General features: G+C 37.9%; 45 protein-coding genes and 1 tRNA gene. 26 read left to right on the top strand and 20 right to left on the bottom strand.

Going from position 1 to position 49092, the window contains the following annotated elements; genetic code table 11:
- Positions 1–589: 589 nt before the first annotated feature.
- From thrS to rplT, 4 genes are all read left to right on the top strand, one after another.
- On the top strand, positions 590–2527 hold the full coding sequence (gene thrS, locus BLS33_RS15245; protein WP_089891146.1) for a threonine--tRNA ligase: 1938 nt from the start codon (positions 590–592) through the stop codon (positions 2525–2527).
- A gap of 31 nt (positions 2528–2558) precedes the next feature.
- Entirely contained in the window at positions 2559–3113 is a 555-nt protein-coding gene (gene infC / locus BLS33_RS15240) for a translation initiation factor IF-3 (protein WP_089891141.1), read from the top strand.
- A 68-nt stretch (positions 3114–3181) separates the two neighbouring features.
- Entirely contained in the window at positions 3182–3379 is a 198-nt protein-coding gene (rpmI, locus tag BLS33_RS15235) for a 50S ribosomal protein L35 (protein ID WP_089891138.1), read from the top strand.
- 124 nt (positions 3380–3503) lie between these two features.
- Positions 3504–3848, top strand: coding sequence for a 50S ribosomal protein L20 (gene rplT / locus BLS33_RS15230; RefSeq protein WP_089891135.1), 345 nt, complete (start codon positions 3504–3506; stop codon positions 3846–3848).
- A 79-nt stretch (positions 3849–3927) separates the two neighbouring features.
- On the opposite strand, the gene BLS33_RS15225 is transcribed toward rplT, so the two are convergent.
- Entirely contained in the window at positions 3928–4350 is a 423-nt protein-coding gene (locus BLS33_RS15225) for a secondary thiamine-phosphate synthase enzyme YjbQ (protein WP_089891132.1), read from the bottom strand.
- Positions 4351–4445: 95 nt separating this feature from the next.
- Here BLS33_RS15225 and BLS33_RS15220 point away from each other — a divergent pair, with 95 nt between their 5' ends.
- Positions 4446–5243 carry an HAD family hydrolase gene (locus tag BLS33_RS15220; protein WP_089891129.1) on the top strand — a complete coding sequence of 266 codons (798 nt, stop codon included), beginning with the start codon at positions 4446–4448 and terminating at the stop codon, positions 5241–5243.
- A 96-nt stretch (positions 5244–5339) separates the two neighbouring features.
- Here BLS33_RS15220 and BLS33_RS15215 read toward each other — a convergent pair whose 3' ends face one another.
- Positions 5340–6323 carry a helix-turn-helix domain-containing protein gene (locus tag BLS33_RS15215; RefSeq protein WP_089891126.1) on the bottom strand — a complete coding sequence of 328 codons (984 nt, stop codon included), beginning with the start codon at positions 6321–6323 and terminating at the stop codon, positions 5340–5342.
- Positions 6324–6445: 122 nt separating this feature from the next.
- On the opposite strand from BLS33_RS15215, the gene BLS33_RS15210 reads away from it, so the two are divergent.
- From BLS33_RS15210 to BLS33_RS15190, 5 genes are all read left to right on the top strand, one after another.
- A complete protein-coding gene (locus BLS33_RS15210; RefSeq protein WP_089891123.1) occupies positions 6446–8863 on the top strand; it encodes a TonB-dependent receptor in 2418 nt (805 codons plus the stop codon).
- Between the two features lie 20 nt (positions 8864–8883).
- Entirely contained in the window at positions 8884–10245 is a 1362-nt protein-coding gene (locus BLS33_RS15205; RefSeq protein ID WP_089891120.1) for a hypothetical protein, read from the top strand.
- Between the two features lie 316 nt (positions 10246–10561).
- Positions 10562–12064 (top strand): ankyrin repeat domain-containing protein, encoded by a 1503-nt coding sequence (locus tag BLS33_RS15200; protein WP_089891117.1) that lies wholly within the window; start codon positions 10562–10564, stop codon positions 12062–12064.
- Positions 12065–12072: 8 nt separating this feature from the next.
- On the top strand, positions 12073–12573 hold the full coding sequence (locus tag BLS33_RS15195; RefSeq protein WP_176801407.1) for a DUF2271 domain-containing protein: 501 nt from the start codon (positions 12073–12075) through the stop codon (positions 12571–12573).
- A 3-nt stretch (positions 12574–12576) separates the two neighbouring features.
- Positions 12577–14781 carry a PepSY domain-containing protein gene (locus tag BLS33_RS15190; RefSeq protein WP_089891114.1) on the top strand — a complete coding sequence of 735 codons (2205 nt, stop codon included), beginning with the start codon at positions 12577–12579 and terminating at the stop codon, positions 14779–14781.
- Positions 14782–14816: 35 nt separating this feature from the next.
- On the opposite strand, the gene BLS33_RS15185 is transcribed toward BLS33_RS15190, so the two are convergent.
- From BLS33_RS15185 to tgt, 5 genes are all read right to left on the bottom strand, one after another.
- Positions 14817–16079 carry an asparagine synthetase B gene (locus BLS33_RS15185; protein ID WP_089891111.1) on the bottom strand — a complete coding sequence of 421 codons (1263 nt, stop codon included), beginning with the start codon at positions 16077–16079 and terminating at the stop codon, positions 14817–14819.
- 111 nt (positions 16080–16190) lie between these two features.
- On the bottom strand, positions 16191–17735 hold the full coding sequence (dnaB, locus tag BLS33_RS15180) for a replicative DNA helicase (RefSeq protein ID WP_089891108.1): 1545 nt from the start codon (positions 17733–17735) through the stop codon (positions 16191–16193).
- A 168-nt stretch (positions 17736–17903) separates the two neighbouring features.
- A complete protein-coding gene (locus BLS33_RS15175) occupies positions 17904–18857 on the bottom strand; it encodes an acetyl-CoA carboxylase carboxyltransferase subunit alpha (RefSeq protein WP_089891103.1) in 954 nt (317 codons plus the stop codon).
- A 176-nt stretch (positions 18858–19033) separates the two neighbouring features.
- Positions 19034–20113, bottom strand: a complete 1080-nt coding sequence (locus BLS33_RS15170) for an LptF/LptG family permease (RefSeq protein ID WP_089891098.1) — start codon at positions 20111–20113, stop codon at positions 19034–19036.
- A 1-nt stretch (position 20114) separates the two neighbouring features.
- A complete protein-coding gene (tgt, locus tag BLS33_RS15165; protein ID WP_089891208.1) occupies positions 20115–21245 on the bottom strand; it encodes a tRNA guanosine(34) transglycosylase Tgt in 1131 nt (376 codons plus the stop codon).
- A 167-nt stretch (positions 21246–21412) separates the two neighbouring features.
- Here tgt and BLS33_RS15160 point away from each other — a divergent pair, with 167 nt between their 5' ends.
- The 3 genes from BLS33_RS15160 to BLS33_RS15150 all read left to right on the top strand — a co-directional run bounded on the left by BLS33_RS15160 (position 21413) and on the right by BLS33_RS15150 (position 23921).
- Positions 21413–22258, top strand: a complete 846-nt coding sequence (locus BLS33_RS15160) for a transketolase (RefSeq protein ID WP_089891094.1) — start codon at positions 21413–21415, stop codon at positions 22256–22258.
- 64 nt (positions 22259–22322) lie between these two features.
- Positions 22323–23276 carry a transketolase family protein gene (locus tag BLS33_RS15155; RefSeq protein WP_089891091.1) on the top strand — a complete coding sequence of 318 codons (954 nt, stop codon included), beginning with the start codon at positions 22323–22325 and terminating at the stop codon, positions 23274–23276.
- A gap of 48 nt (positions 23277–23324) precedes the next feature.
- Positions 23325–23921 carry a porin family protein gene (locus BLS33_RS15150; RefSeq protein WP_089891088.1) on the top strand — a complete coding sequence of 199 codons (597 nt, stop codon included), beginning with the start codon at positions 23325–23327 and terminating at the stop codon, positions 23919–23921.
- Positions 23922–24000: 79 nt separating this feature from the next.
- Here the strand turns inward: BLS33_RS15150 and BLS33_RS15145 are convergent, their stop codons facing one another.
- Positions 24001–24834 (bottom strand): FKBP-type peptidyl-prolyl cis-trans isomerase, encoded by an 834-nt coding sequence (locus tag BLS33_RS15145; RefSeq protein WP_089891086.1) that lies wholly within the window; start codon positions 24832–24834, stop codon positions 24001–24003.
- A 76-nt stretch (positions 24835–24910) separates the two neighbouring features.
- Here BLS33_RS15145 and BLS33_RS15140 point away from each other — a divergent pair, with 76 nt between their 5' ends.
- Together BLS33_RS15140 and BLS33_RS15135 are read left to right on the top strand one after the other, a co-directional pair.
- Positions 24911–25339, top strand: a complete 429-nt coding sequence (locus BLS33_RS15140; RefSeq protein ID WP_089891082.1) for an RNA-binding S4 domain-containing protein — start codon at positions 24911–24913, stop codon at positions 25337–25339.
- Positions 25340–25387: 48 nt separating this feature from the next.
- The gene (locus BLS33_RS15135) at positions 25388–25885 is read left to right on the top strand and encodes a phosphoribosyltransferase family protein (RefSeq protein ID WP_089891078.1); all 498 of its coding nucleotides are present in this window, start codon (positions 25388–25390) and stop codon (positions 25883–25885) included.
- Positions 25886–26028: 143 nt separating this feature from the next.
- Here BLS33_RS15135 and BLS33_RS15130 read toward each other — a convergent pair whose 3' ends face one another.
- On the bottom strand, positions 26029–26550 hold the full coding sequence (locus BLS33_RS15130; RefSeq protein WP_089891076.1) for a shikimate kinase: 522 nt from the start codon (positions 26548–26550) through the stop codon (positions 26029–26031).
- Positions 26551–26685: 135 nt separating this feature from the next.
- Between BLS33_RS15130 and BLS33_RS15125 the strand changes: the two genes are divergently transcribed.
- Positions 26686–26758, top strand: a tRNA-Lys gene (locus BLS33_RS15125).
- Between the two features lie 652 nt (positions 26759–27410).
- Here the strand turns inward: BLS33_RS15125 and BLS33_RS15120 are convergent.
- Together BLS33_RS15120 and BLS33_RS15115 are read right to left on the bottom strand one after the other, a co-directional pair.
- The gene (locus BLS33_RS15120; protein WP_089891205.1) at positions 27411–28040 is read right to left on the bottom strand and encodes an NAD(P)H-dependent oxidoreductase; all 630 of its coding nucleotides are present in this window, start codon (positions 28038–28040) and stop codon (positions 27411–27413) included.
- A 42-nt stretch (positions 28041–28082) separates the two neighbouring features.
- Positions 28083–28547, bottom strand: coding sequence for a DMT family transporter (locus tag BLS33_RS15115; protein ID WP_245731484.1), 465 nt, complete (start codon positions 28545–28547; stop codon positions 28083–28085).
- 180 nt (positions 28548–28727) lie between these two features.
- Here BLS33_RS15115 and BLS33_RS15110 point away from each other — a divergent pair, with 180 nt between their 5' ends.
- From BLS33_RS15110 to BLS33_RS15100, 3 genes are all read left to right on the top strand, one after another.
- Complete coding sequence (locus BLS33_RS15110) at positions 28728–29447, top strand: DUF4386 domain-containing protein (protein WP_176801406.1); 720 nt, start codon at positions 28728–28730, stop codon at positions 29445–29447.
- A gap of 69 nt (positions 29448–29516) precedes the next feature.
- Complete coding sequence (locus BLS33_RS15105; protein ID WP_089891069.1) at positions 29517–30392, top strand: ABC transporter ATP-binding protein; 876 nt, start codon at positions 29517–29519, stop codon at positions 30390–30392.
- Positions 30392–33562, top strand: coding sequence for a M1 family aminopeptidase (locus BLS33_RS15100; protein WP_089891065.1), 3171 nt, complete (start codon positions 30392–30394; stop codon positions 33560–33562). The genes BLS33_RS15105 and BLS33_RS15100 overlap by 1 nt, the downstream gene beginning before the upstream one ends.
- A gap of 165 nt (positions 33563–33727) precedes the next feature.
- On the opposite strand, the gene BLS33_RS15095 is transcribed toward BLS33_RS15100, so the two are convergent.
- The 8 genes from BLS33_RS15095 to BLS33_RS15060 form a co-directional block, all read right to left on the bottom strand.
- Positions 33728–34162, bottom strand: a complete 435-nt coding sequence (locus tag BLS33_RS15095; protein WP_089891062.1) for an antibiotic biosynthesis monooxygenase family protein — start codon at positions 34160–34162, stop codon at positions 33728–33730.
- A gap of 41 nt (positions 34163–34203) precedes the next feature.
- A complete protein-coding gene (locus BLS33_RS15090) occupies positions 34204–34605 on the bottom strand; it encodes a DoxX family protein (protein WP_089891059.1) in 402 nt (133 codons plus the stop codon).
- Positions 34606–34683: 78 nt separating this feature from the next.
- On the bottom strand, positions 34684–35244 hold the full coding sequence (locus tag BLS33_RS15085) for a hypothetical protein (RefSeq protein WP_089891056.1): 561 nt from the start codon (positions 35242–35244) through the stop codon (positions 34684–34686).
- A 189-nt stretch (positions 35245–35433) separates the two neighbouring features.
- The gene (locus tag BLS33_RS15080) at positions 35434–36162 is read right to left on the bottom strand and encodes a GNAT family N-acetyltransferase (RefSeq protein WP_089891051.1); all 729 of its coding nucleotides are present in this window, start codon (positions 36160–36162) and stop codon (positions 35434–35436) included.
- 131 nt (positions 36163–36293) lie between these two features.
- Positions 36294–37058, bottom strand: coding sequence for an NADPH-dependent FMN reductase (locus BLS33_RS15075; RefSeq protein WP_089891049.1), 765 nt, complete (start codon positions 37056–37058; stop codon positions 36294–36296).
- A gap of 81 nt (positions 37059–37139) precedes the next feature.
- Positions 37140–37796: a Crp/Fnr family transcriptional regulator gene (locus tag BLS33_RS15070; RefSeq protein ID WP_089891045.1), complete on the bottom strand. Its 657-nt coding sequence runs from the start codon at positions 37794–37796 to the stop codon at positions 37140–37142.
- An 824-nt stretch (positions 37797–38620) separates the two neighbouring features.
- The gene (locus BLS33_RS15065; RefSeq protein WP_089891042.1) at positions 38621–39346 is read right to left on the bottom strand and encodes a LytR/AlgR family response regulator transcription factor; all 726 of its coding nucleotides are present in this window, start codon (positions 39344–39346) and stop codon (positions 38621–38623) included.
- Complete coding sequence (locus BLS33_RS15060) at positions 39343–40449, bottom strand: sensor histidine kinase (protein ID WP_089891039.1); 1107 nt, start codon at positions 40447–40449, stop codon at positions 39343–39345. Before BLS33_RS15060 ends, BLS33_RS15065 begins: the two co-directional genes overlap by 4 nt.
- 152 nt (positions 40450–40601) lie before the next feature.
- Here BLS33_RS15060 and BLS33_RS15055 point away from each other — a divergent pair, with 152 nt between their 5' ends.
- The 6 genes from BLS33_RS15055 (at position 40602) to BLS33_RS15035 (ending at position 46994) form a co-directional block, all read left to right on the top strand.
- A complete protein-coding gene (locus BLS33_RS15055) occupies positions 40602–40961 on the top strand; it encodes a hypothetical protein (protein WP_143017627.1) in 360 nt (119 codons plus the stop codon).
- Positions 40962–41017: 56 nt separating this feature from the next.
- Complete coding sequence (locus BLS33_RS15050; RefSeq protein WP_089891032.1) at positions 41018–41716, top strand: outer membrane beta-barrel protein; 699 nt, start codon at positions 41018–41020, stop codon at positions 41714–41716.
- Between the two features lie 21 nt (positions 41717–41737).
- Complete coding sequence (locus BLS33_RS15045) at positions 41738–42769, top strand: S1C family serine protease (RefSeq protein ID WP_176801405.1); 1032 nt, start codon at positions 41738–41740, stop codon at positions 42767–42769.
- 85 nt (positions 42770–42854) lie between these two features.
- Positions 42855–43013, top strand: a complete 159-nt coding sequence (locus BLS33_RS24880; protein ID WP_176801404.1) for a hypothetical protein — start codon at positions 42855–42857, stop codon at positions 43011–43013.
- A gap of 21 nt (positions 43014–43034) precedes the next feature.
- Positions 43035–44141 (top strand): adenylate/guanylate cyclase domain-containing protein, encoded by a 1107-nt coding sequence (locus BLS33_RS15040; RefSeq protein WP_176801403.1) that lies wholly within the window; start codon positions 43035–43037, stop codon positions 44139–44141.
- Positions 44142–44543: 402 nt separating this feature from the next.
- Positions 44544–46994, top strand: a complete 2451-nt coding sequence (locus BLS33_RS15035; protein ID WP_143017626.1) for an ABC transporter permease — start codon at positions 44544–44546, stop codon at positions 46992–46994.
- A gap of 205 nt (positions 46995–47199) precedes the next feature.
- On the opposite strand, the gene BLS33_RS15030 is transcribed toward BLS33_RS15035, so the two are convergent.
- Positions 47200–47424 carry a hypothetical protein gene (locus BLS33_RS15030; RefSeq protein WP_089891021.1) on the bottom strand — a complete coding sequence of 75 codons (225 nt, stop codon included), beginning with the start codon at positions 47422–47424 and terminating at the stop codon, positions 47200–47202.
- Between the two features lie 413 nt (positions 47425–47837).
- Here BLS33_RS15030 and BLS33_RS15025 point away from each other — a divergent pair, with 413 nt between their 5' ends.
- Positions 47838–48680 (top strand): universal stress protein, encoded by an 843-nt coding sequence (locus tag BLS33_RS15025; RefSeq protein WP_089891018.1) that lies wholly within the window; start codon positions 47838–47840, stop codon positions 48678–48680.
- The last annotated feature ends 412 nt before the right edge of the window (positions 48681–49092 follow it).

The raw sequence follows: 49092 nt of genomic DNA, 5'->3' as shown, positions 1-49092 counted from the left end.
ATTATAAACACATTCCTCCCCTTGGGGCGAAACGTGCCTACGCTGTCTTTGCAATATTTCAATGAACTCCTTAAAAAACGTCCCCGCCATCGGGGCCGCCGCTCTCGATCTCTCCTGTCGTACAGGACCTGAATCCTGTCCCTGTGTCTCTAAGCGGGTGCAAATATACGACCCTTTTCGACACTGCCAAATAAAAATGAAAAAAACTTTTTTTATCCCTCTCCGGCAAAAACAACACGATCAATGAACGTGGCCCGAAGGCCGTTTCCCTACAACGACTTACATCGTTTCGGGCTGCAAATCTACAACCTTTTCAATACTACGCAACACTTTTTTCATGCGTTTTTTAAACTTTTTTTTATCCATCACGGAGCGTACTGTATTATAGGCTTTTACGGATGAAAATTATCCGAAAAAAAACAGGTGCAACCAGATTATCAATTCAAAGCGGGTTATAGAACCCAATGAACAGCTATATCCATTCCATATATATAGAATCAAGCATACGGTCAAAAACACATTTATTATTATTGTCAGCATCAATACTAGATAGTATATTTGCATCCTTATAATATAGGTATATAAAGGTATGATTAAAATTACGCTACCAGACGGCACTATAAAAGAACACAACACAGGCATCACTCCCATGGATGTTGCTAAAAATATTAGTGAGGGACTGGCCCGAAATGTAATTTCGGCAAAATTCAATGACACCGTGGTCGAAACTACCACGCCCCTCACTCAGGATGGTTCGTTGGTACTTTACACCTGGAACAACCCTGAAGGCAAAAAAGCTTTCTGGCATTCATCGGCCCATATTTTGGCCCAGGCCTTGGAAGAGTTATACCCTAATGTGAAACTTTGGGTCGGACCAGCCATCGATAACGGATTCTATTATGATGTCGATCTTGGCGACGAAACCATTTCAGAGAAAGATTTTAAGGCTATCGAAGATAAGATGTTGGAAATAGCCCGTGGAAAGCACAATTTCTCTATGAGGGCCGTAAGCAAGAACGAAGCCTTATCATATTATAAGAGTAAGAATGAATATAAGGTAGACCTTATTAGTAATTTAGAAGACGGAACTATTACGTTCTGTGACCATAGTAGCTTCACTGATCTTTGTCGAGGCGGGCATATACCTAACACCGGTATCGTAAAGGCCGTTAAAATACTTAGTGTGGCGGGCGCCTATTATAAAGGTGACGAGAATGAAAAACAACTGACTCGTGTATATGGCATCTCTTTTCCAAAACAAAAAGAGCTTACCGAGTATCTAGCCCTGCTTGAAGAAGCCAAAAAAAGAGATCACAGAAAATTAGGAAAAGAACTGGAACTGTTCACTTTCTCACAAAAGGTGGGCCAAGGTTTACCGTTATGGTTGCCAAAAGGTGCCGCCTTGCGCGAGCGATTGGAGCAATTCTTAAAAAAAGCACAGAAAAAAGCCGGATATGAGATGGTCATTACCCCTCATATCGGCCAAAAAGAACTTTACGTCACTTCAGGTCATTATGAAAAATATGGAGCCGACAGTTTTCAACCTATTCATACTCCGAAAGAAGATGAAGAGTTTCTGCTAAAGCCCATGAACTGTCCGCATCACTGTGAGGTTTTCAATTTCAAACCCCATTCTTATAAAGACCTGCCAAAACGTTTTGCAGAATTTGGTACTGTCTATCGTTATGAACAAAGTGGTGAGCTTCACGGGTTGACCCGGGTGCGTGGTTTTACTCAAGACGATGCCCATATATTTTGCACCCCCGACCAATTGGATCAAGAATTTAAAAACGTCATCGATCTATCATTGTACGTCTTACGATCTTTAGGCTTTGAAGATTTTACCGCCCAAGTTTCTGTTCGTGATCTGCAAAAACCGGAGAAGTACATCGGATCCGTTGAAAATTGGGAAAAAGCGGAAAACGCAATTATTAACGCCGCGAAGGAAAAAGGATTGGATTTTGTTATCGAAAGTGGTGAAGCCGCCTTTTACGGTCCGAAATTAGACTTTATGATTAAGGATGCCCTCGGGAGACAATGGCAATTGGGCACCATTCAAGTAGACTATAACCTTCCTGAGCGTTTCGACCTTACCTATAAGGGGAGCGACAACGAACTTCACAGACCTGTAATGATACATCGGGCCCCTTTTGGAAGTATGGAGCGATTCATTGCACTTTTATTGGAGCATACGGGTGGAAATTTCCCATTATGGTTGACTCCAGAGCAAGCTATTGTACTGCCTATTAGCGAGAAACATGAAAAATATGCCGAAAAAGTTTTAATTTCCTTAGAAAATAACGAAATTCGCGCCCTCATTGATAACAGAAACGAGACTGTTGGCAAGAAAATACGGGAGGCAGAAATGAATAAAATACCGTATATGTTGATTGTCGGGGAAAACGAGGAAGCCACAAACACCATATCCGTTCGAAAACACGGCGGAGAAGATTTAGGCACAATTACCTTAGAGCAGTTTTCCGACTTGGTAACTAAAGAAATAAACAGTACCTTAAAGTCGTTTTAAAAACCTAATGTTTAACTAAAAAGTACGAGTCATAGCTATAAGAAAAAGATTTAGGCCCCAACCTAGGAGGGAGAATAAAAACCCCCATAAAATCAATGAAAAAATTTTGGCACCAAAAGTCAGGTTGGTGGGGGACAATGTAGAGGTCGGTGTTTATCCTACACGGGAGGCACTCGACAAATCTGAAGAAATGGGATTGGATTTGGTGGAGATATCACCAAAGGCAGATCCGCCCGTTTGTAAAATCATAGATTATAAAAAGTTTCTATACGAACAAAAGAAGCGCGAAAAGGCCATGAAGGCCAAGGCGTCTAAAGTTGTTGTAAAAGAAATACGTTTCGGTCCGCAAACAGATGACCACGACTATGAGTTTAAAAAGAAACATGCCGAAAAGTTTTTAAAAGACGGAGCCAAGTTAAAGGCATATGTTTTTTTCAAAGGCCGTTCTATCGTATATAAAGATCAAGGTGAGATCTTATTGTTACGACTGGCCTCTGAACTAGAAGAATGGGGAAAGGTAGAACAAATGCCTAAACTCGAAGGAAAACGGATGACCATGTTCATCGCGGCAAAGACAAAAAAATAAATTAGTAGGTGAGCTACTGAAATATCCTGATAATTTTCAGGACATCATTGATTAAATATAGATAGAAAATGCCTAAAATGAAAACAAAATCCAGTGCCAAAAAGCGGTTCAAGCTTACCGGTACGGGAAAAATTAAGAGAAAACACGCTTTTAAGAGCCACATTCTTACGAAGAAGTCTAAAAAGCGAAAACTTAATTTAACGCATTCCACTTTGGTACACAAAGCGGATGAAAAAAGTATCAAAGAACAATTGTGTTTGAAATAATTGTTCAATTCGGTAATTAACATTAACCCTGGAGTTAGGCTCATAATCGAAAATCACATTACAACTGTGATTGAGAATATTGCAAAGTGTCAAATAGACCGCCTACTACAAAAAATTCAAAATTATGCCAAGATCAGTAAATGCAGTTGCTTCTAGAGCCAGAAGAAAAAAGGTGATGAAGCAAGCCAAAGGTTACTTCGGAAGACGTAAAAACGTCTGGACAGTAGCAAAAAATGCGGTTGAAAAAGCAATGCTATATGCTTATAGAGACCGAAGAAACAAAAAAAGAACATTTCGTGCCTTATGGATTACCCGTATTAATGCAGGTGCCCGGTTACATGGAATGTCGTATTCTCAATTTATGGGAAAGGTGAAAGCAAATCAAATTGACCTAAACCGAAAGGTTTTAGCCGATTTGGCAATGAACCATCCCGATGCCTTTAAAGCGATTGTGGATAAAGTAAAATAGTATAACAAACAAATCAGTAAGCTCACATAAAAAATCCGGTCGACTTGTAAGTCGACCGGATTTTTTTATACACTCTATTTCATTCTCCAAAAGCGGTGATGACCAAATTTCTTCCCGAACTATGGTTTCTGTGTTCGCAAAGATAGATGCCTTGCCATATTCCAAGATTCAGCTTTCCTCTGGTAACTGGAATTTGCACAGATGAGCCCATCAATGACGATTTGATATGTGCTGGCATGTCGTCTGGCCCCTCGTACGTATGAATATAATAAGGGGCATTTTCAGGCACCATTGTATTCATATGGCTTTCAAAATCAATTCGCACTGTAGGGTCGGCATTTTCATTAATAGTTAAACTCGCCGAAGTATGTTTGATAAAGACCTGAAGCATTCCGGTGACTATGTGCTTTAATTCAGGTAACGCCACTATAACATCTTCCGTAATTAAGTGAAATCCTCTTTCGTAACCCTTTAACCTGATTTCTTTCTGATAAAATTTCATAGCCTTTTAAACGTATCGATAAAATGTAAAACTTTCTAAAACTAAGCCATTATCCCATTCATAACAAATACCTTTGCCGCTTAAAAATATTTTCGATGGATTTATCCCAAATTAAAATGGTAGTTACCGATATGGACGGTACGCTTCTCAATTCCGATCATCAGGTCAGTGATCAATTTTTTGAGCTTTTTAAAGAACTTAGAAAGAAAGATATCGTATTCGTGGCGGCCAGTGGAAGACAATACCACAGCATAATCGACAAATTGTCATCCATCAAGGACGATATTATCGTCATTGCGGAGAATGGGGGTCTAGCCAGGAAAAATGGAGAAGAGCTTATATTTACACCATTGGCAAATGGGGCGAAAAACACGATTTTAGACGTTTTGGACAAAGTACCTAACATACACCCCGTGTTATGTGGAGGCGATACGGCCTACTTATTGGGCACCTCAAATGAATTTGTCGATAAGCTTAAAGAATATTATACGGAATTTGAATTTCTCGACGACCTTAGAGCCTTTGAAGGGGAAATTCTAAAAATAGCAATATATCATTTTGAAAGCTCGGAGAAATATATTTATCCAGCGGTAAAACATTTGGAAGGTGACCTAAAGGTGAAAGTTTCTGGAGAAAACTGGGTAGACATATCAAGCCCCAATGCCAATAAAGGTTTTGCTTTAGAAAAGGTGCAAAAAATGTACAACATCACACCGAAAGAGACCATGGTTTTTGGTGACTACAACAATGATCTTGAAATGTTGTCTTTGGCCGATTTCAGTTTTGCTATGGAAAATGCGCATCCAAACGTAAAAAAAGCAGCCAATTATAGCACGTTGAGCAACAACGAACATGGTGTAGAACACATACTTCGTCAACTCATTTCAGGTTAGAGCGGTGCAAAACCCAACAATACTTGAAAGGCAGTCTTAAAGACCCATGACACCATATTGTACTTCTAAAATCAAGACGCACATTACGTAAATTGACTATTTTAGTTGACTTGGTACATACCCCATAGTTCTTTTAAAAGCAGCAGTAAAATGTTGGGGATTGGCATAGCCCACTTCATAAGCAGCCTGCGCTATAGAAGCGCCTTCTTCTGTAATCATTTTCTTTGCCTCTTGCATTCGTAGAGCCGTAATATGTTTAAAGATAGTTATGCCGTAAACCCGCTTGAAATCTCTTTTTAGTTTGGTGGCATTGAATCCCGCAATATCCGCCAGATCTAAAATATTAAGGGACTTCTTTAAATTTTTTCTTATGTATGCTTCGACCTTCACCAAGGCCAAATAGTCCGATTTTGGTATTTTTATATTTTTTTTCAAAGCCTTGGAAGCTTGCTGGCCCAATAAAAAGTCGATCAGCAATGTTGTGAGTTTACCATCCAAATAACTTTGCCTCACATGACCCTCATAAGGGCATTGTAGAATCTCATTTATCTTGCTACTTACCTGCGCGGATATAGGCCTGTTCTTTTCCCAGAGTGCACACGCTTCTAAATTGGTCATGGCCTTATTCATTTTAGCACACGATTCTTTAAATTCAGGACACAATAGGCGTTGCAAATAATCATGCGCAACATATATTTCAAAGCTTTTGGAATTTTCATTTGAAAATATATCCTTTCCTTCCTGGGTTGGTAAGTAAATCATATTGCAATGATTTTCAGGAATATCGATTACATATTCATCCGCTTTCAGAGATTCATAACAATACCCCCCTTCCAACGAAAAATGAATTTTTAAAACAGGACAATCACTTGAAACAAGCATTTCAAAGTTCTTCCGGAAAGGTATTTTTTTATATGGAAATATCGACCCATTAACTGCTACAGTACCCTCCTTTACCGCGCTTTCCAAAAGATAATATTGAACTGAATTTTCGATAAAAGAGTTGCTAAACAGCTTTTCTCCTATGATATTCTTATGGAGATATTGTTCAACCCCATGCTTTTTAAGTCTCAACCTCATTACTTCCTTTTTCGTATTTAAAAATTCCTTTTGCGTTACTGCTTCCTTGACAACTAGCCTAGATTTGCAAATCTAAATTATTTAGATTAAATCTTAATAAAGATAGTAGATAATATTTAGTTATGAATAAAATCCTTGTTGTTACCCTTCTCTTCTTATCGATTGCCGCTCTGGGCCAATCACAGAAAAGCACTATTTCAGGAAGAATACACAGCGATGATGGTAAACCCCTGCCATGGGCAACTGTACTTCTAAAGGACACTTCTTACGGAGTACAGACCGATGAAAACGGATATTATAAACTACAGCATGTGCCTAATGGCAGATATAATATAATCGTATCCTATATCGGTTTTGGCTCACTTTCAAAGAAAATCACCATCAAAGATGGCACACAGGATATAAGGATAGACTTTACGCTTTCTGAAAACACAGAGAATCTTGATGAGATTATAGTCAATGGAAAGACAAATGAGACAAAGCTTGAGACCAAAGGCTTTGCCGTAACTGCTGTTAAAACAAAGGAAGCCAGTCTACGGAATATTCAAACCAACGAATTGTTAAACACCACAGTTGGTGTGAAAATTCGGCAAAATGGGGGATTAGGTTCTGACGTTCGTTATAGTTTAAATGGGTTATCGGGAAACTCAGTACGTATTTTTATCGACGGAATTCCTATTTCCACATATGGCAATTCATTTAACCTGAATAGTATTCCGCCCTCAATGATTAAGCAAATTGAGGTTTACAAAGGGGTTGTTCCCGGGCATTTAGCAGATGATGCTTTGGGTGGGGCTATAAACATTCTACTTCATAAAGATGCAAAAACCAATTTCAATGCTTCGGTTTCTTATGGATCATTCAACACATTACAAGCAAGTGTTAATGGCCTGTATCGTTTTAAAGAATCTGGGTTAACAGTTAAAGCATCTCTTTTTCATAACTATTCTGACAATGATTACAAAGTATCAGGTAGAAGTGTTGTGGTTACCGGTTTAGGCGGCGTACAAACACCTATAACCGCGAAAAGGTTTAATGATGCCTATAGATCAACAGGAGGAACGGCACAAATTGGTTATACCGATGTAAAATGGGCAGATCAATTTTTCGTCGGCTTAACAGGTTCTAATGACTATAAAGAAGTACAGCACGGTGCCTTTATGACGATTACCCCTTACAAAGACAGGTTCTTAGAATCTGATGCGCTGCTGGCAAGTTTAAATTATCAAAAGAAAGACCTTTTCACCAAAGGCCTTGATGTAAATGTAAACGGCTTATATGGTAAAAGAAACCGTGCGGTAAACGATACCGTTGCTTGGGCATATAGTTGGAACGGGGAACGAGCGATTGATTTTAGAGGAGATGAATACCAATACACTTGGGGTTCTCAACAAGAAGGAGGTCCTACACTAGCTAAAATCAAAAGAAATGTTGCATCAATAAGAACGGGGATTTCTTACGCCATTAATGACCATCACAAGGTATCAGCAAATCATGTTTATAGTGGAATTGATAGGGAAGACAGTGATGCTTTAAGGTCTGTATTAGAAAACACATTTTTGGGCACACGGGATTTACATAAAAACATCTATTCCTTAACCTATGAGTTAACAGCTTTCGAAGAAAAATTAAAAGCCAGTTTATTTGGCAAGCATTATCAACAAAAAACAATAAGTAGTGACCCTACTATTGAATCGGACACTGATGGAAATGATGTGATAGTAGATGAAGTGGTAAGCAGCAACAAAAAGTATAACGGATATGGCTTTGCGGCTTCTTATGAAATTATTCCAAATGTTACGCTTTTAACTTCCGCAGAAAAAGCCATACGACTCCCTAACGAAACAGAAGTATTTGGTAATGACGGAGATAATGTTGTGGCGAATTCAAGTATTAATCCAGAAAGTAGTGATAACTACAACTTAGGATTCAGATTTGGAACATTTAACATCAAAAAGCACGATTTTACGATATCAACGAATGTTTTCACTCGAAATATCAAAGATAGAATTGGCTTGCCTATTGAAACATCATTAAATGTTGATGATGAATTAATAGTATATGTAAATCAAGGTAGTGGTACATCTAAAGGAATTGACGCCCAATTGAATTACACGTACAACAACAATTTTGGCCTCAACTTTAATGTGTCTCGTTTCGATTTAAAGATTGTTAATCAAGGAATAGAAATAGACGTTCCAAACACACCATTCTTTACCATGAACGGTGGTTTACGCTACTCGTTCAAAGATTTGGTTCAGAAGAAATCTAGACTAAATCTTTTCTACAATGTTTATTTCACAGATGAATTTTCATTCTTGACTTCGCAAGGAACAAACACTGTGGGTAACGAGTTTTTTGAAGTACCCCAACAATTATCACAAGATTTCGGACTTAGTTACGCATTCCCAAACAACAAGTTTGTGATGAGTTTTGATATCAAAAATATATTTGACGAACCCATTTACGATAACCTTTCTGTACAAAAACCAGGAAGAGCCTTTTACCTAAAATTAAATTACGCAATAAATAAATTTTAATTCTTTAAATAATACCGAAAATGAAACGAACTTTTTTAAACATTAAAACCTTTGCCACCGTTATACTAACAGCCGGACTAATGACCGCTTGTAACAATGATGATGACACCGTTGTTATCTCAAAACCAGATACTGAAGAACCAGATACCGAGGAACCGGAAGAAGCTAGATGGATTACCGTTGCTGGAGCTAAAATGGGAGATAACCCTGGTGACGGTAACGGAGGAACTTTAATATATTCCGTAACTAGTGATGATGCCAAAGATCCTTCGGTATCTATAGCGCCTTTTGAAAATGGCTTTATCGCACCTTCGAACAGAACTGCTCGGTTGCAATCTTCTGAAGATGGCAATACCATTTTTAATATTAGCTACGCAGGAGATACGGGTGGTAACTACACAAAATACACCGTAGAAGGTGGACAGACTTTTACCCCAACAGGTTCTGAGGTAAGCATTGCACCTTATGTTGGTACCGCACCAAGATGGATAAAATTATTTGACGGAGATCAAACAGGTGCTGCTGTATATGTATCTACAGAAAACGAATTTGACGAAGACGATAATTACACACGTACCGATGCAACCATCGGTGTGGTGACTTTAGATTTAGTGAATTCTTCAATAAAAGAATTCCAAGAGCACAGTGTTGCTTTAAGTGCAGAGGAAGAAGCAAACGGCTATTATATCTCTAGAATTGATATGCCTGTTTTAAATGCTGCAGGAGATAAATTATATATTGGTGCGCGTTTAAGCAAAGTGGATCCCGCTACTGCAGAAAGTGACAGTGATTACGAGATTTTAGGTTCTAAAACTATTGTATTGGATTATCCTTCTTTGTTGAATCCATCAGTAATTACCTCTACCGTTGGACACGGAAATACAAATGGATACCGTAGTATCAACGCTTTCCTTTTAGACGGAAGTGTTTATCAAGCAAATCAAAGTGACCCAGAAGGTTCTCATATCTTGAAAATTGGTGCAGACAACCAATATGACGATTCATATGCGTTTAATCTGGACGATGCTTTAGGCATAGAAGGTGCTTATATTTTAGCTTGGAGACCAGCAGCAAATGGTAAAGCAGTATTAGCATACCGTCATGATGGATCTGCAGAAGGTGTTGCCGGTGCTCAGGGATTTTTCGCATTGGTAGATTTAAACGCTAAAACAGCTGTAAAAATTGATGCCATTCCTTATGATCCAGATTTCTACTTATTCCAATACCAAGGCTTTGTAGTTGATGGAACAGAAATATATGTAACCCAAGCCCCTGTAGGGCAAAACGGGAACATTTACGTCATAGATACAGAAACAGGTGAAGTAACTAAAGGTGCTGAGCTGGTGAACGTAGAAGGAAGCCACTTTATTGGTACTTTTTAAATCTAAAGCAGTTATTTTATTCTTTGAATCAAAGTAATTCTTTATGCCCATGCCCCCGTCAGGTGACCCTGAAAGCATTTTTAGTTCTAATACCGCTTACGGCTTCATCATTGAGGCCTCATTCAATCAATTGAGGCGCCAATTATATGGGGGATTATTTACACAATATTCAGATGACTTGGTGTACTAATTATACATCAAGTTGTCTGAAAATTGATTCCACTATCTTTATTTGGATTTATTCTAAATAAAATTGATATTTGCACAAACACAGAAAAAGTAGCTGTGACTACTTCTAAAAAAAAATCATAAAACTATGACACCAAATTATAAGCGTTCCATCATCATGATCCTTTTTTTTATGACCGGATTGATTTGGGTATCCGCCCAAAAGGTGGAAAATCCTTTCTTAGATCGTGACTACTGGGCTTCAAAACCAAGTATTGCCGATATTGAGGCTAATATTAGCAAAGGACATTCCATTTTCGAAGCCAATGGCGGAGGATTCGATGCTACTACCTATGCCCTATTTGCAGAAAATCCTATAAGCACAATTAAATATCTCATAGAAAAGGGAAACGATGTCAATAAAAGAACCCATGACTCGCGCACCTATATTTTCTGGGCAGCTTCAAGAGGAAATTTAGAGGCTATGGAATATCTCGTACAAAAGGGGGCTAAACTGGATCTTAAAGATTCCCATGGTTATTCGGTAAGCTCTTTTGCAGTAGCCGGTGGTCAGCAAGACCCGGCCATATTCGATTTTTTTATCGCCAACGGGGCCGATTTTAAAAATGAAAAAGACCACCACGGTGCCGATATCCTTCTAGTGGCAATTTCTCGGGCAAAAGATTTTAAATTAATAGACTATTTCTTGGGGAAAGGTCTTGATATCAATACTACCGATAACGACGGTAACGGGCTTTTCCATTACGCGGCACAAGGTGGTAACATTGCCATTCTAAAAGAACTAAAAAAACGCGGGGTATCAACCTCAAAAAATGCAACTACGGGAGAAAATGCCATTCTTTTTGCCAGTCGGGGCGGAAGAGGAAGAAGTAACGGCTTGCAAGTTTTCGAATATTTGGAAGGACTCGGCCTCAATGCCAATGTCACCTCCAAAAGTGGGATCACACCTTTACACAACCTGTCCCGCTCTTCGAATGACCTTGCTATTTTACAATATTTTATAGACAAAGGTGTCAATCCTAATGCCGTTGATGAAGAAGGGAATACATCCCTATTGAACGCTGCATCAAATAATAAATTAGAAGTCATCAAGTACCTGTCCGAAAAAACGAAAAATATTGATCATACCAACAAAGACGGGCATTCGGCATTGGCCCTTGCCGTTCAAAATAATAGTGGCGAAATTGTAGCGTACCTAATATCAAGGGGTGCCGACATTTCCATTCTAGATAAAAAGGGAAATAACTTGGCTTACTACCTTCTTAAAACAAGAGGCAAGCCCAAAAATTTTGATGAAAAGGTAAATATATTATCAAAGGCTGGCTTTGATTTCAAAAAAGCACAGGGCGATAAAAGCACGGTTTGGCACTTGGCTGTGGACAAAAACGACATCGCCCTGCTTAAAAAAATAAACGCTTTTGGGGCAGACATCAACTTAAAGGACGATCAAGGGAATACGGCGTTACATTATGCAGCTATGAAGACCAATAATACGGAGGTATTAAAATACCTGATTGCTTCTGGCGCCGATGTAAAATCTACCACCGAATTTGGTGAAACGGCTCTCGATTTGGCTAAAGAAAATGAACTTTTGGCACGGAACAATGTGAATTTAGAATTCCTTAATTAACCAAAAAAATGAAACGATTAACTTACAAGTTTGCAAGTATTGGAGCCCTAGCGCTTATTTTTCTTATTTCTTCATCATTTGTAAAAACCCCTTCTTCGGTAAGCTTTAAGTGCATGATCCAAATGATCAACTACACTGGCGAAAAAGCATATGTCGTCGTGTCACTTATCGATCCAGATGGAAATTATGTTAAAACCCTATATGTTCAAGGTGACGATGATGAGTGGTTTCCCGACCTCAAAAATTGGTGGAAATTCAGCGATGGATCCAACGAAAATATTGATGGTATTACCGGCGCCACTATAGGAAATGGAGAACGCAACATTATTTCGTTGGCATTCGAACCTTCCGAAATTGATAGTGGCCATACCATTCGTTTTGAGTCTGCGGTGGAAAATCAGGAATATTATACCGTAGATGCGGAAATAGCTCTGAATTCTGCCACCATAAAGAACAAGGTTGATGGTAAGGGATACATACGATATATTAGAATGGTGCCAAATAAATAGTCCATGACCCTTTCCATTTGGCGATACAGCCATTTAATCTTGGCTGTTTCATCTTCTCTATTTCTTCTTGTGGCATCGATCACTGGGGTTATATTGTCGGTGGAACCCATAAACAATAAGCTACAGCCCTACAGCATATCGAATGCTGAGGGGCTTTCACTTGCTGAAACCCTCGCCAATATAAATGCCAGGTACGATGATGTAATTAGTGTTTCGCAAGACCAAAACGGATTTGTCAGCGCTACGGTAATTATTGACAGTAAGAACGAATCTTTTTATATTGACCCGATTACAGGCGATAAACTTGGACCTATAATCGAAAAGGCTCCTATTTATCAATTTGCAACCAATCTTCATCGTTCCCTTTTTTTAAAAACTCCAGGGCGGCTTTTTATAGGCCTGGCCTCATTACTTCTATTTTTTATTGCTGTCTCCGGTATTGTTCTTATTGCGAAACGGCAAGGAGGCATCCAACGTTTTTTCTCTTCGGTGGTGCGTGAAAATTATGCGCAATACCAGCATGTGGTATACTCTCGTATTGTATTGATACCTATTGTGATTCTGGCACTTTCGGGCGTTTATCTTTCATTGCTCCGTTTCCAATTGATTCCTGAAACATTTATAACGCACGAAATTGATTTTGATAATTTACAAGAAGAACCCTTACTCGATTACACCAACTTTGAACTTCTTAAAAACACACCACTTTCCGAATTACGCGATATTGAATACCCTTTTTCAGAATTTGTTGAAGATTACTATTTGATTCGATTAAAAAATAAAGAGGTTTTGCTCAACCAATACACAGGTGCGCCAATAAGTGAGAAGAAATATCCGATGGTGACCTTGGCTTCCGAATGGGCGACTGTATTGCATACTGGTCAAGGTACTATTTTATGGTCCATTGTCTTGGGGCTTGGAAGCCTAGCCGTTCCCTTTTTAATGTTCACAGGTTTTGCAGTATATTTTAAAAGACCTAAGACCAATATTAAGAATACAGTCCCAAAAGAAAAGGCACGGTTTGTAATTCTTGTTGGCTCGGAAGGGGGTACGACCCTACAATATGCCCAATTACTGCATAGTCAACTTTTGGCCTTGGGCAAGAAAAGTTACCTCGCCATGATGGACGATTATACCACCTTCAAAAGCATGGAACATCTTGTGGTTATAACGGCCACATACGGGCAGGGCGAAGCGCCAAGTAGCGCCATAAAGTTTGAAACCTTACTGAAGAAACATATTCAAAAACAACCTTATCATTTTAGTGTAGTAGGCTTTGGGTCGACCTCATACCCTCATTTTTGTGAATTTGCTTATGAAACCAACAAGCTTTTACAAACTACTCCCAAAGCGAATGCTTTAATCGCGCAAGTTCATACTGTTAATGACAGGTCTTTCGAAGCATATACCAATTGGGCCACGGCTTGGGGAAATTTGGTCGGGCTTAACATTCGCCTTACGAAACCAACAAAGTTGGCTGAGAAAAGTCATAAATCTCCATTTATCGTTCTAGAGAAAACAGAAGCTCAAGATATGATAGATGACACCTTTTTGTTGACCTTAAAAAACACTAACGGCGCGCAAGCCAATTCAGGCGATCTGCTCTCGATTGTTCCGGGTTCTGGCGAACAGGAACGATTGTACTCTTTGGGAAAATTAGATGACAACATTTTCACCATCAGCGTCAAAAGACATCCGGAGGGGCTTTGTTCCAACTATTTGCTGCAATTAGAAAAGGGTACGACCTTTTCCGCGTCGGTGGTAGCAAACAAAAATTTCCATTTTCCAAAAAAAGCAAAGAAAACAGTATTGATTGCGACGGGCACGGGTATCGGACCCTTTTTGGGAATGATTAGAAGTAATTCAAGAAAAAATGAAATTCATTTATACTGGGGAGGCCGTACCGAGGACTCCTTAAAACTTTACAAACCTTTTATCGACAACGCTTTGGAAAGTGGCAGTTTAACAACCTTTATTCCCGCATACTCACGAACCCAGACCGAAAAGAAATACGTACAACATCTTATAAAACAAGATGGGGAACAGATTGCGAAAGTATTACGAAAAAAGGGCTGTGTAATGATTTGCGGTTCGATTGCCATGCAAAAGGAAGTGCTCAATGAACTTCAATCTATTTGTAATCGGTATTTAAAGAAAGACCTGAGCTTTTACCAGAATCGCAAACAAATCAAAATGGATTGTTACTAAGATGGGGTAACACCAGGTTTAAACCGGAGTGGTTTTTAGGTCTTCTGTTTTTTCTTCCGAGCAGCCGGAAACAACACATTATTCAAAATTAACCGATAGCCGGGCGATGTGGGGTGCAGCTCTAATTCCGTTTTGGGGTCCCCTACCCTATGCTGATAATCTTCGGGGTCGTGACCACCGTAAAATGTAAAAAACCCTTTTCCTTTTATACCGTGAATATAACGAGCTTCCCCGTTAATTCTATTTTCGCCCAATACCATTACCGTCGCCTTGACCTGCTCTCTTGAAAAAGCGGTCGTCTGCCCCATAAAACCTTTGACCAATGCAGTATGGTTTTGACATAACATCGTAGGTACGGGATCCCATTTGGCAGAAAAATCCATCAAAGAAAAATAATCTGATTCTTTGGGCACATTTTTCCTTTTATCTGTCATATCAATAGACGAAAACTCATAACGCAGCGGATTTCTTTCCAAAGTAAAATCTTGAAATGCAAAAGTTCTACGGAAATCCAGTTTGCTTTGGTAATCGGCATCGGAAGGGTCACCATCGAACATGGGCTCACAAATATCTATACCATCAGCCGCCAATGCGATATCGAAACTATCCGTCGCGGAACACATCGCAAACATAAATCCGCCTCCGATTACATAGTTCCTTATTTTTTCGGCCACCGCCCCTTTTTCATCGGAAACCTTATCAAAACCTAATTTCAAGGCCAAGCTTTCTGCCTCTTTCTTGCCTTCTATATACCAAGGTGCCGCCCGATAAGCACCATAGAATTTGCCGTATTGCCCGGTGAAATCTTCGTGATGCAGGTGCAACCAGTCATACAATACCAATTTATCATCTAAAACCTCTTCATCATAAACGGTGACGTAGGGAATTTCGGCATAGGTCAAGACCATGGTCACGGCATCGTCCCAAGGTTGATTTCCTTTAGGAGAATATACGGCAACCTTTGGAGCCTTCTCTAATATTACAGCTTCTTGATTTTGGGAAGGACTACTGATGGCTTCCAAAATTCCTTGCGCTTGGGCATCAGATAAAATTTCGAACGAGACCCCCCGTATTTGACATTCTTTTCGAATGGTCTCCCCATCGGGCAACAGAAACGATCCCCCACGATAATTTAAGAGCCACTGCACCTTTTGTTGTTTGGAGAGTACCCAATAGGTAATTCCATAGGCTTTTAAGTGATTCTTTTGGCCTTCGGCATCCATGGGAATAAGAATGGAACTCGCTAAAATTGGTGAAGTGAGTGTAAAAAAGAGATAAGCAATCAAAATCTTTCGCATACAAACTTGATCTTGCTATTGAAATATTCTCAAAGTTACATGAAAAAATAGTGTTTTAAATTTAAAGTAGCGTTAAACCTTCGTCTTGTCAAAACCAACTAAGTGTACCGATCAAAAGGGTACATCGTCGTCGGCATCTGGCCTAGTGTTCATTGAGCTCCCAAATGCCTCGTCGGCATTGGGCAGGTTTTTGGTCAAGAACGGATTTTCATCTTCGGCATTCATTTTCGACTGGAACTCAAAAGGAGAATCAAAATCATCCAAGTTATCGAATTTACCCAAGTTACCGATAAACTTCAATCGAATGTTTTCCAGTCCACCGTTACGGTGTTTCGCAACGATAAATTCCGCTTGCCCTTGTGTCGGTGTTCGTTCTTCATCATCCCATTCGTCAATTTTGTAATACTCAGGTCTATAAATAAAGGAAACAATATCCGCATCCTGTTCAATAGCCCCTGATTCCCGTAAATCGGAAAGAATCGGTCTTTTACTACCCCCACGCGTCTCTACAGCCCTAGATAACTGGGAAAGTGCAATAACGGGCACATTAAGTTCTTTGGCCAAAGCTTTCAAGTTTCGTGATATGGTAGAAATTTCTTGCTCCCTATTTCCTCCTTTTTGACTGCCCCCGGCCGTCATCAATTGCAAGTAATCAATAATAATCATGCGAATACCATGCTGTGATGCCAATCGTCTTGCTTTCGCCCTAAGGTCGAAAATGGAAAGTGAAGGGGTATCATCGATAAACAATGGTGCCGTTTCAAGTGTCTTTACTTTTACGTTCAGTTGTTCCCACTCGTGCTTCTCCAATTTACCGGTACGTAGCTTTTCAGAGGAGAGTCCCGTTTCCGATGAGATCAAACGGGTTATCAATTGAACCGATGACATTTCTAAAGAAAAGAAAGCTACCGGAATATTTGAATTAACAGCAATATTACGTGCCATGGATAACGTCAGAGCCGTTTTACCCATACCTGGGCGTGCTGCAACGATTACCAAATCACTGGGCTGCCAACCGGAAGTAAGACGGTCTAGTTTGTCAAAACCGGAAGGTATTCCACTCAAACCTTCCTTATTGGCAATTTCTTCAATTCTTTTCTTGGCTTGTATGACCAAATTCTGCGCTGTTTCGGCAGATCGCTTTAAGTTTCCTTGGGTGACTTCGTACAATTTCGATTCCGCAGTATCCAATAAATCAAATACATCGGTACCTTCATCGTAGGCAGCTTCGATTATTTCATTCGAAATCTTAATTAGGCTTCTTTGAATGAATTTTTGTAAGATTATTCTTGCATGAAATTCAATATGTGCGGAAGAAGCTACTTTTTGTGTAAGTTTTATCAGATAAAAATCACCTCCAATTGCCTCGAGCTTTCCATCTTTCTTTAACTGGGATGAAACGGTTAATAAATCGACCGGTTCCGAAGTTTCGAACAATGTAAAGATGGCTTCGTAGATAAATCGGTGTGCATCCTTATAAAAAGCATCAGGATGTAGGATATCTATTACTTCATCGACTCCCTTTTTGTCAATCATCATCGCCCCCAACACAACCTCTTCTAAATCAACAGATTGAGGTGGTATTTTACCCCTCTCCAGATTTATGATAGTTGATTTGTCTATCTTACGACCAACAAGTGGATTCGATTTTTCCATGACTACGAAAGTATACAATTAACCTTGAGTTAACTTTACGCAAGGTATGAACGTTGTTCACACTTGATCAACAATTATCTTGTTGATAAGTTACGAAAACGTGTTAACAACTTAAAAAAATGAAGTAAATAATTTAGTGGATTTAGTTCGGCTTGACAAAACCGCTTATCACCCGTTAAAAACACCCATTGCGGCATACTTTTCCATGCGCGAATGAACTAATTGTTTTGGTGATAACTTTTCCAGCTCTTGAAAATGGGAAATAATTTTATTTTTTACGATTTCAAAAGTCTTCTCGCGTTGGCTATGCGCACCACCCGCAGGTTCTCGAACGATCTCATCGATTAATTTCAACTTTTTCATATCGGTAGCGGTCAGCTTCAATGCTTCTGCTGCCTGCTCTTTGTATTCCCAGCTTCGCCATAGTATCGAAGAACAAGATTCTGGCGAAATAACGGAATACCAAGTATTTTCCAACATCAAGACACGATCTCCAACGCCTATACCCAAAGCTCCACCAGAAGCACCTTCTCCAATTATAACAACGATAATCGGCACTTTCAAACGGGTCATTTCAAGTATATTTCGGGCAATAGCCTCTCCTTGTCCACGTTCTTCAGCCTCTATACCGGGATACGCTCCAGGAGTATCGATAAGACAAACCACGGGAACCCCGAACTTTTCGGCAGACTTCATTAATCGCAATGCTTTTCGATATCCTTCAGGATTGGCCATTCCAAAATTTCGATACTGTCTAGTTTTGGTATTGTAGCCTTTTTGTTGACCGACGAACATATAGCTTTGGTCACCTATCTTACCCAAGCCTCCTATCATCGCCTTATCGTCCCTTACATTTCTATCGCCATGAAGTTCTAAAAAGGTATCGCCACAAATGGCATTTATATAGTCTAAGGTATAAGGTCGGTTAGGATGTCGTGACAACTGAACCCGCTGCCAAGCGGTCAAGTTTTTATATATTTCTTTTCTGGTTTCCGTAAGCTTTTTTTCAATTTGCTTGCAGGTCTCAGACACGTCTACATCGCTTTCTTCACCGATTACCATACATTTATCAAGCTGATCTTCAAGCTCTTTAATAGGTAATTCAAAATCAAGATATTCCATGAATTTGGTAAGTTTCGTTTGTTTGTACAGGCAAATATAAAATTTTAAAAGACTACGGTCGATCCATATCTCTATTTTAATTCGCTAATTTTTAAAAATGATATTGTAAGGTAACCGACGTCTTGATAAACTTTGCACAATCTAAATCATTTGAGGCGGTATTTTCGTAGCAATGGCTATCTTTTAGCCTGCTGTAATAGATAAAGGGCGAGTACACCAAAAACTATGTTGGGTATGATTACTGCTAATAGCGGTGAAAATCCCGACTGTTCGGCCAAAGTTCCGAAAACCTTATCAAAAAAGATATAAATAAAAGCTACGCCGATACCAAAGGCCAAGTTTATCCCCATTCCTCCCCGTCGCTTTACCGAAGAAACGGCAACCGCAATAATCGTAAGAATGAAAGCGGTAATAGGTAATGCCCAACGTTTATATTTTACAAGAACATAACTATTTATATTGGAAGCGCCTTTGCGCCTTTGTTCCCTAATAAATTTATTCAGTTCGAACAAGTTCTTTGTCTCGGCGATATATGAAACTGGTGTAAGGTCATCTATTTTGAACGAAAAGAGCGTATCAAGTCTTCGTTTGGTTTCTACGATGGCGGTATCACCTATTAAACGGCGTTTGTTATACGAAGTCAACCGGTACAAGCTGTCTTTTTCAATCCAACGAATGTTGGTTGCCGAAATCTTGAAGTCCAAATTATTATCTTTATTAAAACGCTCGAAGGTAAAATTATAACCGATTTGTCTAGCCGGATCAAAAGTGCTTACGTAGATATAATCGGTTTCATTCAATTGATTGAAGATATTACTGGTAATCCGGTCCTTCTTTCCTTTTTTAAGGTACTTATATTTAAATTCATTATAGCCTTGGCTCGCATTGGGAACGATAAACATGGCCATTACCAACATAAGTACGGCTATAATGGTTGCACCGAACAAATAAGGTCTTAAAAACCGACCAAAGGAAACGCCCGAACTTAGAATGGCCACAATTTCAGTGTTGCTGGCCAATTTGGAGGTAAAGAAAATTATCGATAGGAAAAGAAAAATTGGAAATAGAAGACTACCTATATATATGGTGAAGTTGAGATAATAGATGATAATTTCATTGGCCGGTGCCTCATTGTCTATCATTTTACCGATCTGCTCGGCGAGGTTGGCCATAATACCAATGGGGATAAACAACAACAACATGACCCCGAAAGTGACCAGGTAGCGCTTTAATATGTATTTATCTATAATGGTCACCCTATAGTCTTTTGTCCATCTGTTTTACCATCATGGTCTTCCATGACGCGAAATCTCCCGCTAAAATATGTTTTCTAGCCTCGCGTACCAACCAAAGATAAAATCCAAGATTATGTATTGTTGCTATTTGTTTGCCTAAATATTCATTCGCAGCGAACAAATGTCTTAAATATGCCTTGGAATACTCGGTATCAACAAAAGTAATCCCCATTTCATCAACCGGCGAAAAATCATCTTCCCACTTTTTGTTCTTGATGTTGATTGTACCATGAGCCGTGAACAACATTCCATTTCTTGCATTTCGTGTTGGCATAACGCAATCGAACATATCTACCCCCAAAGCAATATTCTCAAGAATATTTATGGGTGTTCCTACTCCCATTAAATAACGGGGCTTGTCTTCGGGTAGTATATCACAAACGATTTCAGCCATTGCGTACATTTCCTCGGCAGGTTCACCGACCGAGAGTCCGCCAATGGCATTTCCTTCGGCACCAGCATTGGCGATATATTCTGCAGATTGCTTTCGCAAGTCTTTATAAGTCGACCCTTGAACGATCGGGAAAAATGATTGTGAATAGTCGTAAGAATACGGCACCTTATCCAAATGGGAAATACAACGATCCAACCATCTGTGCGTCATGTGCATCGATCTCTTGGCATAATTATAATCACACGGGTAAGGTGTACACTCATCAAAGGCCATAATAATATCGGCCCCGATCTCACGCTGAATTTCCATCACATTCTCAGGAGTAAACATATGCATCGACCCATCGATATGCGATTTAAACTTCACGCCCTCTTCCTTTATTTTTCGATTTGCGGATAATGAATATACTTGATATCCACCGCTATCGGTCAAAATATTACTATCCCATCCCATAAACTTATGCAGTCCACCGGCCTGTTTCAAGATATCAGTTTTAGGACGGAGAAAAAGATGGTAAGTATTGCCCAAAATAATATCGGGCTTTATGTCTTCTTTTAATTCTCTTTGGTGTACGCTCTTAACCGACGCCACTGTACCAACAGGCATAAAAATGGGGGTTTCTATAACACCATGGTCGGTAACCATTGTTCCGGCCCGAGCCTTGCTTTGAGAATCGGTTTGATTAAGGGTGAATTTCAATATATTGATTTTAAAGTCGCAAATATAACCAACTAGTGAGCATAACATCCTTAAGAAAAAAATAAAGTTCAGTAGAAATACCGCATGGTTGATAAAATATTATAACATCTACTTGTATACACAAAAGATTGCCTTTACTTTTGAGGTCATTTAATGAAAACCGAAAAATGCCGAAAATAGAAGAATTGCAAGATCTTACACAGCAGGTTCGAAGAGACATTCTGCGCATGGTACATAACGTAAATTCAGGTCATCCGGGAGGTTCCTTAGGATGTACGGAATTTCTTGTCGCCTTGTACAATGAGGTAATGGAACTAAAGGAAGGGTTTGATATGGATGGTGAGGGCGAAGACCTCTTCTTTCTATCTAACGGACACATTTCTCCCGTATTTTACAGTGTCTTGGCACGAAAAGGATATTTTCCCATAACGGAGCTTAATACTTTTCGATTGATCAATTCACGTTTACAGGGTCACCCGACGACCCATGAGGGTCTTCCGGGGGTACGTGTTGCTTCGGGATCATTGGGTCAAGGCATGTCGGTCGCCATTGGTGCCGCACTTGCTAAAAAATTGAACAATGATGACCATTTGATCTACAGTCTGCACGGTGATGGAGAACTACAGGAAGGTCAAAATTGGGAAGCCATTATGTATGCCGCCGGTAATAAGGTTGATAATCTAATTTCAACAATTGATTTAAACGGACAGCAAATCGATGGGGCCACCAAAGATGTATTGCCCATGGGCGACATTGGTGAAAAATTCAGGGTTTTCGGTTGGGATGTTTTGGAAGTTAAGGAAGGAAACAATTTAGAAGCTATAATTAACGGATTGAAGGAAGCCAAAAGCCGAACTGGAAAAGGCAAACCCGTTTGTATTATTATGGACACTGTAATGGGCCATGGCGTAGATTTTATGATGTACACCCATGCTTGGCACGGTAAAGCACCGAATGACGAACAATTGAAAATCGCTTTGGAGCAGAACCCCGAGACCTTAGGTGACTACTAAACAAAGCTGTACCATCATTAACCTTAGATTCTCACAATTAAGAGATCGATCAAAACAAAACTGAATGAAAAAATATATAGATCAAGGAAAAAACGATACACGTAGCGGTTACGGGGCGGCAATGACCGAATTAGGCAGAACCAACCCAAACGTAGTGGCGCTTTGTGCCGATTTGGTAGGCTCTTTAAAAATACAGGAATTCATTGATGAAAACCCAGAGCGTTTCTTTCAAATAGGAATTGCCGAGGCCAATATGATGGGCATTGCAGCAGGTCTGACCATTGGAGGAAAAATTCCGTTTACCGGAACTTTTGCCAATTTCTCTACCGGAAGGGTATACGACCAAATACGACAATCAATTGCCTATTCGGGTAAAAATGTAAAAATATGTGCCTCACATGCCGGGGTTACCTTGGGTGAAGACGGTGCTACTCACCAAATTTTAGAAGATATCGGACTCATGAAAATGTTGCCCGGTATGACCGTTATAAACCCTTGCGACTACAATCAGACTAAAGCCGCTACACTGGCCATTGCTGATTACGAGGGGCCGGTCTATCTTCGGTTCGGTCGACCCAAAGTGGCGAATTTTACACCTGTCGATCAAAAATTTGAAATCGGAAAGGCACTAATGCTTAGCGAAGGCACCGATGTAACCATCATTGCTACCGGACACTTAGTTTGGGAGGCATTGATAGCTGCCGAAAATTTAGAGGCCGACGGCATCTCTGCCGAGGTTATAAACATTCATACCATAAAACCGTTGGACGAGGAAGCCGTGTTAAAGTCTGTTAAAAAAACAGGTTGTGTGGTTACTGCCGAAGAGCATAATTATTTAGGCGGATTGGGCGAGAGCATCGCCAGAACCCTTGCTACACAGCATCCTACGCCGCAAGAGTTTGTCGCCACCCAAGATACTTTTGGTGAAAGTGGTACTCCTGAGCAGCTAATGGAGAAATACGGACTGAACAATAAAGCCATAACAAGAGCAGTTTTGAAGGTATTGAAAAGAAAATGATAATGGTATCGTTTTTGATGCCATTGCAGTATTAAAAACGAGAACATTATGAAAAAAGTAAAGAAAACACTACTAGTGGCCGTATTCGCTTTGGTTGGTACGGCCGCATTTGCGCAAACCGGTTCTGGTTTCGGTATTAAAGGCGGTCTAAATTACAATGCAAACGGCGATTATTTTGAATCGACCGGTGACGCCGCTAAGAACCCGGATAGAAACGTCGGTTACCATCTTGGTATCTTCGGAAAATTAGGAAACCGGGTTTACTTGAGACCTGAATTGGTCTATACGAAAACCAAATCAGATTATGACGGTGACGAATTTACCATGAGTAAGTTGGATGCTCCCATACTTGTAGGAGTCAAAATAATCGGTCCTCTGCACGTTTTTGCCGGTCCTGCTTTCCAATATATACTTAATACCGAGTTTGACGGCATAAGTATTGATTCCGTTGAAAATGACTTTACCGTCGGCCTAAATATAGGTGCGGGAGTAAACCTTGGCAAGTTCGGTATTGACCTTCGGTATGAAAGAGGCTTTAGCGACAATGAAGCAGAGTTCATAAATACCAATATCACAACTATTCCACCAAGTAGGGTCGACACTCGACCTGATCAGTTGATATTGAGCCTTTCCTTAAAAATATAAACAGTAGTTATTCACAAAAAAGGCAGCTTGAAAATTTTCAAGCTGCCTTTTTATTTTTTATTCAACGCTAATTTGTTGATCAGTCGATATCCAAATAATCGGGAATACCGTCTTCATCGGTATCGATAAGCGTAACATTACCTTCACTATCGATTTCGAGTTCGTCTTTTGTTGGGATACCATCGCCATCATGATCCGCCTCTATGGCGACCAACATTTGAATATTAAAAATAAGTGGCGCATAGCTCGCCCCAACATTAGTACTGTTATAATACCCCAGAGCAGATGGCATAATGATTAGCCCTGAACCGAAATTAGCTACTTCAAAGGTGCCGTCTTCATTTTCAATGATCTCGCCTCCCGAATTGAATTTTGTTACCCCTAACTTAAACCCTCTTACAAAACTTCCGGGATTGGCTTCGCTCAAAGTACCTTGCAAATCAAACCACAATGGTTCTCCCAAACGGCTATCAAAAATGTCGCCAGTGGTACGCGTGCCTTCATATCTCAAGTAAATGGAATCGACAACCGTTGGGCTTGGCCCCACACCAGCCCGCGCCGGCAGATAGTACAGATAATGGGGAATATTTATTTCCCCATCTTCCAAACCTAAATTCTCGGAAGAAATCAATACCTCTTCTCTTTCTACAAAATTAGACAAAGGTAATTTCTCTGTATCTCCTTCAGGAATTTCTTCGATCTTGATTTTATAATCAAAATTTTCCGGAGGATTGGTAAACTCATCGTAGTTGTAGAAATGTGTCTTCAAGTACTCTTGTATTTCAGCCTCATTTTCTACCGACACCTCGCTCAGGGCACGTGGAGGTTCAATTTCAACTGAATCATCATCCTTTTTACAAGACAAAACGGTAATCATCAAAAAAAATACTACAAGAATTCTATATTCGGTCATTATTTGCTTTTAAAGGGCGCAAGATACAATTTTCCCTATTTTTGTAGAAGTCGTTAACAAAGAATTGTCACTGAATATGAGAATAGACAAATACCTATGGTGTATTCGGTATTTTAAAACACGCAACCAAGCTTCTGAAGCGTGCAAAAAGAGCCATGTCAAAGTAAATGGAAATGCCGTAAAACCCTCACGGGAGGTCTACCCCATGGATAAGTTGATCGTTCGTAAGAACCAAATAGATTACCAAGTGACCGTTCTCGACATTCCCAAAAACCGGGTGGGCGCTAAATTGGTCGACATCTACAGAAAAGACACGACGCCGGCTTCGGCCTTTGAACACAATGAACTTTTACAGTACTCAAAGGACTACTATCGAAAAAAAGGAGCAGGAAGACCCACCAAAAAAGACCGTAGGGAAATAGACGATTACCTAGACTCCCCTTCATCAAAAGACGTTGACGAAAAAAAGTCATCTCCAAACGCGCCAGAAAAAGAGAACCCTTGATTTTTTTAAAAGAGGTTTCTTTATCTTTGATTCATAAATTTCAGCTGAATGCAAAACACAATTTTATCACACCAAGAAATACAGCATAAAATACGTCGCATCGCCTACCAAATCTATGAGGCCAATGTGGAGGAAAAGGAGATAATTATTGCCGGTATCGATGGTGGAGGCCTCAAGTTTGCAAAAAAAATACAAGCCGTTTTAAAGAAAATAACAGATGCCACAATTACACTTTGTAAAGTGAGTATGGATAAGAGCAATCCCCTAGAAAGCGGAGTAGCTACATCGATACCCGAGTCGGCATATATCAATAAGTCAGTGGTTCTGGTCGATGACGTTTTGAACTCGGGCACTACCCTGATCTATGGCGCCCATCATTTTTTAAAAACCCCACTAAAGCAATTGAAAACTGCGGTATTGGTCAACAGAAATCACAAAAAATATCCCGTTAAAGCCGATTATAAAGGAATTTCTTTATCCACATCGCTACAGGAACATGTGCATGTAAATTTTCAGGCGAAAAACGATATGGTGTATTTGGATTAAATGCCTCCCCCCAGAAAATTATTTAGTCAAACCGTTGATTTTCCCGGCAGGAATAATTTCGGCTTAATTTCAACGGATTTAACGGCAGGTAACTAATTTTCGGAAGCGCACACCCAAAAGACCGTTTTTAGTTATAAGAACTTCTAAGCGCTTGTTATAAGCACCTCAATTTCCTTAATGATGTCTTCAGGTTCTTTGTTATCGCACATGATCGTATGTGCGGCTTTGGAATAAAAAAAGCTTCGTTCGAATAAATGTTTCCCCACAAACTCAGGCAGATCATCGTCCGGTATATTTTTAATCAAGGGGCGGTATTCTTTTTCTTTGGAAAGCCGTTGCGCCAATTCTTTAATTGAAACACGAAGATAGAAGGCATTTGGAGTGTTTTTAAGAATGGTTTCCATGTTTTTGCCATAACAGGGTGTTCCACCGCCCGTAGAAAGCACTAGGTTTTGCTCTGTCGTCAAAACCTCATCTAGGTACTCGTGTTCCTTTTTTCTAAAATAGAGTTCTCCCTTTTCTTTAAAAATATCACGGATGGCCATTCCTTCCGATTCAATGATGTAGTCGTCTAAATCTAAAAAATCAAATTTTAGTTTATCGGCCATTTTTTTACCAATTGTGGTTTTACCGCTTCCCATGTAGCCTATAAGCACTATTTTCATTGTTCTAATTTGATGCGAAAATGGCGTATTTTCGTCTCATTTCAAAGAAATTTTAAATTTCTACCCAAATGTTCTTGGTAAATTAATTAATGATCTTATATTTGCACCCGCTAACCGCAATAGGAAATTTATTTTGACCTGGTAGCTCAGTTGGTAGAGCATCTCCCTTTTAAGGAGAGGGTCCTGGGTTCGAGCCCCAGCCAGGTCACTTTTAGACCTTCAAAATTATTCAAAAAGTCTGTAAATCGTTGATTTACAGACTTTTTTTGTTTTTTCCGAAATCATTTGATACCAAATATAACCATATGTCGCGGTGCGCTATTCGGTGCCCCATTATGGAATTCGTAAAAGGGGCACCGGAACTATGTTAAAAAATTGGAAATCAACTTTTTACAAGAAAATAGTATTCAAATTGAAGTTGGGAGCTTACATTGTCACTTGCTGATATAAAGGATTGATAGCATCGCCTTCATAGGAAAAATTGAGAATTTGTGTATAAAAATTCACGGATTGTTCGACGTTGGAATTGAAAAGTTCCAATCGAAGCGATGTGTTTCTCCCTTGAGGTCTTTTCATTAAACTGAAGACGCTAATGATAAAGCATAGAGAAATAATAACCTTAAATATTCTTTGCAATTTCATTTTAGGAGATTTCATGGCTCTTAACTTTAATATAGTTCTGGTTTACTAACTTTCACAGGGACTTGGGCTCCAAATCCCATATTTCAAATAGTTTTCTATTCCCAAATACGGTTATAGAAATCCAATTTTTTTCGCTTTTTAGTTGCTTTTATGGATTGAGAGAATTTTGGCAAAAGATCTATATGCATAATTTGAAGCCTTCATAAATTCATTAAATTTTAAACTAATTCAAAAAGAATATCCATAGGCTTTCTGACTTTCTTCCTGAATTGAGTATGATCTTCTTCCGATCGAAATCCGACCGGAGCAATCACAGCTGCATTCAGACCTTTCCTTTTTAACCCTAAAATTTCATTGTACTTGTCGGATTCAAATCCTTCCATTGGACATGCATCTATTTTTAATTCCGCACAGGCCATCAAAAGGTTCGACAATGCCAGATAGGTCTGTTTTTCCGACCAACTTATCCATTCCGAATCAGTTTTTTGTGATAAACTCCCTTTAATAAAATCGCCATAGGCAGACAGCTTATCCAAAGGTGAACCTTGAATTTTTGCAGTAGCTTGAATATAATTATCAATATGCTTTTCGCATCTTTCGGTATAATTGCAAAAAACAAACAAGTGAGAGGAATCTGTAATCTGTGCCTGATTCCAAGAAGCATCTTTAAGCTCCTTTCTTAATTTATGATCTTTGATGACCAGCACCTTATATAATTGCAGGCCATACGATGAAACCGACAGTTGTATAGCTTCTTTTAATGTTTCAAGGTCTGCCTCATTTATGTTTTTAGATGGATTAAATTTCTTAGTTGCGTAACGCCATTTTAGATTTTCTATTAGTCTCATAATATTTATTTTAAGATTCATATTTTATATACACTTTTTGGCTTAATTCTCTTTGATTAGGAGTATTCCAATACACATTGCCACCATCCCAAGGATCCTTTTCAATTCCATAGGTTCTTGAGGCATACCAAACCAACCATGATGTCCCGCGATTACCGAAAATAGAAGTTGACCAAACAAACCGAGTGATATCATAGTTGATATGCCCAGTTTTGGAATGGTGTAGTAATAAAGGCAAATTCCAATTACACTAAAAAGTGCCCCAGTAAACCATAAATATTTGGGTATACCGAACAGTACCGATGCTTTGGGTAAACTTTTGAGACTCAATAGTACCATCAGTAATGCGAAAACCATACTAAAAAAGAAAGCTACCAATGATGCCATTAATGGATTTCTCAGTTGAACCCCTAGCTGCGCATTAAATCCACCTTGCATGGCCAGAAATACCCCCCCTATTATAGCCAGTATTATGTTGATGTTTTGGTTCATAATCTTTTTATTCATGACACAAAATTATTGGAAGGGTTTCTTAAAAAACTTAATGTAGTTTAAGAAATAAGTTAGAAGTTGAAAGTAGATTTGTGTCTGGTTATCAGAATGATAAGGTTTGATTCCTTTTACAGCCCAAACAAATGAACATCAATTATCAGTAAAGTGCATTAATCAAAATTAGATAGCATGTTTATGAAAGATTTAAAGCGAATATCAAAATTATCGGGGATTGCCTACCTCATCATTTTCATTACTGGTATTTACGCAAACTTTGTGGTATTGGAGCATTTGGTCGCGCTTGACAATCCATCATTGACAGTCATGAATTTATTAACACAAAAATCAGCTTTTGAACTGGCAATTTTCGGATTCGCGATTATGTTGATTTTTGATTTGGTGTTAGTTTGGGGGTTATACAAATTGTTTCGGCCGGTAAGCCGGCACTTTGCGTTTATGGCTGCGGCCCTTAGGTTTATCAATGTTCTAGTTTTTGGGCTTGCACTATACCATCTTATAGCAGTATTTCATATCGTAACATCAATTGATTCCATAACCGTACATAATCAGTTTTTGGAAACCAAGGTTATAGACCTGCTCAACGATTTCAATAATATATGGTTGATCGGATTGTTATTTTTTGCTTTTCATCTCGCACTATTGGCGTATTTGGTTTGGAGATCAGGTGCCGTTCCCAAATGGCTCGGAGTACTGCTTATGATTGCAGCCTTAGGATATGTCGCTGATAGCTTTGCCCAATTGTTCTTGCTCAACTACCCCGATTATGAATCGCTTTTTGCACTGGCGGTAATAGTTCCTGGCGTAATCGGAGAATTGACCTTAACATTCTGGTTATTGTTTCGAAGCAACAAGTTTGCAGAGCTGCCCTATTTAAGTAACCTGAATCGGGCATAAAATGGTAAAGAAATATTGTGGTACAACATTGAAAATGGTCAATTAATGTCTTAAAAGAAGTTTAATATAATGAATACATTAAAAATCAATAATCTTAGTCTTACTTATAAAAATGGACATCAAGCCATACAAAATTTTTCTTTGGAGATTAATAACGGGATGTTTGGATTGTTAGGTCCGAACGGTGCCGGAAAGTCTTCTTTGATGAAAACTATAGTAGGACTTCAAAAACCCTCGTCAGGAAGCATAATGTTCAATGATGTTGATATCGTCGGAAATACCAATTATATCAAAAAAAATCTGGGGTTTCTACCTCAAGACTTTGGAGTGTATCCAAAAGTAAGTGCCAATGACCTTTTAAACCATATCGCCATTTTAAAGGGCATAAAAAATAATGATGAACGTTCAACTCAAATTCAATATCTATTGCAGAAGGTGAATCTTTGGGATTTTAAAGATAAGGAAGTTCATACGTTTTCCGGCGGGATGAAACAGCGTTTCGGCGTGGCACAAGCCTTACTGGGAAAGCCAAAAATCATTATTGTAGATGAGCCAACGGCAGGACTGGACCCGGAAGAACGTAATCGCTTCAATACCTTGTTAAATGACATTAGTACCGAAGTAATTGTCATTCTCTCCACACACCTAGTGGAAGATGTAAAGAATTTATGTTCGGAAATGACCATTATGAATAAAGGGAAGATTTTAAAATCCGGTAGACCGAAAGAATTGATTTCAACACTGGATAACAAGATCTGGTCAAAATCAATCAAAAAGGAAGAATTGAAATTTTACCAGACAAATTTCAACGTTATCAGTCAGCAATTAATAGAAAGACAATTGCATGTTACCATATTTTCAATGGAACGGCCAAAGAATTTTGAAGCTACAACACCTTTGTTGGAACACGTTTATTTTTATGCACTTTCTCAAAATAACGAATAATGAACTCTATATTTCAATTCGAATTAAAGCATGGTTCAGGGCATTGGGTTACTTATCTTACGGCTTTAATTCTAATGTTTCTAGGTTTCTTTTCCGGTAATAGGTTTAATCTAACTGCTGGAGAGGGAATTTACCTCAATTCCCCGTACACCATTGGTTTTATGATGGGAATGTTAAGTCTGTCGATTATATTTTTTGCTATTTTATTTTCAAACCAACTCCTTTTTAAAGAATGGGATGCAAAATTCGACAGTGTTTTTTTTGCGCTACCAGTCTCTAAGATGTCATTTTTAAATGGGAAATTCGGGTTTCTCTTCCTAAAATCATTTTTAGGTTTTGCACTGCTCATTTTAGGATTTGTGATAGGTCAAAATTTACGAATTGGAAGTGAAATGCAAACTGGCTTTGATGCTTTACACTATTTGTATCCACTACTTTTATTCGGATTGCTCAATTGTTTCTTAGTTTGCAGCTTTTTATTTTTTATAGCCTATGCAACTCGTAAGAAGCTATTGGTAGTTGTAGGCGGCCTATTACTTTATGTCCTTTATATGGTGCTTTTAGTGTTTTCAAACTCCCCATTTATGTCCGGTAGTTTACCCCAATCTATAGAAGCACAACAAATTTCTGCCTTATTGGACCCCTTTGGTTTGTCTGCTTATTTTTTTGAAGCAAGAACATTTTCAGTACAACAAAAGAATGAATTTATTGTTCCGTTGTTCGGACTGCTATTAATTAACAGATTTGTAATCGCTCTTATATCAGGATTCTTTTTATGGCTGAGTTATCGATTATTTTCTTTTTCCGGAAAGAAGGGCAAAAGAGTCCATAAGAAAATAGCATTAGACGCAACAAATTTCATAACAACACCCGAAAAAGTCAAAATTCCGCAGCTTTATTTTGGAGATTTTGCAAGTTTTAAATCGGTGCTGTCTTTTGCGAAAATAGATTTAATTTATCTCTTTAAAAGTGTCACTATTGTTGCCGTCTCCATTCTTCTAGTGTTTTATATCGGAATGGAAATGTACGCCGAAATAGATAAAGGCATTCGATTACCAGGAAAATATGCGAGTTCCGGACTTTTAGCTACTTCGATATCTGAAAACTTTCATTTATTCGGGTTATTGATTTTGGTCTATTTCATTAATGATGTGTATTGGAGAAGTCATTCTTCTGGCTTCAATTTGATTGAAAAAAGCTCTTATTTTTCCAAAAGTAAGATGAAGGGGCATTTAGTTTCAGTCAGCGTTTTAGCGTGCTTTTTTACTGTACTGCTAATTTCCGAAGGATTGATATTTCAATTCAGCTACAATTACCTTCATATTGATTGGAATGCGTATTTAGGGGTAATTATCTTTAATACAGCACCTTTAATTCTTTTTACGGCCTTTTTGTTGTTGATAAACGATTCTATCAGTAATCGATACGTTGCTTTAGGCGTTTCAACGGTAGCGGTTTTTGCGTTAGCAACTCCATTATCCAAAACAATTCTTCCTTATCCATTATTACAAATATTTTCAGGCTTTAAAGGTAATTTCAGCGATTTTAACGGTTATGGAGTTTATAGTTCCGCTTTCTCTCAACGGCTTTTATTCGGGCTCGGCTTCATCTCTTTATTATGGTTACTTAATGATTTTGTAAGGACAAAAATGTGGCATATTAGAAAGTCTATTTTCGTCTCTGTTTTAGTGGTTTTGGGTGTTGTTAACGGAATTCAATTCATGAAAGGGTATGTGCCTAAAGATGACGAAAAGTTAATTGTAAATGCTGTGAATTATGAAAAAGATTTACGCGGCTACGAAATGATGCCACAACCCACCATTACCGATGTGAATACTGAAGTTCAACTATATCCCTCCGAGAATGCATATCAAATTCAAGGGGAATATATTCTAGAGAATCAAACCGAAAAACCTATTGATAAAATATTGGTCAATTTTCATCCCGATTTACAAATTGAATCCGCTTTGTTTAGAGGCACGAATGAGCGTTTGAAAATAGATGGGCAGGTAACTGAAGTAAAATTGAAATACCCATTACAATCTAATGAAAAATCAAGTTTAAACTTCACTTTAACATACAAATGGTTTGCTGTAAATGGCCATCAATCTTTTAATGCCATTGTAGAAAATGGATCGTTTACGCGAATTAGCAATTATTTTCCTTCTATTGGTTATCAGAAGGATCGCGCAATTGAAGACGAACAAACGCGCAAAGAATTTCAATTAGGGAAAGCTTTAGAAGTAAAGAAGTTGGAAGCGCCAGAAGTTTTCAAGAACGATTTTATCAATTTAAATATGACCGTTTCTACAGAAGCTTCACAAACTGCCGTAGGAACAGGCGATTTAGTAAAACAATGGTCTGATACTAATAGAAATCATTTTAACTATAAAGCTGAAAATATTCCATTTCGATTTGCGGTGTCATCCGCAGTATATGAGCATAAAACGATTCAGCATAGAAACATAGATGTCAATGTGTTTTACACCAAAAACCATTTTGAAAATGTAGCCCATTTACTTGATAATGCTAAGCTAACATTGGATTATTGCATAGCTCATTTTGGAATATATCCTTTTAAGAGCATCAATTTTGTTGAAGTTTCTTCTTTGACCAAAGGATTTGCAGCGACCGCGTATCCTTCAGCCATCTTTATGACCGAGGATATGATTTTTCATACGAATCTTCAAAGCGATAAAAAACAAGATGTCATCAATGAGTTGGCCGGACACGAGCTTTCCCATCTTTGGTGGGGAAATAGCCAAATAAACCCAGACGATAGAGAAGGTGCTTCAATGCTCACCGAAACATTGGCTATGTACACTGAAATGATGCTGTATAAAAAGATGTATGGCAAAGAAAAAATGATGGAACGTTTACAAATTCATCAACAAATCTATGATAGTGAAAAAGGATTATATGAAAACCAACCACTCTATAAAGTGACTAACGGAAACTCTCATATTGCTTATTCTAAAGGAGCAATTGTCATGGTAGAGCTATCTGAAGTATTGGGAGAGCATAAAGTAAATTTGGCACTTAAAAATTTCCTTTTAAATAATCAATACCCTAAAAAACCAACATCGTTAGATTTACTTGAGGAATTTTATAAAGTTGCGCCCAATCAGCAGATTAAAAACGAAATAGACAAACTATTTAACCGAATTTAAAAATAAATAACGGAGGTAAAACAGATTGATAAGAAAATGTATATGTATGGAAAGCATTCATTAGGCCTACACATCTCTTTTGAAAGAAGGGGTCTAGTTATTTTTTTAAATACGTGTCTTAAACATCCATGCTAGTCTAAATAAATCCGAAGACTTCTTTTATTGTTAAAGGTTCGAAAATTCAGGTTCAACACCTAGGTAATTAGCGAATTGTTCTTTTTTGGTATGTGTTGAAGTAGCTCGGACCCTGATGATTACTATAAATCTATATAGGAGCTCCTCACGTGAAGTCAATTGTAAAGGTTGCAGCAAATCATTTGTAATATCCAAATGGAAAAGCACATCTGTACTTTCACAACTTCTCTTCCTTGCTTGAATCAGTTCATTAGTGGTTTCGGGAAGCTTGCTTCCTGCCTGCTCCCATGTTTTCTTATTAGGCCATTGGGCGTAAGCCATATAATTACCTTCTTCATCTTTATGAAGACGAGAGCCTAGACCACCTGAATAGTTCATAAATGCTTCTGTCAATTTTTCCCATACAATTTCAAAGTCATTTTCAAAACCATTGATAACATTGAACTTATAGATTACAACATGCATTGTTTTATTTTAATAGTTAACATAGATGATAAAAAAAAGGGTCAATCCCAATGATTGGAAGTTGACAAGGCGTATTTGCCAGCACCACTCACGTAAAATACGATTCCTGCCATTAGATAAATAAACAATAAATCCAAAGACCATCCTCCAAATTGGTTCAATTTAAATATATTTTGGGTTTGCGCCATTACAATAGCCACTAGGCAATTAAAGGAGAAAATCAATCCGGCCAATCTGGTTCTAAATCCCATCATCAGCATTAAAGGGGCTGCTATCTCGCCAATAAAAATGCCATTTGCTATAAACTTTGGCAAACCATATTGTTCTAAAAGGTTTCCAATAAATCCCGTGCCTTCGATTACTTTGTTGATACCATAAATCAACATGGTAAAGGGTATCGCCAATCTTAGAATTAAAATTCCTAGGTTCTTGTTTCTTTTCATTGCATTAAATATTTAAGGTTAAAAATTATACTTTAGAAATATGCCCATGTTCTGTAACTTTTTTCGAGCGTTGTTGAACTAATCCAGGTTTAATGCCAACCCAGTTATCAACTGTTTTTTTAGCATTCCGATTTTAAACTGTTGCAATCCTCTTATATATCCGTTGGCATTTATGTTTGCCGTCGCAAGAAGATTTATATAGCCTTTATAGTTATGACCTATATCCGGGGTATAACTTAATACCATAGATTGCTCAAATGAAAACCCATTTTGATATGTACTGCCAGCAGTATAGGCAAAGGAAAAATTGGCCGTTCTCGAGGAAAAACCTAAAGACACTGTGCAGAATGCCCCAGGATTCTTAATCCCTATTGCTGCGTTGAGCTTAATTTTTTTATTGAAATGATAAGAGAAATTATTCCTGACAAAGTAGATATTGTTGGCATCCTCTTCATATTCGGTATCAAATAGTGTCAAATTATCAACAGATAGTCTTGGATTGATCGAATATTTAATTAGATGTTTATAGGTTACAGAACGGTTGCCTAATACTAAATCTGGTGAGAAGTTCAATTCTTGACCCGCAACGCTTAAAACGGTCAAATAAATCAAAATGAGTAAAGATATTTTTCTAGACATTGCTGCTATTTTTGATTCACAACAAATTTATAGTCAAGCAATTGGGGGTTGATTAAGGTAGCTTAAGAAATCAAGTGGACCGAAAGAAAACTATCGGGTCGATTCGGATGATTGCATAAAAAAAGGGCAGCTGTTTTCCATTTATTGAAACAAACAATTACCCTTTCATATTAAATTTACATCTCGTGTTCAATTCATGGGCAAGGAGTAACTTTCCAAAACCCCATAAGTTTCAAACCCCATTTTCGAATATATTCTTTCTCCAGCTTGTGAAGCGACCAAGTATACTTTCTTGCTTTGGTTCTTTAAGGCTTCGTTGACTAAAAGTTGTGTCATCTTTTTTCCAAGTCCCATTCCTCTGTATTCAGCCTTTGTGCCAATCATGTGGATACCAGAATTACCCTTTTTATCCAAATAAATTATGCCACAACTAGGAAATGAGCCCTGGTGTTTCCCCAGAAAGAGTTTAAAGGCGGAGTCATTATATAGCGGAATTATTGTTGATGTTTTAACGGGATATCCAAAGGAGTCGGATGCTACTTGTGCAAATAGCCCTGCGTCATACTTCGAACAAACCTCTAGAAAATCAGACTCATTGATATTGTTATATATAATTCCATTAGTTATCAATGCCATGGCCTTTAACGTAGAAGTCAAACTGTACCCATTGGATGTTAGTATTTTTCCAGTGGACTCCTGTTCATACACTGCGACTGAATTGGGTAGCTTTTTTGAATGTATTTTTTGTTCTAGTTCTTTTAGGTCAAGATTTTCAATGTCAACGTTGAAAACCTTACTGGGCCATGAGTTTTCAGGTGGATTGGTACTGTTGAAACCCTTTTCTTTTTTAAGAAAACCACCCTTATCTCCTATCTGTTTCCAAAATTCGAATAAATGTTCAATAATTTCCTTGTTCATGTTCTTTCGTATTACTGGTTATATCGATTGCCAATAATTTAATAGACTGTAGTAATATATTCAAAAAAAGAGTGTTCCTGAATTACCTCCTTTTGGCATTTTCAAGGTTGAATTTACCAAGCGATTATTCTTTACAAAAAGCCTTTATTTTTATATCGACTGACTATTTCATTCATTAAAGTTTCTGTCCGAGCTTCGCGGCGCAAAGTTCCATGTAGCTGTTCTTTCCTGTGCTCTTTTTCTTTTTCATTGATTGTAGAGTACTCGGCATGGGGCGTGTTTAAAGTAGTTTTTATTTTGCCATACCCAGAAGAAGAAGTAGAGCCGTCCTTGACTTCATCCTTGTTCTCATTTTTATCGACAGATTGCTTGCTTAAAAGGTCTATGACCAATTTTTTAAGTGATTCTTCGTCTTTAGAATTATTCAGACTATTTATGTCATCATTAAAATTCTGTTGAAAGCTACCTAAAGAAAATCGACCTACGAGTTGACCTCCCCATCGCTGTACCAAGTTGGCTAAGATTTCCAAATGTGTGTTGCCGCCAGTCGCTCCTGGTGATGTGCTTAAAAGAAGAATGGGTTTGTCGCCCAAGAAACGTTGGTCTATTCTTGAAAGCCAGTCGATAGTATTTTTCAAAAAAGCTGATGGAAGACCATTGTGCTCAGGAGAGGCTAGAATAAATCCTTCTGCGGTGGTTAATAGTTGGAAAAGTTCTTTGGCCTGATTTGGAATACCTTTTTGTTCTATTTCTTGACTGTAAATGGGTAGTGTGTATTTTTTAATGTCTGTAAACTCAATTCCGCTTTTCGGGAATTCTTTAATAATGTATTTTATCAATTTTTCGTTTATAGAAACCGGATTGTTGCTTCCTGTAAATGCGATTATTCTTTTCATACTGTACTGAGTTTAATGATTTCAGTACAAACTTATTAGTAACAAAAGGTAATAATCTTAAGGTGGATTAAGAAAGAAGTTTTATCTCATTTTTTTTCGAAGGGCACTTAAAAATTCAGGGGTTATACCTAAATAAGAGGCAACCATATACTGGGGAACCCGTTGTTCAATATCCCTGTATTTTGTGCGGAATTCCAAATAACGTTCTTCAGCGGTTTTAGACATAACATCTAATGTACGTTCTTGAAAGGCGACATAGGCTTTTTCAAATTTCAGTCTAAAGAAACGTTCAATAGCAGGAACCTCTTTATACAGGATATTTAAGGTGTCGTGATTTATTTGCAATACTGTGCTTTTTTCCAAGGCTTGGACAAATTGCTTGGCAGGAGTTTTGGTAAGATAGCTATATAAATCATTCACCCACCATCCTTCTATTCCAAATTGAACAATGTGCTCTTTGGCTTCTTCATCCATATAATAGGCTCTTAGACAGCCTTCCGCAATGAATTGCATATGCGAGGAGATTTCTCCTGCAAATAATAGAACCTCTTTTTTTTCGAGATGCCTCTCCTTAAAGCTATTACCAACAATTACTGCTTCTTCATTTGTAAGAGTAATTGTTTGCGTTAAATGCTTTATGAGTTTTTCTTTTACCTTCAAAACAAAAAAAATAGAGAAACAAGTTAATAAAAATCGACTGTTTTTTTCAATTACACTAATACCTTTTACAAAAGTCATCAAACTACTTACAAACAATAAAGATTGGAGGGATTTCGGCGAATGCTTTAATCTTGAATATTTTTGTGGAGTTCAATAGTGCAATAAAACGGTAGTGGCTGCGGCAGAACTCCGATAAACATCAATTTTTGCTTTTACCAAAGTACAAAAATCCGTAAATTAAACGTATGCAAGGTACAAAGAACTATACCCCAAAACTTTGTGCCCTGATCCTGTCCGGTTTTTTAAGCGTTCCGGTAGATAAGCGTCAAGCAAAAACCGGATAGGACGTAACCCTACTCTTGATTTGAAACGCTATCTATTTTCTGGCGCACCTTACGAAATCCTTTTAGATTATTGGATGGTCATTAAAATAGATTCGTAATGTGCCCATTCCCGCCTCCTTGCCCATAATAAATGCAGCTTCCTTTTGATAATGGAACACATGAGATTATGTTGAATCTAAAACTATAATAACTCAAGTTCTGTGAAACATTAGAAGCTTTCTGCAAAGGCAGCTTCTTTGTAATAATTGAATGGGAATTCTATGTTGTACCTAAAAAAGGCATTTCAATCTCTTGAAAGGCCTATGTTTACTTGGTCGGGAGCAGTATGCCACGTATCTTTACAAATAATTGATTTTCAGCATTCTGATTGTACTTATCTAAGTCGAATCCCTTTGTTGACGCTTAACTTACAAGTAACTATAGAACATATTGATAACGTGTTATTTACTATATAAAATTACATAGAAAATCAATACAATGTAATATCTTCCAAATCAAACTATGGTGCCGTAAAACCTTGGTTTAATGCGATACCTATCCTTAAAAGTAATCCTACAATCAATCCCCTAATAAATTAAGCTGATCAATTAATTTAAGGAATTCGTCTCTTTTGTTTTTACTCACTATAGCAGTATGGTCTTTTAATCTGACCATGTAACCATCAATGCTGTCTATATGATTAATATTGACAATGTGAGAACGATGTATCCTGTGGAAATTGGCCGGAAGAAGTTCTTCTAATTTACTCATGGATTGCAACGTCATAATTTTACGATTATAAACGGTAATTAACTGTACATAGGGACCTTGACCATTAATGACAATGATGTCCTGAAATGCAACACTGATAATTTTACCGTCAGCTTTAATAAATAGTTTGTCCGTAGACAAGGTTGGTGATGAAGTTAAGGGATAATCGACTTTCGAATCTTTTAAGGAAATGACTTTGGTGACCGCTTTATAAAATCGGTCGAAATCTATCGGTTTTAACAAATAGTCTACAACATCGAGTTCATAACTCTGAACTGCAAACTCGGAATAGGCCGTGGTAAGTATGGTAGCTGGCCTGTTCGGTAAGATTTTCAGAAAGTCAAGCCCCGTAAGATCGGGCATTTGTATATCGAGAAACAAAACATCTATACGATCATTTTTAATATGGTTGAGCGCTTGCAGTGCAGAACTGCAGGAAGCCACCAGTTCCAACTCAGGGACTTTGCCAACATAATCCGAAAGAATCTTTCGGGCAATATGTTCATCATCGACAATTAGACATTTCATTTTCATAACGTAATCTTTAGGTCTAGTTGATAGACGTTATTTTCCTTGGTGATATCAACTTCGTGCTTCTCTGGGTAATTGGCCTCTAAAAGTTTTAATGAATTTCTAAGCCCTATTCCCATTTGATCCCTTTCAACTTCCTTAACTTCATCCTTGAAGGTATTTTCTGTCTTAAAACTAAGTTCGTTTTTTTCCACTTCCAAACCAATCTTGATCCAACCTCGGGGATTGGTTTCCAAATCGGAGTGTTTAAAACAGTTTTCAATAAAATTGATAAGGATCATAGGCGCAATTTTATTGTTATCCGTAATTCCTGCATGATAGAAATCAACATTGCGGGAATCTTCATGCTTAAGCAACTGTATACTCAAATAGTGTTCTATCAGTTCCTTTTCTTTGGCCAAAGGTACCTTGGGCCGATCGCAGTCATACAGTAAATAACGCAACAGCTTGGATAGTTTTGAAATCATTTCAGCAGCTCTTTCATCTCTCAAGTAGGCAAGCCCGTAGATGTTATTCAACGTATTGAACAGAAAATGAGGGCTTATTTGACTTTTTAACAATCTCAGTTCGGCCTCGGCTCTTTCCACTTTATGTTCAACTTTTTGAACTGCATTAAGGTAATAAACATGTGCTACTCGAATACTGGCCACAAAAATTATTCCTAATAAAACCATTAAAAGCCACAAGGCGATACGAACCGATTTAGGGGCGTATTGGTCACTGATCTGGTTTAACCCCAATATTTCCGCCATAATGGTATGCGCATAGATTCCGATAACAAAAAGAATGATATTCGTGGTAATCAACAGTCCCAATCTTCGATTGATGTTCCCTTCCCTTGCCAAGTATTCGGGAAAGAGTTTATATCCAAAAAGCCAAATAATCAAGGAACCTAAAAATATATAGGTTACCAAATAGTAAATAGTATCTGCGAGACTTCTTTGATATGCAAGTACCAAACTGATGGAGATATGTATCCCAAACCATAGGATGTAGGGGCCGACTTTAAAAAATCGCTCCGTTCTAGACAATGCGCTGCTCATAGGAACAATATTAGCGTCATCTTCTAATTTTTCATAATCAAATGAATGAAATGATGATTTCATGGTACGAATTGTTCGTTTTGATAATTAAAAGGCTTAGTTGCCCTCAACATCCATTTGGTTCATTTATACAGCAATTTCGTAAATTTTTTTTGCCACTGGCCCTCTATCAAAATAGTTTCGCCCCGTAATCAAAAAATATAATCATGAGAAATATGAATCACTTAATCACAATTTCCTTTTTTGTCCTATCGATTAACTTCTTTGCACAAGATAAGCAAGATGAACAAAATGAGATAGTTGCTGTTTGGACTACAGCAGATGAAACAAAAGTAGAAATCTATAAAGAAGGTAATATATACCTTGGAAACCCTATAAACGCAGAGGGAGAGCGAAACACAGACATCGAAGTACTCAATTTGAAGTATCAAGAAGGTAAATGGGTAGGCAAGATATACTCCAAAAAGAGAGAAAGGCTATTGGATGTAGAATGTCAGATGGAAGGGGATAAACTTAACCTTAAGGTAACTGCACGCTTCATATCCGCTGATCTACAGTGGAGCCGAGCGAGATAATAAAGCTTGTTCCAGATCTGAGTTTTTCTTTATCAAGTTTTCAAAACTAATTTAAAATGAAAAAATATATTTTTATAATCGTTTTTCACATAACCACAACCGTTGTTTTTGCTCAAGAAAGCAACTATTATTTTGGAATTTCTTATGGAAAAAGTTTTCCATTAGTAGATTTTAAGGATGACGCTATCAACAATTCCAATGCAGGTTTCGCAGAAAGCGGAAACAAGTTGGATTTATATGCAGGAAGTGCTTTAAGCGAAAAGCTGAATTTAACATTAACTTTTCGTTATCAGAAATTTGATACCGATGTCACCACATTGGTAAAAGAATTGGAAACAATAAATAAAGCAGCAAATTTTGTTAGTAGTTCCGATGTTTGGAAAACCTATTCCCTTCTTACAGGAATTGAATACAAAATAAATTTGGGCAGAAAATTCAGTCTCTATCCCCGTATCGGATTGGGCCCTATGCTTGTTTCTAACCCACAGATGTCAATAACGGCTACGAATGAAAACACCAATACTGAAGTAAATCGCTCTAGTGAGACCGGTTTGGGTTTAGGCTACGAATTTGGTATTGGGCTTAAACGTGACTTAGGAAACTACTTTTGTCTAATGCCCACTTTTACTTTCAGCGGTGGTTTTGTAACAATTTCCGGTGTTGACACAACAATTGACAATGGGCGCATCACTTCAAATTACAAGCCCAAAATCATCACATTCAATTTAGGACTTTCACTAGCCTATAAATTTTAAACTAACAATAAAATGAAGTCAATGATTACAATTAAAATGCCCATCTTTCTTGTGGTATTCTCTTTTACATTAGGCATCGCCAATGCCCAAGATATAGCATCCCTTTACAAACAAGTAAATACATCCGTTGTTACTATTCTGACCGAATCAAGATTATTTGAAGAAAGCCATCAAATGATTGTCGATGAAGGTATCGGTTCAGGTGTTCTTATTTCAGAGGATGGAGAAATCTTAACGGCCGCCCATGTCGTCAATGATGCTGAAAAAGTCGTCGTCAAATTTTTAAATGGGGAAGAAATTCCCGCTAAAGTGATTAGGTCGGCCCCAGTTGCGGACATAGGGTTATTGAAATTATCGTGGATGCCCAAGGTATATAAAGTGGCAAAAATGGGAGATTCGGATAAGGTCTCGGTAGGAGAGCAGATTATTATTTTAGGAGCTCCGTATGGTTTGGAACATTCACTTTCTTCCGGCTACATTAGTGGCAGACAAAAGCAAAAAACCAGGACCTCTGGCTTTGTAATCAATGAGTACTTTCAAACGGATGCATCGATAAATCAGGGAAATTCCGGTGGTCCAATGTTTAACTTGCAAGGAGAGGTCATCGGAATTTCAAGCTACATCATTTCAGAATCTGGAGGTTTTCAGGGGTTGGGTTTTGCAGCTACTTCCAATTTAGCCAAGAAATTGGTTGTGAACGGCAATAGAAGATGGAACGGTATTAATGGTTTTATTCTGGATAAAGAATTGGCATTGATGTTAAATGTCCCCATTAATGGCGGCTTGCTGGTTGAATCCGTAGTTCGGTTTTCACCTGCATATTTCGCCGGAATCAAAGGCGGATTTGAAACTATTACCATTGAAGATGAGCATTTGATTTTAGGAGGGGATATTATACTATCGGTAAACGGATTTCCATTGACCAAAGAAGCTTTTGAAAAAGTGGATAATGCAATGGCTAATAGATCGGATTTCTACAAAATGAAAGAATTCGTGCTAAAAGTATTGAGAGGTGGTAAGGTAGAAGAGCTTACAATTAGCTTTAAAGGCTAGGAGCTTTGATTTAGGATACATCTTCATTAATTAGACAACAGCTACATATAATCGAAAACATTCAACAATTTAAATTGTACAAACAATGGAATTAAATACAAATCAATTGAAATTTTTAAAAATTTACCGATCTAGTGAATCATACAGTGTTTCTTTAGTAGACAATGAAGAATTTGAAATAACAAAAGGGTATGGTAGTACGATAATTGAAGCTTTGAATGATATGCATGAAAATTTAATTTAGGAGATGCCGATTAAATTTTTCATGAAAAAAATCCCAAGAAAACTCAAGATGATGTTTCCAATGAAACACGTGCCCTTTATACTTGAATCCGTACTTTATTGGACACTGGCTTTTCTGTTTTATGTATTTCTGAAATTCTATGGTATCGACAACCTTGGGTTGCGCCCAACCCAACATATTATCTTTAAAGACCTTCTTTTGCCCGCAGTCTATACAGGTGCTTTGCTAGGTGTCTTTTTTACTTTAATTGAATTTGTTTTTCAAAAAACATTCCTAAAAAAGATGGTGCTTTGGTTACAGCTCCTGATCAAGTCCTCGGCATATTTTGTTATCCTTGTTGCGCTACTCACCGCGGCCAGAACGCTTATTTTAGATGATGGTAATGAATCTTTTTCCAGTGAACGATGGTGGTGGATCCAAAATAAATTCTTCAGAACTTCTTTAGTATACTTTCTAGTCGCACTCTTTGTGTTTTCATTTTTACAGATGGCAAAAGATAATTTCGGCAAAGGTATTTTTGCTAAAATGCTCTTGGGTGTCTACAAAAAACCGCAAAAACTAGCCCGTATATTTATGTTTTTAGACCTAAAATCATCGACTGCTATTGCTGAAAAATTAGGTGATTACAGATACAGCCAGTTTATTCAAGAGACATTCGTTGAGCTAAACGAAGTTGTATCAGAACACGATGCTACCATATACCAATATGTAGGTGACGAAGCAGTACTTGTATGGACCTATAAAGGCGGATTACAGTTTAATAATTGTGTGGAAGTTTTTTTCAAGTTCAAAGAACAATTAAAAAGTAAGAAAGACTATTACCAGAACAAGTATGGGTTTTATCCCGAATTTAAGGCTAGTGTCCACGGTGGAACTATCGTATTTACCGAAATCGGAACAATAAAAAAAGAGCTGGCGTACCATGGAGATGTGATCAATACTTCATCAAGAATTCAATCACTTTGCAACAAATACCAACAGGAACTGTTGGTTTCTGAAACGATATGGAATGAAATCAAAAGCAATGAACAATATCGAAGTCAAGTATACGTAGATGCTTTCTTAAAAGGAAAAGACGAAAAACTGACGTTATTTGGGGTTCAAAAAAATCAATCTTTGGTTTCTTAATTCACTTTTTTTTAATCAGGTGAATTGTTAAACGGCAGATTAAAAGAATAGGAAGTAAAACTAGTAGAAGGCCCATAAAACGGCCGATTCTTAAAACAGGCGCAGAACAATCGAAGTGACCATTCAATTGTTGTTTATTGGAGACTTTAAACTTTATAACACCATCTCAAGATATACATTTTCAAATTTCATTGCCACTGTACAATTAATTGACATTAAATGTAAAATTTTTTTACATTAAGCATAGGACATAAATAGAAGTGTAATTTTATCTTATTGATTAACAGTGATTTAAAATTGCTGGCATAAAAATCGATACTTTTTTTAACTGTATTCGGCAATGAAACTGAAGTGCATTCCATTGATATCACAAAATCAACCAATTCGAAGACACTCAAAATTATGATGGTTACAAGACTAGCGCTAAGGAGTTACAGGAAAAACAAGATGTTCTTCTTTATTAATATTTTCGGATTGACAATTGGATCTGCAATGCTATTGATAATTTTGAACTATACTTTTTATGAGAATAGCTACGACACATTCCATACAGCTAGCAAAGATATATATAGAGTGAATATGGATGAATTCAATTCCAATGAGGTTTTGAATGAATACGCGATAACCTATCCTGCTGTTGGTCCGACCATGCTGGACGAATTTCCTGAAGTAGTAAGTCAGGTCAGGATGTATACCGAGGCTACTTATGGGCCTGTTGTTTTCACCTACACGGAGCCAGATGGAGATGTGGTAAAGTCAATTGAGCAACGGACATATTATGCCGATGATACATTTTTCGAAATATTTGATTTCAAATTAAAATATGGAAATCCAGATCTTGTACTTGATGAACCAAATTCTGCGGTAATATCTGAACGTATTGCTGAAAAATTTTTTAAAGGCGAGAATCCAATCAATAAAAATCTCCGGGTCTACGACAGAGGTGGATCAAAAGATCTCCTGATAACCGGAGTAGCCGAGAACCCACCAATAAATTCCCATATTCAGTTCGATGTGATAATTTCGTACCCCACATTGTGTGCAGACGAATGGTGTACCACCAGTTGGGATTTTACGGATTTTACTACTTATATACAGCTTGCCGGCAACACTGATCCCAATACAATAGAATCCAAAATCCCTTCACTGGTTTCAAAATTCAAAAATCATCAACAGAATGCAAATGATGTTCAAATAAGATTTGGTTTATTGCCAATCGAAGACATTCATCTGTATTCAGATAGGATTCAGGAACTTACGACAAACTCCGATGGAAACAATGTAAAATATTTACTTATCAGTGCTTTTTTGATTTTGGTTATGTCCTGGGTCAACTATGTTAGTCTGTCAACTGCATTGTCAGCCGAGAGAGTACGTGGGATAGGTATCCTAAAAGTACTAGGGTCTGACAAGAAACAGTTGATTTATCAATACATAGGGGAATCGGCAATATTAAATTTACTGGCTTTAATTATATCCGTGATAATTGCTGAAGTTAGCCTAGGAATGATATCGAATAATTTATTGGATGAGACATTACCTTCTTACTTATTCGATTTTTCAACAAGTTTTGGTTTGCTCTATAAGTTATCCATTGTAGGAATTTTTGTTTTCAATGTGATATCATCCGGTATTTACCCCGCATTTTTTCTTTCTTCCATTAAATTGATTAACGCTATCCAAGGCAGGGTTGGGTCGATCAAGGAAAGCTCATTTCGAAATACACTGGTTACGGCGCAGTTCTCTATAACATTTATCTTGTGTGCATTCTTATTTTCGGTCTTTGCACAGATCAACCATATGCGTTCTTCCGATCTTGGTTTTCATATGGAAGACATGGTGATTATACAAGCTCCAAGAGTATTGCAGGAAAACCAAAGTTATTCGGAGAGCACTGAAACTCTTAAAAACGAATTATTGAATAGTCCTCATATCACTTCTATGACCGCTTCTTCCTTGATACCGGGAAAACCCCATAATTGGGGAGGTGATATTAAAAGGCTCAACCATGAGCTTGCTACCGATCTTCCAGTGCAGTTCAATGGTGTAGACTATGATTTTGTAAAGAACTACGGACTGGATATTATTGCGGGTAGAGACTTTTCCAAAAATGCTGGGAGTGATTCAAACGGTGTAGTAATTTTAAATCAGTCAGCAATCGAAAGATTACAGTTTGATAGCGCTGAAGATGCGATTGGCGAAAATATTTTAATGTTTGGAGGGGATAAACGTAAAATCATCGGTGTAGTTTCCGACTATAAGCAGGAATCATTAAAAAAAGAACCAGCTCCGTATGTCTTGTTTTTATATGACGCTCAGGGTTACTATTCACTGAGGGTTTCTAATGAAAGTAAAAAAGCGGCACTTGCACATATGAGTAAAGTATGGGGAGAAGTATTTCCTAACAACCCGATAAATTACTTTTTTTTAGAAGATAATTACAACGAGCAGTATAAAGGTGAGTATCACTTTTTCGTTGTTTTCTCTGTTTCGGCAGGCCTGCTGTTATTAATTGCATGCATTGGATTGTTCGGTCTTCTGGCTTTTGCCACTAACAGAAGTATAAAAGAAATCTCGATTCGAAAAGTCTTCGGAGCCTCTATTATGAGTATTTGGCTGTCATTGTACAAGTCATTGTTCATACTTTTAGGAATAGCAATTTTAGTTGCTCTGCCAGTTTCAAGCTATATCATCAATTTATGGTTGGAAGGATATGCTTCAAGAATATCAATAGGGCCACTATTTTTCCTTTTACCTTTTTTAATGGTTGTATCTGTTCTTATTTGTGTGATTGTTATTTATTCAGAAAAGATCTCAAGAGTGAATCCGGCTGTCACACTTAAAAACGAATAAAGAGAATCTGCATTTGTAATTATGATGCATCCTTCCTCAAAATCTGTTTTTTACGGTTCCAAAAAACGGCCATTTTAAAGGACTATTTTTGACCACGAGTAAAGCTCTTTCTTAAGGGTACCATCTATGGTCTTTTTAAATGTTTTAGTTAATTGCCCATTTACGGGACACTTTTTCTCTTCAATAGTCAGAAATTAATGCCTTTTCAAAAAATATTAAAATCAAATACCGATTTCCCCTGACCTAAGAGCCTTCCCGATTCCCCTTTGTAGCTCCTTGATAATCTTCTTTGCCACTTGATGATGATTTGTTGGAACATTAGGTAGCTGAACCCCGTCTGGCAACCTTCTTTTAGCATACCGGCCACTATGAGCTGAGCGTTCTGTTTGTGTGGATCCTCGTCATACAATTTCTTGATTTTCTTTCTCAACTTTTTTATTTTCCCATAATCTCGCCACGCTCCAATTTAAGGGCATCTAGAGAAGGTGAATTCATCCATAAAGCGGGCAAAAAGCTAAAGGTCACTGAAATACTTCGAATCGACCCGAAAACGGGGCAAGATAAAATAACCTACTGGTCGAAAATTCCCCATCCGGGGAATTTCTCCCCACTCTAAACACTTTCATTTTTAAACCAAAAAATGATTAACCACTAATTATCAGTTAGTTATATAAAATCATCTGGTTAATTCACTTTATAGGCACGCCATTTGCCTTAGGTAGTGCGAGCTTAAAAGTGAAGTTAGATAGGCCAAACGCGCAATGACATAAGACGCACAGCCAAAATAAATCTAAGATCCCTGTTTTCTTTGTCTATCGGGCGGGTACTTAAAAACAAACGATCATGAAAAAAAAGATTTTATTGACTACCGATTTTTCTAAAAATTCATGGAATGCTATTCAATATGCGATAAAGCTCTATGAAAATCAAAATTGCGATTTTTACATTCTGAATACCTTTACCAAAGATACTCATGGTCGTAATAAATACACTCTTTTAGATCCCGATGAAGGATTCAACAAACTTTCAGAGAAACGATCAATGCAGGGTTTGGGCGATATCATGGTCAGGCTAACTTTTGAGAATGATAACCCGAACCATCGATTTTATACACTGTCGAGATCTAATTTGTTTTTGGATGCAGTTCAAGAGGTTGTCAAGAGTTTGCAGATCGATATGATTGTTATGGGTGCCAAGGGTATGGCAAATGAACCACAAGGCAAATATGGTAAGAATACTTTGGCCGTTATCGAAAACGTCAGAAAATGCCCCGTTCTGATAGTTCCAAGGCAAGTAACCTTTAACCAGCCGGAAGAAATTGTTCTAGCAACTAATTTTAGCAGCGATTTCAAGGTCGCAGAAATAAAATATTTAGCCGAAATAGCAAAAATGACCAATGCCAAAATACAAGTTCTGAGCTTGGCAAATGACTACTTGACACCCCAACAAAAAAAGAACAAGGTCTATCTGCAAAAATTCTTAAAAGATATTAATCATAGCTTCAGTGTACGACCTAATTTAAAGACGGCAGACTCATTAAGCAGTTTCGCTGGTATCGAGCATAGTGATATGATCAGCTATATTGCAAAAAAACCATCCTTTTGGGAGAAATTCGGATTTAGCAAACCCGTCTTAAGCAAATTGGGGTACCATGAAAATGTGCCGGTTTTGGCACTGCATGGGTAGAGAAGGAAGGATTAGGGTACAAACATTCAGAAAGTTAGTGAACTACTTAAACTGAGCTACATACATAAAGTAAGTTAAAAGTCGCGGTCGATATTCAGTTTCCGTTTTTAAAAAAGGTGAATTTCACCAATCCGATAAGATTGAAAGATTTGGAAAAAACCTTAATTAAGGGAGAATGATATTTAATATGCTCGTAATATGCTCGGAATGGTACGAACAGCCTAACAACAATGACCACCCTTACTTTATTAGATGGCTTCGTAAGCTTAAAAAAGAAAGCTAATCATTATTTAAAATAACAATAGGCATACACTTCGATTACCCTCTGAATTGCAGATTTGACAAATAGTGGGTTTAGAAGCAACTGCTGGTTGTTCGAGCCCCAGCCAAGGCACCAATCGGAACACCGTTC

Source organism: Kriegella aquimaris, from assembly GCF_900103215.1.
Lineage (GTDB): Bacteria > Bacteroidota > Bacteroidia > Flavobacteriales > Flavobacteriaceae > Kriegella > Kriegella aquimaris.
This window is presented reverse-complemented; position numbering and strand designations above follow the sequence as displayed.

Coding starts and splice junctions, on each gene's coding strand:
- BLS33_RS15135 (WP_089891078.1), top strand. CDS start 25,388: ATGCAAAACACAATTTTATCACACCAAGAAATACAGCATAAAATACGT.
- BLS33_RS15145 (WP_089891086.1), bottom strand. CDS start 24,834: ATGACCGAATATAGAATTCTTGTAGTATTTTTTTTGATGATTACCGTT.
- BLS33_RS15195 (WP_176801407.1), top strand. CDS start 12,073: ATGAAACGATTAACTTACAAGTTTGCAAGTATTGGAGCCCTAGCGCTT.
- BLS33_RS15215 (WP_089891126.1), bottom strand. CDS start 6,323: ATGAGGTTGAGACTTAAAAAGCATGGGGTTGAACAATATCTCCATAAG.
- BLS33_RS15205 (WP_089891120.1), top strand. CDS start 8,884: ATGAAACGAACTTTTTTAAACATTAAAACCTTTGCCACCGTTATACTA.
- BLS33_RS15035 (WP_143017626.1), top strand. CDS start 44,544: ATGATGGTTACAAGACTAGCGCTAAGGAGTTACAGGAAAAACAAGATG.
- BLS33_RS15140 (WP_089891082.1), top strand. CDS start 24,911: ATGAGAATAGACAAATACCTATGGTGTATTCGGTATTTTAAAACACGC.
- BLS33_RS15105 (WP_089891069.1), top strand. CDS start 29,517: ATGAATACATTAAAAATCAATAATCTTAGTCTTACTTATAAAAATGGA.
- BLS33_RS15075 (WP_089891049.1), bottom strand. CDS start 37,058: ATGAAAAGAATAATCGCATTTACAGGAAGCAACAATCCGGTTTCTATA.
- BLS33_RS24880 (WP_176801404.1), top strand. CDS start 42,855: ATGGAATTAAATACAAATCAATTGAAATTTTTAAAAATTTACCGATCT.
- dnaB (WP_089891108.1), bottom strand. CDS start 17,735: ATGGAAAAATCGAATCCACTTGTTGGTCGTAAGATAGACAAATCAACT.
- BLS33_RS15190 (WP_089891114.1), top strand. CDS start 12,577: ATGACCCTTTCCATTTGGCGATACAGCCATTTAATCTTGGCTGTTTCA.
- BLS33_RS15055 (WP_143017627.1), top strand. CDS start 40,602: ATGAATCACTTAATCACAATTTCCTTTTTTGTCCTATCGATTAACTTC.
- rplT (WP_089891135.1), top strand. CDS start 3,504: ATGCCAAGATCAGTAAATGCAGTTGCTTCTAGAGCCAGAAGAAAAAAG.
- BLS33_RS15155 (WP_089891091.1), top strand. CDS start 22,323: ATGAAAAAATATATAGATCAAGGAAAAAACGATACACGTAGCGGTTAC.
- thrS (WP_089891146.1), top strand. CDS start 590: ATGATTAAAATTACGCTACCAGACGGCACTATAAAAGAACACAACACA.
- BLS33_RS15070 (WP_089891045.1), bottom strand. CDS start 37,796: ATGACTTTTGTAAAAGGTATTAGTGTAATTGAAAAAAACAGTCGATTT.
- BLS33_RS15200 (WP_089891117.1), top strand. CDS start 10,562: ATGACACCAAATTATAAGCGTTCCATCATCATGATCCTTTTTTTTATG.
- BLS33_RS15080 (WP_089891051.1), bottom strand. CDS start 36,162: ATGAACAAGGAAATTATTGAACATTTATTCGAATTTTGGAAACAGATA.
- BLS33_RS15175 (WP_089891103.1), bottom strand. CDS start 18,857: ATGGAATATCTTGATTTTGAATTACCTATTAAAGAGCTTGAAGATCAG.
- BLS33_RS15120 (WP_089891205.1), bottom strand. CDS start 28,040: ATGAGACTAATAGAAAATCTAAAATGGCGTTACGCAACTAAGAAATTT.
- BLS33_RS15115 (WP_245731484.1), bottom strand. CDS start 28,547: ATGAATAAAAAGATTATGAACCAAAACATCAACATAATACTGGCTATA.
- BLS33_RS15100 (WP_089891065.1), top strand. CDS start 30,392: ATGAACTCTATATTTCAATTCGAATTAAAGCATGGTTCAGGGCATTGG.
- rpmI (WP_089891138.1), top strand. CDS start 3,182: ATGCCTAAAATGAAAACAAAATCCAGTGCCAAAAAGCGGTTCAAGCTT.
- BLS33_RS15095 (WP_089891062.1), bottom strand. CDS start 34,162: ATGCATGTTGTAATCTATAAGTTCAATGTTATCAATGGTTTTGAAAAT.
- BLS33_RS15225 (WP_089891132.1), bottom strand. CDS start 4,350: ATGAAATTTTATCAGAAAGAAATCAGGTTAAAGGGTTACGAAAGAGGA.
- BLS33_RS15090 (WP_089891059.1), bottom strand. CDS start 34,605: ATGAAAAGAAACAAGAACCTAGGAATTTTAATTCTAAGATTGGCGATA.
- BLS33_RS15210 (WP_089891123.1), top strand. CDS start 6,446: ATGAATAAAATCCTTGTTGTTACCCTTCTCTTCTTATCGATTGCCGCT.
- BLS33_RS15060 (WP_089891039.1), bottom strand. CDS start 40,449: ATGAAATCATCATTTCATTCATTTGATTATGAAAAATTAGAAGATGAC.
- BLS33_RS15185 (WP_089891111.1), bottom strand. CDS start 16,079: ATGCGAAAGATTTTGATTGCTTATCTCTTTTTTACACTCACTTCACCA.
- BLS33_RS15065 (WP_089891042.1), bottom strand. CDS start 39,346: ATGAAAATGAAATGTCTAATTGTCGATGATGAACATATTGCCCGAAAG.
- BLS33_RS15160 (WP_089891094.1), top strand. CDS start 21,413: ATGCCGAAAATAGAAGAATTGCAAGATCTTACACAGCAGGTTCGAAGA.
- BLS33_RS15025 (WP_089891018.1), top strand. CDS start 47,838: ATGAAAAAAAAGATTTTATTGACTACCGATTTTTCTAAAAATTCATGG.
- BLS33_RS15220 (WP_089891129.1), top strand. CDS start 4,446: ATGGATTTATCCCAAATTAAAATGGTAGTTACCGATATGGACGGTACG.
- BLS33_RS15150 (WP_089891088.1), top strand. CDS start 23,325: ATGAAAAAAGTAAAGAAAACACTACTAGTGGCCGTATTCGCTTTGGTT.
- BLS33_RS15045 (WP_176801405.1), top strand. CDS start 41,738: ATGATTACAATTAAAATGCCCATCTTTCTTGTGGTATTCTCTTTTACA.
- BLS33_RS15040 (WP_176801403.1), top strand. CDS start 43,035: ATGAAAAAAATCCCAAGAAAACTCAAGATGATGTTTCCAATGAAACAC.
- BLS33_RS15130 (WP_089891076.1), bottom strand. CDS start 26,550: ATGAAAATAGTGCTTATAGGCTACATGGGAAGCGGTAAAACCACAATT.
- BLS33_RS15085 (WP_089891056.1), bottom strand. CDS start 35,244: ATGTCTAGAAAAATATCTTTACTCATTTTGATTTATTTGACCGTTTTA.
- BLS33_RS15110 (WP_176801406.1), top strand. CDS start 28,728: ATGAAAGATTTAAAGCGAATATCAAAATTATCGGGGATTGCCTACCTC.
- BLS33_RS15050 (WP_089891032.1), top strand. CDS start 41,018: ATGAAAAAATATATTTTTATAATCGTTTTTCACATAACCACAACCGTT.